Here is a 57,050-nt window from a genome sequence, read left to right as displayed (position 1 = left end):
TACAGCTTCAAAGAAAGACTTATAGTCCCTAAGAAGGAGTTTCAATATCTGCTGATTAGCCTGTGACGGAAGGGCATAGTATGCCTTATCCCTTGTTATCTTAAGCAGATGGTCAAGAGCATTATATGTGAGCCATTTGCTGTCACCAAGATATTTAGTCCCTGAAAGATTATCCCTTACGAGCCTGTAAATCATCATCTGATTGAAGAAAAGAGGCTTGAACAAGACCATTGAATCTACTGCAGACGAATACTGCCTTAAGATGAAATTTGCCCTGTTGTACAGAACGGCTGATGATCTGCAGATATCCCTGCAATAGTCATAGAGTATGTGGTTTGGGTTTATTCTGTATTGCCTTGTTCTGTACACGGTTTTAAATTCCTTAGCAGTATTCTATAGTTAGTTTTATAGCACACTTTTCAGAAAAACACAAACATATGTTCTCTTTGTATAAGAAGTAAATTTATGCAGAAATCGATGCTGGAATCAGATATCCTGAACGAGTACAGAAGAGGCTCACATTCCGTATACAAACTCACATACCATGTAATTTTCGTGACTAAATACAGAAAGAAAGTAATCACAGCTGTCCAAAGAAGTGAGAAATACATATAGAACACACGTTGAGAAATACCTATGGGGAGATTCACCCTTCTGGGGTGCAAGTTACTTCTGTGCCACTACCGGAAGTGTTTCTCTTGATACTGTCAAGAAATACATTGAAGATCAACGAACAGAGGAACACAAACGCAAATACATTAAGACGGGGAAATACAAAAAGAAAAGCTAGTGCGATTCATCCCACAACCGACTTCATCGGAAGGGGTTTTCTCGCACGATATTTATAAACTTCTGACCTGTATAGTTCTTACATGCTGATAAGACCAAAAACGTTAGCGATGGCACTTACCAGAATGATAATTACAAACAGAGGACAAAGGAACTTGATCATGAATGAGAAGATACCCTTTCTGCGGAAAGGATGTCCATCCTGTTCAACCTCTGCCTGAAGTCCGTCAATGCCCATATATTTAGTGATAAGGATACATGTTGCAAGGGCAGCTATCGGCATCATTACTGAATTTGTCAAAAAGTCAAAGAAATCCAGAAATGGCATTCCGATGATTGTTATATTAGAAAGTGGGCCGTTGCCAAGTGAAGAAAGACTTCCGAGAATAACCATGATCACTGCCATGATCACTGTTCCTTTTTTCCTGCTCCATTTAAACTCGTCTGCAAAAGTTGATACAGCGCTCTCTGTAAGCGCAATAGCGCTGGTCACTGCAGCAAGAAGAACAAGAGCAAAAAACAGAATTCCGATTAGTCTTCCTACTCCCATGTTGGCAAATATTTTGGGCATGGTGATAAACATCAGTGATGGACCTGCCTTCAGCGCAGACTGATCTCCGCCTGAAAAAGCAAACACTGCAGGAATGATCATAAGGCTGGCAAGAATCGCTATCGCTGTATCAAATATCTCAACCTGCTTGGTTGATTCTTCAATGCTGACTTCTTTTTTTACATAAGATCCAAAAGTGATCAGAATACCCATAGCTATTGAAAGAGAGTAGAACATCTGGCCCATTGCTGTAACAACAGTCATGATTGAGAAGTTCTCGAAATTAGGTACAAAGAGATACTTAACTCCCACCAGTGCTCCTGGTCTTGTAACTGAGTAAACGCAGATAATTACAGCAAGTACAACAAGCACAGGCATCATCATTCTGGACACACGCTCAATTCCATTTCTGACTCCCATGAAAATTACAGCCAGAACCAGCACTGAAAAGAAAATAAACCAAAACTCTGAAGCAGCTCCGTTTGTAATGAAGTTCACAAAGAAATCATCCGCTGCTATTGTTTCCGCATCCTTAACGATGTACTCAAAAAGATACTTACAAACCCAACCACCGATTACTGAATAATAAGGCACAATAAGTATTGGAATAATGGCATTTATCCAACCGCCAATTCCCATTGCCTTGCTTCCGCTAAGGGCATGGAATGCACCAACCGGGCTCTTCTTGGTATTACGTCCAATGGCTGTCTCAGCAACAATCATTGTGTAACCAAAAGTAACTGCCAAAAGAATATACACAAGAAGAAAGATTCCTCCACCATACTTTGCGCATAGATATGGGAATCTCCAAATATTACCAAGGCCTACCGAAGCTCCGGCTGCCGAAAGTACAAATCCTATTTTTCCTGAAAAAGAACCTCTATCGTGTTTCACAAATTACCATCCTTAATTAATTAAATTTATCTTTATTTTTATACACTATTATTCTGATATTTTCAAATGTGGGCGAGATGTATCCACATACCCTTAGGTATCCTCTAATGGTTAGTGTCTCTCGTCCATATTCTCAAATTTTTCACAGAACCTAGCAGAAAAAGATGGCTTCTCTCCTCCAATTGTAAGGTGCGTGGTATCTCCTATTCTAAGAGTCCTGAATATGGCGATTCCTTTTTCTCTTTCCTCTGTAACCACTTCGGTTACTGATGTTGGCGCCATAGCAAGAAACTGCATTGGAACAAACGGCGAAACATTCCACAGATGTGACAACAGGACAGACGTAATACCGAAGTGGCAAAAGAATCCCAGAACCTTGTCATTATTCTCTTTTACCTTATATATATTCCCATTTCTCTCGTAGCCATAATCAGCCAACAGCTTGTCAAAAGAACTTACGACGTAATCATAGACCTCGCACATGTTGGAAGCTTTGACCAGCTCTGAATCTCTCCATCCATTCACGTCAAAAAGCTCTGGATGACTACCATAATATGAAGGAAGCATATCCCAGACAATTCGCTTGTCGTACTGATTTGTTTCTTCATTATATTTGAGTTCTGTTGCGTAGGCTTTCTTAGTCGCCTCATCTGCTACATTTGGATCAAAAAGAGCCGGGAATTCTTTTAACCAGTCGCAGACAACTGCATCATCTCTTCCGAGAACCTTCAGGGAATACTCGGCTGTAGCCTGGGCTCTACCAAGTGGTGACACGTAAATGTCATCAAGACCAAAGCTCTTGATCTGACTTGCAAGCAGCTCAGCCTCTATTTTGCCCTGCTCTGTCAGGTTGTCGATCGCATAATCTGGATCGCCGTGGCGATAAAAAATTAATCTCATAACTATTTCTCACTTCTAATGAATTATATATCTGAATATCTACTATGTTCTATATATCTATATTCTGTCTTTTAAGCATCTCACAGATCGAATAGGCTCATTTGCTTGTACCTCTCAGGAAACTCGCTCATAAACCTGAAGCATTCATCAGGTGTGCTGAACATATTGTATTCACCACATTTCTGCTTAAGGACTTCCAACAGTTCCTTTTGGTTTGGACTAGGAAGCTCATATGCATTTCCATAAGTCTCAATGTAGCGTTCTTTTAACCCTGGGAAGTGCTTGTCCAAAGCTTCGTAGTAATACTCCCTGTCGCCCTCGCGAAGAGTTAAGCCCATTCCAAAATCTATGATTCCGCGAACACCTACTCTTCCACATTCATCAAGGATTGCAGTTAAGTTCTCCTCTGTATCATTTATAAAAGGAAGCATCGGTGTAACCCACACAATGGTTGGAATTCCGCGCTTCTGCATTTCTTCTAATACTTCGATACGTCTTTTGGTATTGCAGACGTTAGGTTCGAGTATCTTGCACAGGTCATCATCGTAGGTGGTAAGCGTCATCTGCACAACGCACTTAGCCTCGTGGTTAATTTCTTCGAGAAGATCTATGTCCTGAAGTATCCTGTCAGACTTAGTCTGTATCGCAAGTCCAAAGCCGTATCGCTTTATGATCTCCAGACACTTTCTCGTCATGCGAAGCTGTTCTTCACAGTGCATGTAAGGATCCGACATCGCCCCGGTGCCGATCATCACTTTTTTACGCTTGGATTTAAGGGCCTTCTCCAAGAGTTCAGGCGCATTCTGCTTAACTTCTATGTCCTCAAACTCGTGGGTGAACTGGTAGCACTTACTCCTGCTATCACAATAGATGCACCCATGTGTACACCCTCTGTAAATATTCATTCCGCACCGGCCGCCGCTGGTACTCAGTATCCCTTTGGCATCAACAAAGTGCATAATCTCCCCCTGTTTCTTCTCTTAAAAATTTACCTTTATCTTTTGAACAGCATCCAGCACTGCCTCGATATCTTTTTCGCTGGCGTTCTGCCTTGCGTAGGCTGAGATATCTCTCAGATAGCTAATTCCTGTTCCGAATTTTTCCTTCATCCACTCATGATGGGCAAAAATCCAGATATGAAAATGCTTGGATCTCTCTTCCTGAACAAGTGTGATTTCCTTTGCTATACCCAGCTCTTTTAACGCTTTCTCTGCTCTGGCTATAGTGGTGCCAACTTCTGTAATTTCTTCTGCTGTCAGTTCTGAAAAAGACTGTATGTGTCTTTTGCTGGTTATTACGAGAAATCCCGGTATCGGAATCTCCGGATCTGCAGCCAAAATGATGCCTTCTCCATCATATATAACTCCGCCCGGAAGTTCCATTTCTCCGCTTCCAATCGCGCATCCAAGGCAGCTGTAGCAATGCTCTTTTCCCAAGATGTCTTTAAATGTCCTTGCCGCTGTGTCTTTTGCCATAACTCCTCCGGTTGATCAGTGATAAAATTCGAGCGCGTACAGAATCGCCATCATGGAAACGCCGTCCTTGGTTCCGTTGGTTCGAAGCAGCTCTTTTACCTCGGGAATAGGCATCCACACCTTGTAGGCAACCTCGTCCACATCCTGGATTGTAGACTCTGAGTCCACCTTGGCTGCGTACAGGTGCAGCAAGTGATCCGACATTCCGTTGGCAGAATTGTATGAGCAGAGGAACTTCAGGTCCTTGATGGTGCATCCCGTCTCTTCCATAGCTTCACGCCTTGCCGCTTCCTCCGGCTCCTCGCCGTCCTCGACTCTGCCTGCAGGCACTTCCCATTCGAGCCTTCCGACGGTGTATCTCTTTTCCCTGATCATCAGGATTTCGTCCTTGTCGTTGTAAATGACTACTACGACAGCGTCATGTGGATAGTGGATCTGGTGATACTTGTCGATGATGGCGCCGCTTGGGAGCCTGACCTTGTCGGCGTACAGGCACACGTAGTCACTCTCATATATGGTTGTTCGCTCCAGCCTCTCTGGGAGCTGTATGTTCTCGTTTTCCATTTGGGTCTCTCCTGAGCTGTTTTACTCGTCATGGATTACTTCGTTATGCTAGCAGTATCTGCTGATTAGAAACTATTATCAATTACTCTCTGCAACGGCTACTGGCGGCTTCCATGGCTTGGGTGTTAAAAGAGTTGTCTTGCCGATATCAGGAAGCACGTCATAAATTGAGCAGCCCATCTGCTCTTCGAATTTCTCCTTTATGTCAAAGGCAACTTCCCAACCCTTGATGTAATCTTCCATTATTCCATAGCGCCTTGTAACATCTACGAATCTCTTTTCCAAAATTACAAAGCCATAATCTGTGGCAAGTGAATCGCAAAGCTGTATGAGTCTGTCGTAACAGTCAGGCTCACAATTCATGATATACTCTTTGATTGCCTTCTCGTGCTCAGCCTCTGGCTCGTAGCCTTCAAACTCATCCTTCATGTGAAGATATGAGTGAGTCATGCAAATCCTCGCAGCCTCGTCCCAACCCTTCTCCATGCAGTACATGTAACCTTCGTACACATGAGTTGGAATATCTACAAAACCAAACTTAGCTCTTCTGCCAATGTCATGCAATAGTCCCACAACATAGGCCTTTTCTGCATCCATGCCAGGAATCTTCTCTGCAATATTACGTGCTGCTATTCCAACATTTATAGAATGCTTGACCCATGGCCCTGGATTACGCTCCTCCGCTATCTTTAATTCCTCAAATGCCTCTTCTGGTGTTGGTAACATGTTGCCTCCCCGATTACTTATAGTGCCACCCTATTGTTTTCACATATTCCTGTAGAGCAATGTATTCCCTCAGGAATGCACCTCTTTTTTCCTCTTCTGTCTCTGCATAGTCCTGATGTTTAGAGAACATTTCTATAGCATCTTCAAGTGGAATCCACTCAGGTTTGACGCCCCTTCGTATTTCAGCTTCGGTTAGCTTCATCTGCCCATCTCCAACAAGCTCACAGACAAAATAGTCGTCTATATATCGCCATTCTTCGTAATACTCGTTTATCTTAAGGTACTGATAAAGCGGGCGCACAATTTTACCAGTTTCCTCCTCTACCTCTCGAACGACGCATTCCTCAAGAGTTTCGCCTTCTTCCAGCCCTCCTCCGGGAATCAGCCACCATCCTACGACATGCTCATGTGACAAAAGAATCTTCCCATCCTGAACGATCACTGCGCGGCATCCCTCGCGAGTTTTAGTATATGTTTCAAACCGGTTTTCACCTAAAATGTCTCTTTCCTTCATATCTTCTGTCCTCGGATAACATTCTTTATTGATCATTTCTATCTTGTTATCGTTCAATGTATTTTGTCATACCACGGCTCTTTGAGAATCCGAATCTCTCATAGAATCCCTCTTTTCCCTCAGCAGCTGTAAGACCTACGCTGGTGAAGTTTCCAGGCTCTGTATGTTCTGTAATGTACTCAAGAAGCCTGTTCACAATGGCTGTGCCAATGCCTTGATTCTGATATTCCGGAAGGACAACGATTTCCTGCAGGTACCAGTACATTACGCCATCGCCCACAAGTCGTCCCATTCCAATGACTTCGCCATTCACCACGGCGGTCAGATCAAAAAGATTATTTGACAGAGCCTTCTCTACAAGTTCTATTGGTCTTTCTCTAAAACCTGCTGCCCCTTTTAGTCTAATGAAATCTTCTGCCTTAAGCTGATTCTCACACAATGAGTATTCAACATTACTCATCTTCTTTTCCCCCATTATTCATACCTGCATCAACTCTCCGAATGTTTATTTAATAGACACAGTCCATTCGTCTCCGTTTACTAAATACTGAAACTCAGTCAGCTCATCGCATTCCATCACCTGAAGAAGTTCTTCCAGATCAGCAACAGTATCAACATTTTTCAGATCATTTCTAGGAACCCATTCCATCCAGCATTTCATCCTTAAGTTCCTCTATACATCCGGAAAATATTTTTTTCTACGGCTTAATAATATAGTTTTATTGCTTCTCCATTTTGATAACTAAGGCTTGTCTTATCTGGTCTAAAACCGCTTCGCTTCATCTCTGAAATAAGGGTATGCATGAAGAATCCATGAGTGACTATTGTGCAATCCTCAGCATTATTTATCAGCTCTTGCACAAAACGTTTCGCCCTCTCATTCGTTTGACGTTTGGTCTCCGGTTGTCTATTGGAATTACATAGCCACTGCAACCGCCCTGTCACATTCCAGAACCAAAGAGGTAATTTCTTTTTCGTGTCAAAAGCTGACCTTAGTGGCACTTCATTTATAAGGTCTGTCTTCGCAAATTCTCTTTCCCCGAACAATTGTCTTGCAGTCTGATAGCTTCTATCAAGGGTGCTGATGTAAACTTTTGATACATTGTAAGTCTTCGAGCATGACATATTTTCGATTGACGCAATGTCATAAAGCCTGCACTCCTCATCAAACTCTGCAGAGGTACAACTCTTTTTCCATGTATGATTCACTTTGCCATGTCGGATAATTGTTATGGTCATTTTTCTATTTCAGCATATATACTTTCGATAAAAGGTGACTTGTATTCGATATACTTCTCAATATTGTCAGGATATAGCTTGGCTGCTTCCAGCTTGATATTTCCATACTGGAGAGTAGCCTCTTTATGACTTCTTAGATAATCCCTGAACATCAAGTGTTTCTTAAGCTCTGGAGAATCTTCCGGGCAGACGTATAAATGATGCGTCCTCAAATGCTCTTTTCCCTCGTATGCGAAAGCCTCGCGTCCCTCAATTCCAAGATTTCCTTCGTGGATATAGCCTATTGTTGACAGCTTGTCTATTGCCTTTTGAACATCAGAATTTGCTACAACTACGTCAATATCGATTATCGGTTTGGCTGCGAGTCCCTCAACTGAAGTGCTTCCAACATGCTCTATCGAGACCGCAGTCTCTCCTAGTGCATCTTCAATTTCTCTTTTTATATTGGTGAAGTCTTGCTTCCACTGTGCATCATAGGGAAGCACTACTACGTGTTTTGTTCTCACAGTATTTACTCCTTTGCAAGGACTATTGCCAATCCCCAGTAACTCTTTTGCTTATTTCTGCAGTTCTTTGGCCATAAACAAAAGAAGATCGTCATCGTTACAGCAAGGTTCGTACTGACCTAATTGCTTTCCTTTATACCAGACTCCGCTGCCATCAAAGTTGTAGCCTCTTTTTACGTACATTCTCTGTGCCGGGCCATATCCGGAATGAACTCCAACCGCTAGAAAAACGTGGTCTGCAATTTTTGCAGCCTCTGCCTCTGCGGCATCCAGGAGCTTAGTTCCAATTCCTTTGTTATGAGTGTTGAAGAACACACATAAATCGACTATCTCTGGCCAGTTCGTATCAAGCCATGGACCTTCAGTCGGATTTAGTAAAAGAGTGCATAGTCCTGCAACGCTGCCTTCGTACTCAGCTATGAAGACAGCTCTTTTACCAGATTCCTGCTCCTTATAGTAGTCCTCATATGTTGACATCTGTGGATGCCATCCGTATGAATCGTATGTGTCATAGATAATCTTCGCATCTGACTCTAGCATGCTACGAATCTTGATTGTTCCATCGTCAAAGTATGTTTTCAACATAGTATCCCCAGCGCTTTCTCAACATCCGCCTCGGTCAGTCCCTGCTCAGGATCTGTCATGACCTGATATTTGGCTATTGTTTCATTGTGAAGCTCAAGATCGTCGATCACCACCCAGCTCTCGGTCTCAGAGTGATTCTCAAGCCACTTTAGTATTTCGTCAGCCTTTACTTTGCTGAATTTCTTGGTCCTTCTGATTTCTTCAGTTGTAAGATCCGGTGTCATTCCTGCAACGGTCATTCCTTCATTGTTTAAAAGAGCTGCAAGATATTCTGCCTCAGGGCGCGTTGGCTGCGCGTCTCCATCAAACCAGAATCTCCAGCCTGAATGCAAGATAAGCGAAGCCTCTGATTTTTTTACCAAATCTGACAGAAGCTTAACTTTCTCTGTGTCTATGTATTTGCCGTCGCTGATTTCCCTCTGATGATCTGCATTCCAGAAATTGGAATTAAGAACCCCGTCAATGTCTAAGAATATAACTTTCCCCATTTTTTCTTTTCCCCATAATTTATTACAAGAGCAATCTCATATGCTATTCTGCCAGAGCTCACCTGTCGCTTTTCAAAAGAGCGTAGAAGCATTCATCGTGAATACCCTGATTGTTCCATCCTGAGCTTCGCATTGTGCCTTCATACCTCATTCCGCATTTCAGCATCACTTTTCCGGAATTAGGATTATTAGCATCATGTCTTGCTTCGATACGATTGAAGCCCGCAACATCGAATAGATAATTCATAACTGCTTGCAGTGCCTCGGATGTAACGCCTTTGTTCCACCACGCTCTTCCGATGCAATATCCGATATGAGCCATCGAAGTTTTCTCATCCATGTGAACCACAGCGATATCCCCAATAGGCTCGCTGCCGTTTTCCTTTAATACTATAGCCCAATGATAATACTTATCATCTGAATAGCAATTAACCCAGTCGTCGATCACTTCCTGTGTTACGTCCTGGTTCGCGTGAGTAGGCCATGTCAGGAACTTAGCAACGTCATCATCAGATGCCCAGTTCTTGTACACTGCCAGGGCATCGTCTTTAGTATATCTTCTCAGAAGCAATCTGTCTGTTTCTAGTGTTTGTGTACCAGTATAATTCATAGCTTATTAAGCCCCTTTCGTTCATAGACTTTATTATATTAGAACTGATGGCATGTTGAGAAGTCTCAAATGTCAACATCTTGCTTCTAAAAACAGAAAACTGCCACAAGCTGTGGCAGTTTTACTGTAATATTTCCGATTCAATTTTACCCAGCAACTGTCAAAAGAATCTTGACAGTTCTATGAAACCAACTCAACCGCATGGAATTCCATACGGTTAAAACAGCCTTCTAAATATGGCGAATTCGCCACATTTAGCCCGGCGATACTTCATCACTTAATTTTTGTTATCATTTTCCTCGCTTTTAATAACTTCTGCTCCTATAAGACCAGTAACCAAATCCTGCAACTGTGCAGCATTTTTACTTGTTATTACTGGTTTACCTGTTCTCTTTTCTACCGCAATTCTTGCTTCTCCGGCTGCTGCTCCACCTTCATTTGCTACATTCAAGTTTTCTTCAAATGTTTCCGGCTTCCTCTCCTTGGAAATCTCTGTTGTAGTAGCCTCCGCCAGCATATTAAGCACCAACTCAAGTGTTGACATATTATCTCTTAGATTTTCTTTCTTCAGTCCCTTGAGGTTTTTGTACTGACGCGTTGTCATTCCGGACCATGCCTTTGTAATCTCGTCTGTAAGAATTGCAAATTCTGCACCTTTCTTAACTCCGCGATTTTCCCATTCATTTGTAAGTTCTTTTCTTACCTGAATTGCCTGAAGCCGCTGATTAATCCACTCTTTGGAATATCCCTTCTTAGCATAAGTCTCCAATGCACGCTCTATTGTAAGTTCAGGATCGATTACCTCCTCAATTCGCTCCCTGCCAACCTGTGCCAGCCACATTTTAAATGGTTCTGCCTTTTTTGAGGGAATTGACTGAATCAAACGAAGTAACTGTTCGGTATTCGCCACATCTGTCAGTCTTTTCTTTCCGTCCTGTGCGGTCATTTTCAACTGGTGACAATTTGTCACCAATTGACTACCTTCTTCTTTGAGCCTCTGTTTAAGCTTGTTCCAATACTTTCTGGCTTTTTCATAATCAATTTGCTCCGTAAGCGCGCCAACCACATCCACAATTGAAAAATACCATTCTTCCTCATCCTCGACCCACGCTGTTCTGATTGGCTGATCTTCAAATAATTGAACTTTATCATTCGCCATCCCCATATTTTTCCTCCATCAGTCCTTCATTTTTTATTTGTCCATTTTCCTCAAGCAGCATAATATACGCCATCATTCTGACCAAATAATCCGGAGGAGAGCTTATTCCCTGTTCCCACTGCTGAAGAGTTCTTACAGGAATCCCAAATTTGGCAGAAAATTTACTTTGCGATAATCCGGTCTTTTTTCGTAATTCCTTTATTCTTTCTGAAATATCCATGCATTGTCTCCTGAGTGTCTATACTTTATTAAAGTATAGATCGAATCATATACGTTGTCAACGTATACGGTGCTATTACCTTTAATCAAAATGTCTCACTCCTCTTATAGAAATCGCTATAAAGCAGCGATTTCTATAAGAGGAGTGAGACATGGTAAATACATTTCTTTTCAGTTCATTACTGAACGGTTTGAACAAATTCAATACAGTTTTCACTTTGACATAATGCCTATCGAGTCGTCGACTGGCACTTTTATTTCGTCTGTTGAAAGACTTCCATCGCCATAAACGCTGTGATCTGACCTATATACAACTATCAATCTTATAGATAGAAGTATAATGGCAATACCAAATATAGCATAAGATCTGATCCAGGTTGCTGCGCCTATGCGTGGCTGTGCAAGATTTATATCGTCTTTATAGTATAGTACTATTGAATCGCCATCGTGCTCAGCACCCATTCCTGTTATGTGGTAGGAATGATAGCGACCATCATCGTCCGTATAAGTAGCAAGCTCAACGTTTTTGTCAGAAGTGTATTTGGCAACTACACTATTAGCGCCTTGAATACTCTTGTACTCAACATACTGCAGTCTAGCTGTATAAGCTAAGATGATAAAGCAAAAAGCCCACAGTACCCACCAGATTGTGGCTGCATATCTCCTGGCATTTCGCTTTGCTTCCTTCTCTGAATGTACCTCCCGATATCTGCCCATTTTTTATACCCCATTTCTCTGACTCTAAAAAAGAATCTTTTTTATTTCTTGATAACAAGCATATCATTCTATCATAACATCTTCTGTACGAAAAGATTGGATATTCCTGTCATTATCCCAGAACATCAAAATGCAAAATTCTGTTTCATTTCGTTATATTTATCAGCTGTCATAAGAGCAGTTTCTTCAGTATCCTTAAGGGTTACAGTGTAGGTCCATCTGCCATATATTTCAAGCTTTTTAACAGCATCTGTTCTGATGATGTAGGACTTATGACACCTCATGAATCTGGCTGGATCCAGTTTCTCCTGAACGGAAGACAGAGATGTTGTTGTTAAAAAAACTTCATCCTTTGTCACTATCCTGGTCATCCCGTCGGTTCGCTCAACCATGATGATGTCTTCGGTGTCGATGAGGTTGATTTCCTCTTTACCGCGGATCACAAGCTTGTCAAAAGAGGAATCACTTTTTCCGGTAGACACTTCTGTAGGTACTGTTTCAGTCATGCTCTTGATTCTGGTCAAGGTCTTGGTAATCCTCTCAAGGTCAAAGGGCTTAACCAGATAGTCAAAAGCGTAGATTTCAAAGGCGTTTGCCATGTACTCGCTGTGAGCAGTGGCAAAGACAATTTTCACCTTTGGGTCAACCTCAGTGATTGCCTTGGCGCAATCAAGACCGCTCTCGCCGCCCAGATCTATATCCATGAAAACCACGTCGGGGCGGAGCTTTATAAACTCGCTGATTGCAGCTGCGAAATTTCCGCAGCTTGCAACCACCTGACATCCCTCGCTTTTTTCTATCATCTTGCCAAGGATCATACGAATCTGCTCTTCATCCTCGACAACCATTACCTTCAGCATAAATGAAACTCCTTAATTACTGTTTGTCTTTCTTATTCTCTACATACTGCATAACACCGGTGCCGATGTCATTTTTCATCTTGGTATCAGCCTGAACATTCTTAAGATTGTAATAATCAAGAACGCCAAGCTTGCCTGATCTAAGTGCCTCTGCCATTGCTCTTGGAATATCAGCCTCTGCCTTAACTACCTCAGCCTTCATCTCCTGCTCAAGGGCTACAGCCATAGCTCTTCTTTCTTCTGCTTTTGCCTGAGCAATCTTGGTGTTAGCTTCCGCCTGAAGGCTCTGAAGGTTAGCGCCAATGTTTCGTCCGATGTCGATATCGGCTATATCAATTGACATGATCTCGTATGCTGTGCTTGAATCAAGTCCCTTTTCCAAAACAACCTTTGAAATGTCATCAGGGTTCTCAAGAACGCTGCTGTGAGTCTGGGCAGAACCTACTGTTGTTACAATTCCTTCACCTACTCTTGCAAGAACTGTAGCTTCACCAGCACCACCAATGAGATGATCAATGTTAGTTCTTACTGTTACACGAGCCTTTACCAGAAGCTCAATGCCATCTTTAGCTACTGCTGAAATCTGTGGTGTCTCGATAACCTTAGGTGTTACGCTCATGGTAACGGCTTCGAATACGTCACGACCTGCAAGATCAATTGCAGAAGCCTGCTCAAAGGTAAGATTCATGCTAGCTCTTTCAGCGGCTATCAATGCATTAACTACGCTGTCTACATTACCACCTGCCAGATAATGAGCCTCAAGCTGATTGGTCGTAACATCGATTCCTGCCTTGGTTGCCTTTATCATAGGATCAACGATCTTGGCTGGTTTTACACGGCGAAGCTTCATTCCTACCAGCGTAAAGATGCTTATCTTAACGCCGCTGGCCACTGCTGAAATCCACATTCCAACAGGAATTACTGTAAAAAATACTACTACCAGAACTATTATAAGAGCTGCGATTATTAAAGTTGATTTCATTTATTTCCCCTCCTGAACAATTATCTTATTGTTTTTAACTTCTGTTATCACAAGAGCCGAATCCTTTTTTATGTAATAATTCGATGACAGGATATCCAGCTTAACTCCGTCAAACTCGCCCTTTCCCGCAGGACGAAGGTCTGTAAGTGCAACACCTTTTTTCCCGATAAGGTATTCCATATCGGTTTCATCAATAAACAGGTTCTTGCCCTGAAGATCCGTATCCAACTTAATCGGAGATTTGATCTTCTTGGAACTGAATACCACGATGCTAAAAACTAGCACCACTGCGATCACCACAATTGCGATGACACCTACCAGAATTCTCTCCGAAGCATTTCTTCCGGTTAAAAAAATTCCTGCCGCGGTACATATTATTCCTGATATTCCAGGTAATCCAAACCCTGGCATGAAGAATTCTACGCCAATGAGAAGGATTCCTATAATCAGAACTACAATACCCAATATCTGAACTGTTCCCATTTTACTCTTCCTTTCCAAAGCTGACTGTAAAACTTGTTTCGTCCTCGTCAGATTTAAGTTCTATTTTTCCTTTTGCTTTACTAACTATCTCAGAAACAATTGCAAGCCCCATTCCATGTCCATCTTCCTTTTTGGTGGTAAAGCCTTTTTTGAAAATACTGTCTCTGATCTCCAAAGGGATTTCCGGACCGTTGTTCTCAACGCTGAAAATGTACTGCTGCTCCGATTCCGTGATGTTTATCCTGATTTTCTTTTCCTGAACATCGCTGTCCTCAAGGGCTTTTACCGCATTATCTATGAGGTTTGATAACACCTTGCAAAGCTCCCAGTCCTCAACATTCAGGTTTTTAAGGTCTGATTTAACCTCGATCAGAAACTCGATTTCTTTTGCTTCTGCTTCAGCGGACTTGGCAGCAAGGAGTGCATTAATGGCGGGCTTAGACGTCTTAACAGCTTTTCCCGTTTTCAGCAGCTCTTTGTACACTTTCCTGAGGTATGAATTCATTTCATCATATTCCTCAAGCTCCATGAGACCGTATACGATCTGCAGCTGGTTCAGATAGTCATGTCTGTCCATTCTGAGTTTGTCATTGAGTCTGGACAGATTGTCTATGGTCTCAATAAGCGCATTGTTCCTGTTCAGCAGCTTCTGATAATTCCTTATTAAAATGATTATGCAGCCAGTTAGTATCACCACCAGCGCTACACAAAAGATAAGATATAGTGAACTGTCTCCCAAAACCGCCTCCGTGTTTATTTATAATCAAATACTATCATTCCCACATATGTAAACAACACATACTCTCCCAATTATACAAAAACAGGTCTGAAATGTCAGTTTTATTAGCCCTCTAAAAAGTGCATATACAATTTATTATCTAAGTAGTTCTGGATGTATTCATCGGACGTCTGACCAAAATCTTCTTCAAAGGATCCGGAGGATGAAATAATGCTGTCAACTCCATATTCTGCAATAAGATCGGCTGTGACAACCATGGCTGCATTGTAGTCAAATTCATTTCCGAGTCTATCTGCCAGATCCATCCCTTGTTCGTTATAGTATACGTCTCTTATAGTTCCTGTATACGCGACAAGCTTATCTCGATTTTCTGATCCAAAGTATGTCAGGTAAGCAATGCCCTCCGCAAAGGCAGAGCAGGACTTCTGATTATTCTTTTCCTTATCTTTTTCTCTTAATATCAGATAGTTATCTCTTACAGCCTCTTCATATTCCAAGCCTCCGGCCTGTTCAATTTCCGCCCTGGATTCATCATCCATAATGCCTTCATCAAACCATTTGGCTCTGATGCCATCCCACCTGTCATGATTGTACGTATAGTCATCTTTGTATTCTACGCTATAGTATTCTGCCAGCCCGTCAACAAGCCACATTTCTTCATAAGAATAACTCAAGGTACAATGGACATACTCATGAATAAAATGAATTGGATTGGCCAGTTCTATTACTCCATTTTCAGCCTTAGACATTTTGGTCTTGTCTGTGGGGATAACTGTAACATCTTTCCTGAAGCCCTCTTCGTCAACAATATCTGATTCTGCAGCTATTCTTTTGCAGAGCTTCTGTATTCCCTCCTCCGTTTCGTACAAAACAGTATAGACTTCATCAGCAGTTTTAAGCCATTCAACATCACGTATTTCCCATGTATTTCCAGCACATTTAACATAGACGGCTGTTCCATTTTTCACGACTGTGGAAGCTTCAATGGCTTCATCTATCTCATCAAATCTAAAATCGCCAGTGGCTCCTAACCCGGCAAGCCATTCGCTTCTGTACTCATTTGCAGAAAAGTCATTGTAAGAGTACTTCTCCAGAGCATATTTTGTCAGGTAATATGCCAAGTCTCTGGACATTTGCAAGTCGCTTTCTTCAGAGAATTTCTCAAAAAAGAATAAGGCGAATAGAGGAAGTGTTTTCTCTTCTCTTTTTTCAAGATATTCTTTTGCCTCATCCTCTGTATTAACAGGCGTATAGTCAAATACATATTCTGACAAGCCAACTGTTTTCCAGTATGGTAAATCGGTGCACCTATCAGTGAATATCTCAGTGAAGTTGTCATCACCGATTTCCTTTTCGGTAAAGTTTACAAGGCCGTCTCTTTTTACCTGACTAGTAGCAGGGCCAATCGCAAACTCAATATCTGAAAGTGGCACAACTTCTGATAATCTCTGCCATGCATCCTTGACTTTATTAACGGATTCTTCGCTCACATCCTCTGATAGAAGCGCAACACTCACCTCTGTGTCACTTGCTGAAATGTTATTTGCTAAGGTGCTACTTGCTAAGGAGCCTGCATCACCAGCTATATCTCCGCTGTTCCCCTGTGCTGCACATCCACAAAGCATTGCCACGGAAAGCAAAACTCCGATACTTCTGTAAAAAACGTTCCTAAACATAACTTTCATACACACTCCCAACTCGTTTCTTGTTGTTTCTCATGATAGCAGAACGAATATTGCGGACAATGCGTATCCTCTGAAATATACAAAATCGAAGCTGAGATGTCAGAAAGATTAACTGTACTCTATCTCCTGTAATTGTTCCTACAGTTTGTCTTTATAATTTTACTTCGCTTAATTTCTCTCAGTACTACGTGACGCAACCTTTTGATTTAAGTAACCTTCACGTAATAAGGTGATTTTATTGTATTCTACGTGAAGCCACCCTTTTACGATTCTCAATTCACGTAGTTTCTCTCCATTTCTGGCCATTTCTACGTGAACTGCAATGTTTTAACAGCATCCTCTCACGTAGCCACTACCAATATCAAGCCTGTCACTACGTGAACCAGCGCTAGAAAAAAGCACAACTCTCGTAATCTGTCTGCTATATCTACTACTTTAGAATCGGAATCATCCAGCCGTTCAAGAAAAAGGCCCTAGAAGCCGCCAAATCTACGGTTCCTAGGGCCATAAAGTTCTATTCTACTGTCTCTAATATCACTTCAATATCATTCCAGCTCCACAGTTCCTGGTGGCTTACTTGTGAGGTCGTACATTACGCGGTTGACGCCCTTGACCTCGTTGATGATACGGCTCATAACGCGCTGGAGAACCTCGAAAGGAATCTCGGAAGCCTCGGCTGTCATGAAGTCGATTGTCTCAACTGCGCGGAGGACTACAGCGTAGTCGTAGGTACGCTCATCGCCCATAACGCCAACGGAGCGCATGTTTGAAAGAGCTGCAAAGTACTGATCAGGGAGCTTAGCAAGACCAGCGTTAGCAAGTTCCTCTCTATAAATGAAGTCTGCATCCTGAACGATGCGAACCTTCTCAGCTGTAACTTCGCCAATGATACGGATTCCAAGGCCTGGACCTGGGAATGGCTGACGATAAACGAGGTACTCAGGAAGACCGAGCTCAAGACCAGCCTTTCTAACCTCATCTTTAAAGAGGAGGCGAAGTGGCTCAATGATCTCCTTGAAATCTACATAGTCAGGAAGTCCGCCAACGTTGTGGTGTGACTTGATAACAACAGATTCGCCGCCAAGACCTGACTCAACAACGTCTGGGTAAATAGTTCCCTGTGCAAGGAAGTCCACAGTACCAATCTTCTTGGCTTCTTCCTCAAACACACGAATGAACTCTTCTCCGATGATCTTACGCTTTCTCTCTGGCTCTTCAACGCCCTTGAGCTTAGCATAATATCTCTCAGCCGCATTGACACGGATAAAATTGATATCGAAGTTTCCGTTTGGTCCAAATACTCCCTCGACCTCGTCACCCTCGTTCTTACGAAGAAGGCCGTGGTCTACGAATACGCAGGTGAGCTGCTTACCAATAGCCTTAGCAAGAAGGGCTGCAAGTACAGAAGAATCAACGCCGCCGGAAAGAGCCAGCAGAACCTTGCCATCTCCAACCTTCTCACGGATATCAGCGATAGTATTCTCAACAAATGAATCCATTCTCCAAGTACCTGCAGTCTGACAGATTCCTCTAACGAAGTTGTGAAGAATCTCCTTACCTCTTACAGTGTGGAGTACCTCTGGGTGGAACTGAATAGCATAGAGCTTCCTGTCCTCACAAGCTGCAGCAGCAACAGGACAATCTGCTGTGTGAGCAATTATCTCAAATCCAGGTGCTACCTTGCTGATGTAGTCGAAGTGGCTCATCCATACAACGGTCTCATCTTCTATTCCAGCAAAAAGAGCTTCCTTGGAGCCATCAATACAGGTATTAGTCTTACCGTACTCACGAACTGGAGCCTTCTCAACCTTACCGCCGAGAACATGCATCATAAGCTGTGCTCCATAGCAAAGTCCAAGTACTGGGATCCCAAGTTCAAAAAGTTCCTTGGTGTAAGTAGGTGCTCCCTCTTCATAACAAGAGTTAGGTCCACCTGTAAGGATGATACCCTTAGGATTCATCTCTTTGATCTGTTCAATGGGTGTACGATATGAATATATTTCACAGTACACATTACATTCTCTGACTCTTCTGGCAACGAGCTGATTGTACTGGCCACCAAAGTCAATAACTATGACTTTTTCTTCTACTGCCATGGATCCTCCTTGATATAATGATTGCTTTTACATTTTGGACATTTAATAGTCTTTACGAATATTCCCATAACTTATCCTTAATGTCAATCAGATAAATCTTCTCACAGAAATAATCGATCTGTATGTTGCCGGACTGTACTTGATTCCGGTCTTCTGAGTGCTGGCGTGAACTATCTGTCCGCCGCCGATATATATTCCAACATGGCCGCCGTAGTAAATTACATCACCTGGCTGAGCCTCTGAATAGGAAACTTCTCTACCATAGTTGCCCTGTGCCCATGAAGTTCTGGGAACAGAGACACCAAATGCTTTGTATACTGACTGAACAAAGCCAGAGCAATCTGCTCCACCTGTAAGGCTTGTGCCCCCCGCCACATAAGGATAACCAACAAACTGACATGCATAGCTTGCAATATTTGATCCAGATAAACTTCCTGGCGGAGATATGTTCTTGGACCCACCTGAATTGCCTGAGCTACCCGAACCACTTCCTGAGCTGGAACCACCGGAATTGCCTTCTGACTCGCTAGCTGCTCTCTCTGCCTCAGCCTTGGCTGCTTCCTCGGCTGCCTTAGCTTCCTGAGTTGCCTTCTTGGCTGCATCAACTTCCTTCTGCTTGGCTTCTATCTGCTTCTGCAGACTTGCAATTCCAGACTGCTGGCTCTTGATCTGTGCTGTATAAACAGCCGCATCCTGCTTAGCCTTGGCAAGCTTAACCTCGTAGTCTGCGTAAGTAGCCTTGTACTGCTCAAGGAGCTCTTCCATATATGCCTGCTCCTGCTCAAGCTCATACTGTGATGTCTCAAGCTCTGCCTTCTCAGCTTCGAGCTGTTCACCATAGGCTTCAGCTGCCTCTTTGGCAGCCACATACTCTGCAAGCTTGATCCTGTCATATTCATACAGGTTCTCAACATAATTAACCTTGTTGAGCGCATCTGAATAGCTTGTAGCTGTCAGCAGTATCTGAACATAGGACATATTGCCCTTTTCATACATGTACTTAACACGCTGAACCATGGCTGCATAAAGAGTTTCCTCATGCTCCTTGGCTGCATCGTACTCTTTCTGAGTAGTATCAATCAGCTCTTCCTTGTGGGCGATGTCCTCTTTGATCATCTCTATATCTGTCATCAGGCCCACAATCTCAGTACTGGTCTCATCGATTGCTTCCTGTGTGCCATCCTTGGCTTCTGAATAATCGTCAATCTTGTCGTTGGCGTTATTAAGCTTGTTCTGACTGTCCTTGGTCTGCTTCTCAAGGTCCTTTTTTTGTTTCTCGAGGTTCTTTTCTTCCTCTTCGAGCTTCTTCTGATTCTGCTCAAGTTCCTCACTCGTTGTGGCATAAACAGTAAGAGGCTCCGCAGCAAAAAAGGACATGGCAAGAGCTATAGCTATTATTCTAAAAAGAATGTTTTTTCTTTTCTTCATACCTATCCCCCTTGTCCCAATAATATCCTTACCATATATTATGCCATCAAAATATATGTTTCAACAAGAAAGGCTTTCGGCTCTGCACATAAAAAGGACACCATCGCTTTTTCAAGCGAAGGTGCCCCCTATTATTTAGAATTCACAATTTCTAGGTGTTCTTGGATAAGGGATTACGTCACGGATGTTCTCAACACCTGTTAAGTACATGATAAGACGCTCAAAGCCCATTCCGAATCCACTGTGGATGCATCCACCGTATCTTCTTGTGTCGAGATACCAGTCGATACCTTCCTTATCTACGCCCATCTCGTTCATTCTCTCGATAAGCTTGTCGAGATTCTCTTCTCTCTGGCTACCGCCCATAAGCTCACCTGCCTGAGGAACAAGAAGGTCTACAGCAGCAACTGTCTTGTTGTCTGGGTTAACTTTCATGTAGTAAGCCTTGATCTCCTTTGGCCAGTCTGTGATGAATACAGGGCCATTGAAGTAATCAACGATATACTTCTCGTGCTCCTTGGCGATATCTTCGCCATAATCAGGCTGGAACTCCCACTTAACATCTGCCTTCTTGAGGATATCAACTACGTCATGGTGGCTGATACGTGTAAAGTGAGCGCTAACAATTGCATCAAGCTTGTCCTTAAGACCATTTGATACGAACTTGTCGCAGAACTCGATCTCTTCTGGACACTTCTCGCATACATACTTAACAACGAACTTGAGCATATCCTCTTCGATGTCCATAAGACCCTCGAGGTCGCAGAAAGCCATCTCAGGCTCGATCATCCAGAACTCGTTAGCGTGAGTCTGAGTGTTAGAGTTCTCTGTTCTAAATGTAGGTCCAAAAGTATAAATATCACCAAAGGCCATAGCGAATGTCTCGCCCTGAAGCTGTCCTGAACCTGTGATGAAGGACTGCTTGCCGAAAAGATCCTTGCTGAAATCTACCTTACCCTCTTCTGTCATTGGAAGATCATTCATGTTAAGAGTTGTGATCTTGAACATCTGATCAGAACCTTCACAGTCAGCACCTGTGATAAGTGGTGTGTGAACGTAAAGGTAACCTCTATCCTGGAAGTATGTGTGAACTGCCATAGCAGCTACACTTCTGATACGAACTACAGCGCTGAAGAGGTTTGTACGTGGACGAAGGTGTGCCACGCTGCGAAGGTACTCTCTTGTGTGACGCTTAGGCTGGATAGGATAGTCCTCTGGGCAATCGCCGAGAAGTTCAACAGCTGTAGCCTTAACTTCGAAAGGCTGCTTATTATTAGGAGTAAGAACCACGTTACCAATTACTTTAACGCTGGCGCCAACTCTTATCTTAGAGATGTCGTCAAAATTATTAAGTTCCTGATCGTAAACAACCTGTAAATTCTCAAAAAATGATCCGTCATTCACGTTAAGGAATCCAAACTGTGCCTGTGCGCGGTTAGTACGTACCCAAGCGCAGATGGTCACTTCTTTGGAAGCATATTCAGATGTGTTTCTGAACAGCTCTTTAATTTTTGTTCTCATCTTTTTTCTCCTTAGTTTTTATATTATTCTGCCTGTGTTGAACCTGCCTCAACAGGAACTACATTAGCATTATCAACGATAAATGCTACAACCTTGTCAGCCATAAGACCTTCTCTGTAGATCTCAAGATCGAGAGAAGCCTTGTACTCTTCAAAAGAGCTGAAAGATGTAGTTGATGCATTGTTGTATGCATTCTGAAGGTATTCATTGATCTCATCTTCAGAAACAGTGATGCCCTGCTCATCAGCAATTGCCTGGAACATAAGGTACTGCTGAGCCATATCCTTAGAAAGGTCATTGAGATAATCATCAGCGCTTCCTACAAAGCCCTCAGCATTCATATAGTTGTTGAGAAGAGTATCAATTGTGAACTCCTGTCCATAGTAATATGAATACATAGCTGCCTGATAATCAAGCATCTGCTTCTGCTGAAGCACGTATCTGTTAACGAGTTCCTGTGGAACATCGCCAAAAGCTGTTGCATCGTAAACCATCTGAATTGCTGTATTCTCTACAGTAGAGTCAAACTCTTTCTGAGCCTGCTCCTCAAGGTACTTCTTAGCATAATCATTAAGTGAAGCAAGATCTGTTACGCCTTCATAACCAAGCTCTGCTGCCCACTCATCAGACTTCTCTGCGTCTGCAGCGCTGATGCTGTTAACTGTAACTGTGAATACTACAGCCTTGCCAGCAAGGTTCTCTGCGCCATAGTTCTCTGGGAATGTAAGATCAAGGTCTCTTGTCTCGCCAACCTCTGCGCCAACAAGTCCGCTCTCAAAACCATCAATATATGTGTTAGAACCAATTGTGAGGCTTGCACCACTTGCTGTACCACCATCAAAAGCTTCCTTAGTATCAGCAAATTTACCTACATAATCGATGTTAACTGTATCGCCATCCTGAACAGCTCTGCCTGTAACCTCTGTCATACGCGGGTTAGATGCCCAAAGGTTGTTAACGTAGTCCTCAACATCTGCGTCAGTAACCTGTTTCTGCTCAGCATTAACTGTAATCTCCTGGTACTGTCCAAGTGTAACAAAGTCTGAAGCTGTTACATCACTGATTGCCTTAGTCTCAAGGTTATCAAAATCAATTGTAAGAGCTGCTCCTGTCTCTGAAGCCTCTGTAGCAGTAGCGCTGCTCTCTGTTACTGCGCTATCGTTACCCTCATTAGCAGCTTCCTTACCACAAGCTGTAAACATAGTGCACACCATTACTCCCGCCAGTAGCACTGAAAGTTTCTTCTTCATAATACCTCTCCTTAAAAACTAAAAAAATGTATACTGTTTCCATAGTAAAAACAATATTCCTTATACTACCACACATTTTCTTTATATTAAAGTATTTTATTTGCCTTACGAGGTAAACAATGCTACAATATTCTCTACGTAGGCCAAGATGAATTTCAGTAGATTATGGCCATCAGATTAGTTTGTTAGATATTGGAGGATTTAGTTTTGAGTACTGGAGCTATCGTAGCTATTGTCATTGCAGTTATCCTTGTAGCTGCAATTGTTGCACTTTATTTCTTTGGTAAAAGAGCACAGAAGAAGCAGGAAGAACAGCAGGTTCAGCTTGATGCAATGAAGCAGACTGTTACAATGCTTATCATCGATAAAAAGAGAATGAAGCTTAATGAAGCAGGCCTTCCACAGGCAGTTATCGATCAGACACCCAAGCTTCTTCGCAGATCCAAGCTTCCAATTCTTAAGGTTAGAGTTGGTAACAGAGTAATGAGCCTCATCTGTGATGAGAAGATTTTCGACAACGTACCTACCAAGAAAGAGGTTAAGGCATCTGTAAGTGGTATTTATGTAACAGAGGTTAAGGGTCTTCACGGCAAGACTGCTGCACCAGAGCAGAAAAAGAAAGGCTTCTTCAAGGATCTCGTTGCTAAGGCTCAGGAAAAAGCCGGCGCTAAGATGGTTAAATAATTCAGAGTATAATAGAAATGCTGAGGCAGGTTATCTTGCCTCAGCTTTTTTTACTTCTATGATAATCATCGAATCTGACAGTACCTGCCCCTCCATTTCCAGGGCATATTCAGCAATTACCTTCATGTCATCTTCCTGATGACTGGTATTAAAATCAAAGCTTTTTGTCACAACCTTCATGGTCATGGAGCCATAAGGAGTATTGTACTGCGTGTCATACTCCATCTCTTCTCCAAAAGCGAGTCTGTTCTCAGTCTCTCCGCCCCTGAAAATCTCCATGCTCTTGCCATCAGAAGAAATGTACACCTTGTTATGAACCCTGACTACTCCGTTTCCGGCGTCCTGTTCCTCATCGTACTCCACAAGGCGTCTGCCATCTTCCATATCCTGATATATTCCATTTGAACTGGTGGTTATCTTCTCTGTAGGTTCACCAGGTCTTGAATGTATTCCTGTTACATTCACGTCTACAGTTTTTCTCATAATATTCTCCTAGTTTGGATTGATAGGTCCTGACAGGAAGACCTGCAACTCCATTCCGCTCTTGCAAAGGCTGTCATAGCCTTTTTTAGCAAGACCAGCATCATCAAATATTCCAAATACAGTAGGGCCACTACCTGTCATGAATGCCCCAATTGCACCAGCCTCTGTTAAAAGAGCTTCCAGCTTGCCAATCTCTTCATATTTAGAAGCAGTAACCGGCTCAAGAACGTTGCCAATAAGGTCACACATTCCCTTAAGGTCGCCAGCTTCTATAGCTTTTCTGATTCCATCGATATCTGGGTGACTTTCTATCTCTTTGCTATCAAGTTCCTTGTAAACCCAGCCTGTTGAAACATCGATATTAGGCTTAGCCACAACTATATTACATGCTGGCATATCAGAAATTGTTGTAAGTTCTTCTCCAATTCCCTCTGCAAGAGCTGTTCCACCCATGATACAGTAGGGAATATCTGCTCCCAGCTTAACTGCCAGTTCGCAAAGTCTCTTTTTATCAAGTCCAAGACCCCACAGCTCATTGAGAGCCACGTAGGCTGCAGCTCCGTCTGTGCTTCCGCCAGCCATTCCAGCTGCTACAGGGATTCTTTTAACCAGATGGATATTAGCGCCCTTAGTTACGCCGTATTCCTCCTGAAGCTGTCTGGCAACCTTACAGATAAGGTTGGATCCGTCTGTAGGAATCTTGTCGGAAGATGCTGTAAGAACTATTTCTCCAGTCTCGTTATCCTCAAAAGTAAGTGTGTCATATATATCCACATTCTGCATGATCATGCGTACAATGTGGTATCCATCGTCTCTTCTACCTGTTACATCCAGTCCCAGATTGATTTTGCCGTATGCTAGTCTCTCTATCTTCATATTTAATCACGTCTCCAGTAATATTGTGTATGGCAAAGCGCGCAACCACGCTACCATATCAATTCCCTTACATCTTCTCACCAGCAAACATCAAACTCAAGAAAAAAAATCCAAAAAAATTAAAAAATTTTTGATTTACCTCTAAAGTTTTTTGAAAAAATGCCGATAAGGGGATTAGGTAAACTATTGTTTCGTTTCAAGCGAGTTTTATTAACCGTCGCGGAAAAGGAGTTCTATATGGGCGTAAACGGAGTTACCGAGGTTACTAACAACATCGCTACCACCTATGCTTCAACCGTCAATCCAAATTCTGTTGAAGAAAAAAAGAAAGACGATGAGGTAAAGGTAAGGCAGGAGGCTGCCGCCGTTTATGAGAAATCAGACGAAAAGACCTCATCTGTTTCCTCAAAAGAAGCGGACAGAACCAAAATCATCCAGCAGCTGAAGGCAGATGATGAAATCCGCCAGCAACAGCTCCTTGACATCGTTCAGAAGATGATGGGCAAGCAGGCTAAGAGCTACGGAATTGCAAACTCTGACAATTCAGAAGACTCCATTTGGAGTTTCCTTGCAAAGGGTGATTTTACTGTTGATGCAGCCACAAAGGCTCAGGCTCAGGAAGATATAGCAGAGGACGGATACTGGGGCGTTAAACAGACCTCGGAACGTATCCTCGACTTTGCTAAAGCCCTCGCCGGAGACGATCCTGACAAGCTCGAAAAAATGAGAGGCGCCTTCGAAAAGGGGTTTGCTCAGGCAGAAAAGACCTGGGGAGGAAATCTCCCAGAAATATCTCAGCAGACCTATGCAGCAGTTATGAAGGGATTCGATGAGCTGACAGGGAAGACAGTAACTGAATAAGGTTGCTAGTAATCAAAAAGGAAGGGTTTAACCACCCTTCCTTTTTCTCGTTCATGAACATCTCAATATGCTACATCATTCTAATGTCTAGTTTTACTCAACGATTCCTCTAAGTTCATTGATGTCTTCTACATTGTATCTCTTCATGTAGCTCTCGATTCCCTCTACTACCTTCTCTGTAGTATATGGGTCATGGAAGTTCATTGCTCCAACTGCAACAGCTGTAGCTCCGGCCATAATGAACTCAATTGCATCATCTCCATTTGCGATTCCACCCATTCCAATAACAGGGATCTTAACAGCGTGAGATGCTTCGTATACCATGCGTACAGCTACAGGCTTGATCGCAGGGCCTGACATTCCGCCGGTCTTATTTGCAAGAGCAAATTTTCTCTTGTGGATATCTATCTTCATTCCTGTAATGGTGTTGATAAGTGAGATTGCATCAGCACCTGCTGCCTCTGCAGCCTTTGCCATCTCGGCAATACTTGTTACATTTGGACTAAGCTTCATGATAACTGGCTGCTTAGCTACCTTTTTTATCCTTGTGGTAATGTCAAAAAGCGCATCCTTGTTCTGGCCAAAGGCAATAGCACCCTCTTTTACATTAGGACAGGAGACATTTATCTCCAGCATATCTACTCTAGACTCATTTCCAAGTCTTTCTACAACCTCGAGATAGTCCTCAACACTTTTTCCACATACATTAACAATGACTTTAGTGTCATATTTCTTAAGGAACTCCAGATCTCTTTCTACAAAAACATCGATTCCAGGATTCTGAAGACCGATGGCATTGAGCATACCACCATATACTTCTGTAACTCTTGGAACCGGGTTTCCAGGCCATGGCACATTGGCAACACCCTTGGTCACTACTGCTCCAAGCTTATTAAGGTCAACAAAATCAGAATATTCCATTCCGGAGCCAAAGGTTCCAGAACCTGTCATTACGGGATTTTTAAATTTAACGCCTGCTATCTCAACTTGTGTATTCATCAGATCTCTACCTCCTCTGCATCAAAAACTGGTCCATCTGTACAGATTCGAGTATTATGCACGTATGAGTGGTGATCTACCTCTTTGGTCTTGCAGACACAGCCAAGACAAGCGCCAACTCCGCAGGCCATTCTCTCTTCAAGTGAGATATATGCCTTAATTCCCTTCTCCTGTGCATAGGCCTTAATTGCTCTGAGCATAGGCATTGGTCCGCAGGCCATGATAACGTCGCACTCTACGTTCTGCTGCCTCATTGCATCGATGACATTACCCTTAGTTCCAACGCTGCCATCTTCTGTAGCAATGACAAGCTCTGAATACTTTCTAAAGTCATCTGCAAGGAAGGTCTCCTGATTTCTGTAGCCCATAACTGCAGTAACTGACGCTGCTGTCACATCACCTTTACCAGAGAGCTCTTTGGCTGTCTGAAGAAGTGGAGGACCGCCGATTCCACCGCCCATTACTACAACTTTTTTACCTGCTGCCTCTGTAAGTGGGAAGCCATTTCCCAAAACTCCCAGGATCATCATATAATCCCCAGGCTGATACAGCGCAAATTCTGCTGTTCCGGATCCAACAACTCTGTACACCAGCCTGATGGCGGATCTGTCTCTGTCAACCTCGCAGATACTGATCGGTCTTGGCAAAAGAGTTGATTTGTTAGTCGGATAAACTCCCACAAACTGGCCAGGATGTGCATCCATGGCAAGGTCTGTCTCAAGCCACAGATCATAGATTCCCTCTGCAAGAATTGCCTGGCTTAGTACTTTAGCCTCTGTCTTTTTCTTTTTTCCCATTCCTATGCTCCTCAATTTATCTATTATCTACTGCCATATTAAACATAACGATATCTAAATTTCTCAGGCGCTATATACCACTTTTCCGTTACAGATCGTTGCGTAGATCTTGCCAGGCATCCTCTGACCAAGGAACGGTGTGTTGGATGACTTGGACACGCTCTGAACAAAGCTCCATTCCTCTGATGGACTGAATATCACAAGATCAGCTGCTCCGCCTTCCCTGATCTCTCCTGCATCAAGGCCATACACTCTCGCCGGCCCTGTGCTCATTCTGTATATAAGCTCTCCCATGGTGAGCATTCCAGTGTTTACAAGTTCCCTTATTCCAAGTGAAAGTGATGTCTCAAGTCCTGTAATGCCGCTTGGAGCCTGACTTAATTCTTTTTGCTTCTCTTCTCTTGAGTGAGGCGCGTGATCAGTAGCGATCATGTCGATCGTGCCATCCTTAAGGCCTGCGATAATGGCCTGTCTGTCACTCTCAAGTCTGAGAGGTGGATTCATCTTGGCAAGTGAGCCATACTTAAGCACTGCGTCCTCAGTGAGGGTAAAGTGATGAGGAGTAGCTTCCGCATGAACCTTGACTCCGCGGGCTCTGGCCTCTCTGATCATGTCTACAGACTCAGCTGCGCTGATGTGCTGCACAACTATCTCAGCGCCGGTCTTCTCTGCAATCTCTATGTCTCTCTTCACCATTGCTATCTCAGCATCTCTTGGTGAACCGGAAAGTCCGAGCTTTTCTGCAACTTCACCTGCATTTATTCCATTTTCCTTGATAAAGGAAGGATCTTCCTCGTGAAGGCTTATGATCATGCCTCGCTTTGCAGCCTCGACACACGCCTTCTCCATGAGACCTGCATCTGTTATAGGTTTTCCATCGTCAGTAAAAAGAACTGCTCCAGCTGCCATAAGCGCATCCATATCCACAAGCTCTTTTCCAACCATATCCCTGGTGACATTTCCGCAGGTCAGGACCTTGATTCCTGTCTCTGCACCCCTTGCCAGCACATCCTTAATTGTATCTACATTATCCATGTGAGGCTCTGTATTGCCCATCATGACAACTGTAGTAAAACCGCCCTTGGCTGCTGCCTTGGCGCCGGTTGTAATATCTTCTTTATAAGTAAATCCGGGATCTCTGAAATGAACGTGGCAATCCACAAGACCTGGAGCTACGATGCATCCTGAAGCATCGATCTCAGTGAGCTCCCCTCCAGTGAGAGTCGGATCCTCCATAAGCTTCATTGAAAGGTACTCTTTGGCCATATCATCCAGACTTCCACAGGCTCCGATTCTGGCAATCTGCTCCTCGTCTATCAGAATATCAAACAAGCCGCTTCTTCCGCTTGCAGGATCTAGCAATGTTCCGTTCTTAATTAAGATCATAGTCTCCTCCACTGCCACTTTTTCTTGATTCTCATTTACTTTATCATATCTATTCCATTTTTGGGCTAACCATGAGAAAATATATGAGGTATTTTTTTAGATTTTAGAAAAGAGGCATTTATTTATGATTCGTTCCATTTTCGCAGTTTTATTTGTAGCGATTTTTTTGATACTAAGTCTCCCTATCCAGGGTGTTCTGCTGATCGTAGGCAAGTTTAATCCCTGGGCCAAGAAGACCGTTTCACTGGCAATTGTCAGCTGGGCCTTTAACGTAGTTTTATTCCTCAGCGGTGTTAAAAGAACTGTCATCGGCGAAGAGAATGTCCCAAAAGACAAAGCTGTTCTCTACGTTGGTAACCACCGCAGTATCTTTGATATAGTTATTGCTTACCCCAGAGTTCCAAGGCCTACAGGTTTTATTGCTAAAAAAGAAATTCTCCGCGTTCCGCTTCTCAACATCTGGATGATCTATATGGATTGTCTTTTCCTTGATAGAAGCGACATCCGCAAGGGTATGGAGATGATCCTCACAGCTATCGATAAGGTTAAAAATGGTATCTCAATCTTCATCTATCCAGAAGGAACCAGGAACAAAACTGAGCTTCCACTTGGTGAATTCAAAAAAGGAAGCTTCAAGATTGCTCAGAAAACTGACTGTCCAATCGTTCCTGTTGTAATCAATCGCTCAGATGAGATTTTTGAAAAGCATCTTCCATTTATCAAGTCTACTCACGTTACTATCGAGTACTGCAAACCAATTATCATGTCTGAGCTTCCTAAGGAAGATCAGAAGAACATCGATCAGTACGTTAAGAAGATCGTAGAAGAGACATATATCAAAAACGCCAAGTAATTAAACACAACAAAAAGCGGTATGCATATCACCTATGCATACCGCTTATTTATTATCAGCCTTTAGCGCCCTTGCTGCCACCACCAAGGTGAACACCCTCTAAAACGTTTGTCTCGAAGGAATAAACAACCTTGTGGCTCTCTCTGTCAGCTTTAAGAGCAAGTTCGATCATTTCATCAAGTAACTGTGTATATTTTACTCCAAGTGGTTCCCAAAGATAGAAGGAAAGTGAACCTGGAATAGTGTTGATCTCGTTGAGGTAAACCTTATCTGTCTTCTTGTCGATCATGAAGTCAATTCTGGAAACACCAGAACATCCAAGACACTTAAATGCCTCAACTGCCATTGTTCTGATCTCTTCTCTGCGCTCAGAAGTGATCTCAGCTGGGATCTTTCTCTTTAGAGATGCCATTCCCTTGCTACCACCAGTCTTAGCTCCCTTGGCACCACCCTTAGCGCCGCCAATGTACTTATCTTCAAAGCTGAGGATATCGTCAGAGTTAACTGGCTCCTCACACTCAGAAGCCTTAGCTTCCTCGTAGTCACCAATAACTGAACAGTTAATCTCCTTGAGGTCAGAAATAGCTGGCTCAACAAGGATCTTCTTGGAGAACTCAAAGCCAAGATCAAGAGCCTCAATAAGAGCCTCTCTGTCGCCTGCCTTCTTGATACCGATACTGGAACCAAGGTTAAGAGGCTTGATGATTACTGGATATTCAAAAGACTTCTCGATCTTCTCAACAAGAAGGTTGACATCCTCGTAGTCCTTCCATGTATAGCACTTGCAGTCAAGAACTGGAATACCGTTGTCCTTGAGTACTGTCTTCATAACGTACTTGTTCATACCAACTGCTGATGAGAGAACGTCACATCCAACAACAGGAAGTCCAAGTGTAGCAAGATATCCCTGAAGTGTTCCATCCTCAACGTTTGTTCCATGAACGATAGGGAATGCGATATCAACCTGAGAAATAACGTTATTGCCGAACTTCTTCATTGGATATCTCATAAGAGATACCTTGTCACCCTCTTTTACCCAGATAACCTGTGTGCTCTTCTTGATAAGCTCTGGAATATGTGTGTACTCCTCGATCTTATCAACATCCTCACCAACGTAAAAATCGTTATTCTTGGTAATGTAAACAGGAATGATGTCATACTTGTCTCTGTTGATATGACCAATTGCCTGAATAGCAGAGATAATAGAAATCTCATGCTCTGTACTCTTTCCACCAAATAAAACTGCAAGTTTAAGCTTCATAATCTGCCTTCTTTCTAAATTCCTTACTTCAATTCATTACTTATAGTTATCAGGAAGATCGTTCTCAAGAAGAATTACCTTTTCTCTTCCTGCATCAAGCTCATACATAAGGGCTGTTGCCTCATTAAGAGTATTCTTAACAAATAGTCTCTCTGGATCAAAGCCCGCCTCAATAGCTCCTGCCTTGATAGATGCGCTGTTCTTTTCACCAACAAGAATGATGTAATCACAGACAGCTGCTGCCTGCTTACCAAACTCCTTGTTGTACTCATCCTCTTTTTCTCCAAGCTCGACCATACCTGGTGTAACCAGAATCTTGACCTGATTCTCGAAAAGATCCAGTGTCTCAAGGGCAACCTTGGCTCCGTTAGGATTAGAGTTGTATGCGTCATCGAGGATTGATACATTGCCGTGCTTAACAAGCTCAAGTCTGTGAGGAACTGAAGCCAGTCTCCTGACAGCAATTCTAAGCTTGGTCATAGGAACGCCCAGACTGTTAGCTGCAGCAATAGCTCCCACGATGTTCTCAACATTATGTCTGCCAACTAACTTGGTTGCGAATTCGCAAGCCTCGCCATTTGGTGCTGTTACGGTAAAAGAAGTACCGCTTCCTGAAACCTTGATGTCTGTTGCCCTGTAGTCGCAGTCCTCAGACATACCATAGGTAATGGCATCCTCGTACTTCATGTTAGCGCGGATTATATGATTGTCGCCGTTTACAAACTTAAGATGCTTATCCTTCTGTCCGTCAGCCTTCATCTTCTCGTCAACTGCATCAAGAAGCTCATACTTGGTGCTGACGATGTTCTCAAGGCTGTGGAAGGTCTCAAGATGCTGATATCCGATAGAAGTAAGGATACCGTCATCAGGATGTACGATATCTGTGATCTCCTTGATATCGTGGAGATGTCTTGCACCCATTTCGCACACGAAGATCTCGTGAGTTGGCATAAGGTGCTCTCTTATAGTTCTGACAATTCCCATTGGGGTGTTGTAACTCTCAGGAGTCATGAGAACTCTGTACCCTTCAGATAAAAGAGTTGTCAGGTAGTATTTAACGCTGGTCTTACCAAAGCTTCCTGTGATACCAATGATGCGAAGTCCCGGATGCTCTCTGAGGATCCTCTTGGCATCATCTATGTAGTACTGATTGATCCTGTTCTCGATTGGCTTGTTGATAAGGTTAGCAAGGGCTGTAAGTAATGGGAACAGTCCAAGATAAACTGCCCAAACGATAAGGCCTGCAACGAATCCAATTGAACTTGAATTATAAAGAACCACAGAAACAACCAGTAAAATGATTATCAAAACCGCATAGGTAATGAACAGTCTCTTAACCCTGTCTGTTACCACAAATTTCTTCTTGGCAGGCTTGGGAAGATACATAAACGCAGTCATAACAATAAATACGATTGCGAGAATATCAAATAACATATAGAGTCCGAACTGCTCCCACGCCATGAAAAGAGGCGCCAGGATCAGTGAACAAGCTGCTCCAATGTGAAGTCCAAAGCTTGTACGAACTGATTTAAGGAATCTGAAATATCCCTGGAACTGATAACTGGACAGCTGCAGCATATGAGTGTAATAGCGAAGTCCCAGCACAGTTATTGCTATTATTCCAATTACCTTGATCAAAATTGTAAATATGTACATTTATTTCTCCAATTAGTTGTCTAATCTCAGATTCCAAGGAAACTTCCAAGAATCTTGTTATAAAGGTAAGGATTATCAAGGAATGTATAATGTCCTGCTCCCTGAATAACGGCAAGTCCTGCCTCAGGCATAAGCTCTTCCATCTTCTGTCCGTCAGAAAGAGGTGTTGCTGTGTCCTGATCTCCCCATATAAGGAGTGTTGGCTGTGTAACTGAAGGCATGTACGGTGTGCAGTCCTCGTTAACATTCATGACCAGTGACTTACGCATTACTGGTGAAGCAGCCGCATAGTCCGCACTTCCAAATTTCTTCTGAAGATAATCAAGCGTTCCTGGGAACAGCTTAACTATTCCGGTCTTGGTAATAAGGTTCTTGTAGAACTTATATCTCTTGGTGCGCTTATTCTGAGCACCTGTTCTGACAGGAAGTACTCCTGCTGAATCTGTGAGGATTATCTTAGGAATAGAGAAATCCGCCTTGATCCTGTCATCGTGGATTCCTGCAGCAAGCTTGATGATGATTCTGCCGCCCATGGAATGTCCTAGGAAAATGATCTCTTTTTCCTCCGGATAAAGCTCTTTAACAAAGGCAAGCACGAAGTTCACATAATCATCTACGCCCATTGGCTCAGCCGGTTCATCGCTCTTACCAAAGCCAGGCATATCCATTGCCACCACGTGATATTTGGTCTTGGCAAAAGAAATAACTCCGGCGAAAAGATCGATGTTGGAGCCCCATCCGTGAAGCATAATAAGCAGTGGTCCAGCGCCTTCATCTATGTAATTTATATTAAGTCCATTAATATTTGCATTCATGACTCACCTATATTATCACTAGCTCTATTTACTTGCAAATTCGATATTATGACAAATAATATGGAAAAAATGCTGTTAATTCTCTAAGACACTCAGCATAAATACAAGCAGAGCATCCTTTTGAGGGTCATTCATAACTCCGTTATAGTTATCAACATCCTCATGATCTCTGTCTGTTCCTGAAGTTACAAAATTCATACAGGAAGGATTCATTCCCATCATGTAGTGCGCATGATTCTCAAGTATAGTCGTATATTCGTGGTTGTAGATAATATGATTAGTAACTGTAAGGCATCTGGCCTCATCCAACAGCTTGGAGAAATCCTCTCCTTCTGCTGCATCTACAACAAGATATCTACTCTCTGTAGATTTGGAGGCAATTTCTTCAGACCTCTTCATAAGTGCCTTGATCAGCTTCTCGCACTGCTTTTTATCCACATCCTGATTAGTAGAAAGATAAGTCACAGCTCCCATAAAAATATTCTCATCGCTGTTAAACAGCTCCAGAAGATCATCTTTTACAAAAAAGCTGTCAAGAACATGCTCATACTTATCATTGCCTGTTGCCCTGTATAACTGAGCTGCTGCCTTGAAAGCTGCTGTGCTCTCATAGACGCTCTGATTTATGGAAAAGCTCTCCCATGCTCTGTCTGCTGCCTTAAGGGCTGTAGTCGCATACCCCTGATCAAACTGCTGATAAACATAGCTGAATCTTGCCATTGTGGCAGCAAAGCCAATTGTAGCATCCATTGAAACTGGTGTCACTTCTACAGGCGCGGAAAATATATCCGAATTCCCATTACCGCTGGTGATGGCCGCTCCATAAACACCGCCGGTCTTACTATCCTGCATTTTGAGAAGCCAGTCAGCTTCGTATCTGATCTCGTCAATTATATCCGGAATTCCATTTCCGCTCTCTGGTATCCCTGTTTCATCCGTAAATGCTCCGGGATTCATCTCGTAGGCAAGAAGCAGATTTTCTACAATCCTTGAGCCAATGAGAACGTCTCTGTCAGCATGCTCGTCCATATGCCAGCCGCCTGTTACATCCAGAGTAGTATCTGCATTCTCCTGAAGTTTAGCTTCTGTAGTGTGGCAGGCGCTATGTCCGTTGTCCCCTGAATCCACCTGAGAGATTGCTATTCCGCATCTGTTCGTATAGTACTTACGACATGCTTCATCCAGCACATCTCTATATACATCCTCTCCTATGGTAAAAGAGTAGGATTCACCAATATAGTCTGCATAAATATAGTAGGCTCCTGGCTCTTTGAAGTCATTGAATCTTCCGATTCCGTAGTACTTGCCGACTTCTTCATCAAGAGTTGCCTTAACTATTTCTCCTCTGAAGACCTCTTTTCCCGTTTCGAGCTCAATTATCTGAAAAGAATCAGGAAGTTTTTTGCCCCTGAATACAGCAACCTTCTCGGATTCAGCATTAAAACCTATCTGATCTATCAGAATGTTAGGCACCTGTACCGGAGCATCTATATTCTCTACGTCAAAAGAAGCCTGCGTCTGGGCAGAAGCCTGAGGCTGAACCTGCTCCTCTACAGTCTCCGTAGCCTCCTGCACTTCTTCGCTTCTTTCAGCAGAAGAAGCGCCGCAACCTGCGACGCTTCCCATTATAAGCACACTAAGTGCTGCTATTATTCTCTTTTTCCCTCTCATATAAGAAAACATGGCATTGTCCATTAAATTCATTAATCGCTACATAGTTTATTTTACGCGGTTAAAGTTAATAAGACAACCATCCAGGATTATTTGTCTCTCGTCATCAGTGAGACTTCCAAGCTTTAAGTTAAACTCATTGAGCTTGCCATCTGCTACTGCAAATGCCTTGATGTTCTCAGCCTTGTCTTTTACTGCAGCTGCGATACCTGGAACAAAGATGTACTCTCCATTCTTGAATGGAAGTTCCTCGCCATCAATGATGAATGGAAGCATACCCCAGTTGATAAGGTTTGAACGATATCTCTTGGTAGCATATTCGTTGGCAATGTTAGCCCATCCGCCGAGAACCTTCTGGCAGGAAGCAGCCTGCTCTCTCGCAGAGCCATCACCTGGCTTAACTGCAAAGATTGTAGAACCGATACCAGTATTCTGGACTGTAACATCTGGATAATCCTTCTTGATAGCCTTAACAGCCTCTGCAAGCTCAGCATCCATCTGATCAAAAGAAACATTCTCACGTCTCTTGATTTCCTCGGCATATACAGCCTTAGCTCTTCCTCCATACTCTGGGTCTTTTCTTGAAAGAGTGAACTCTGCAAGACCAAGAGGATTGGATCTGTAGGATGAAGTCTCACCTGAAGGAATAAGCTCATCAGTTGTTGTAACTGGATCGTGGATCTCAGAAACAACCTTGAGGAGAAGGTTATCAGTAAGTGCCACCATCTTAGGCCAATCCTTGATGTTTGGTCCAAGCTGAAGCTCAACTGATGGATCTGCCTCGCCGTGTGAATCAAATACACGGTTCTTATAAATCTCACTGTCAAAGTGATATTTGTATTTATTAAGTTCACCATCAAACTCAGTTGCTGGTGTAAGTACGCCCTGATTAGCAGCTGTTGCAGCGATAGATCTGGCATCCATAAGAGCAACAGAAGCAACCTGACCACTCTGAACCTTGGAACCTTCTCTGTTAGGGAAGTTTCTGGTTGAATGTCTGATACTGAATGCGTTGTTGGCAGGAGTATCTCCAGCGCCAAAGCATGGTCCGCAGAATGCAGTCTTAAGGATTGCACCTGTCTCAAGGATTGTAGCTGCAACGCCGTTCTTAACAACTTCCATGAAGATTGGTGTAGAAGCTGGATATACGCTGAGAGTAAATCTGTCATTACCAATAAAGTGACCCTTGAGGATATCAGCTGCAGCGCAGATATTCTCGAATCCGCCACCTGCACAGCCTGCGATGATTCCCTGATCTACATGGAACTTGCCGTCTTTAAGCTTATTCTGAAGAGAGAACTCTACCTTATCACCAAAGCTTACCTTTGCGCGCTTCTCAACATCAGCAAGGATGTCAGCAGCATTTCTATTAACCTCAGCAATCTCGTATACATTGCTTGGGTGGAAAGGCATAGCGATCATTGGATTAAGAGTATCAAGGTCAACCTTAACAAGGCCATCATAGTAAGCAACATCTCCAGGCTTAAGTTCTTTGTAATCTCCGCTTCTGCCGTGGATATCGTAGTATTCTTTGATTGTATCGTCGGTCTGCCAGATGGATGAAAGACATGTAGTCTCTGTTGTCATTACATCCACGCCAATTCTGAAGTCAGCGCTTAAGTTCTTGACACCTGGTCCAACGAACTCCATTACCTTGTTCTTAACATAGCCATCGCCAAATACCTTGCCGATGATAGCAAGAGCAACGTCCTGAGGGCCAACGCCCTTCTTAGGTGTTCCTTCAAGGTAAATAGCAACAACGCCTGGCATATCTACGTCGTAGGTCTGTCCCAGAAGCTGCTTAACAAGCTCTGGTCCACCTTCTCCAACAGCCATAGTACCAAGGGCACCGTATCTTGTATGAGAATCTGAACCAAGGATCATGCCACCTGATGTAGCAAGCATTTCTCTTGCGAACTGGTGGATAACTGCCTGATGAGGTGGAACATAGATTCCGCCGTACTTCTGAGCAGCAGTAAGTCCAAACATGTGATCATCTTCGTTGATAGTTCCACCAACTGCGCAAAGTGAATTGTGGCAGTTAGTAAGTACATATGGAATAGGGAATTTCTCAAGACCAGATGCTCTGGCTGTCTGAATAATTCCTACATAAGTAATATCATGGGAAGTAAGCTTATCAAACTTAACGCAAAGCTTATCCATATTGCCGGAAGTATTGTGAGCTTTCAGAATTCCGTAAGCAATTGTGTTCTCCTTGGCATCTTCCTTGGAAGTATTAACTCCATGGCTTCCAAGAACAGCCTGGGCCTGCTCATCATCGGGAACAATAGTAGTTCCGTTTAAGAGATAGCATCCCTTATCAAGCGTTGTTACCATACTAAATCCTCCTACCATATTAAGCCGCTATACATGTATACAATTATATTGGCGCTATCATACCATAATTTTGTAATGTTTTGTAGTGACAATTTTAATGTGAATCCACAATTTTTTGAATTTCTCTGGTTACATCCTCTATGCCAGCATCCTTAAGCTCATTTCTAAAAAGAGCTACTTCCGCTTCAGGAGTGATGTTATACCTTGCGTAGGTTATTTCAGGTATGTATTTATCACAGACCTTGATAACTGAGTCAAGCTTTTTCTTATCTACACCATAGGTAAAATCGTATCCATCCCAAGGGTAATCTACTGCCAGATGACTATATGTATCTAATAATTCGTAGTATTCATCCCAGTCAATTGAAGCATCAAGAATTTCATATTCGTCTCGCCTGCCCCACCAGAAATTTGTTACTATTTCATCCCTGTCAGAATTGTATCCGCTTGGCTTTTCAAGCCTCTTATCCTTGGTAACTTTGTATTGAACACCTTCTACTCCGTAGCGAAGGAGTCTATAACAATCAACGTCGTTTCTCAGCACATCATATACCATAAGCGCTTTTTCCGGATTCTTGCTTCTTGAATATATTGCCATGGCGCCGTGTAATATGCTGGCTTTCATCAAATTGCCACTTTCTTCTCCGTACCAGTAAAACCCCAAAGTTGCGGAAGGGTTTTTAATCTCCATTTGTGGCTTAACTTCTGTAAAATAGAAATTTGTATGATGCTGAACAAGACCTGAATATCCCTGATAGAATTCCTCAGTGTTATCGCCCGCTCCGACCTGACCATCTCTCCATACACCGAGCATGTCCCACTCTTTCATGAGCTTGGCAAACTCTACAAAATCATCTCCCTCATAGTATGGTGACACAATCTGTCCATCACTGTCCGCATAATTTCCCCATATACCATATGTACTAAGTTCATATATAGGATTATATTTTCCTGCAGACATCAAATATCCAAGGGTAGCTATCGTATTAGTGCCATCGGAATCCCAGGGTATCATATCATTTCTGTGTCTGGCTATATATTTGACATACCTGGTAATATCATCCCAGCTCTTGATCTCACCGATACCAGCTTTTTCAGCAATGTCTTTTCTATATATAAAGCCGTGGTTAGTCCACTGTGTGTATTCATTTTCCGGGATAAAATAGACTTCTCCATTATAAGAACATTTAGACCACTCATCATTGCTCACACTCATGTAAGTCATAGGACAAAAGGTCTGGAGCATTTCTCTCGACATAGGGAGGAAATTACCATTTTGAGCATTAGGCCAGGCATCAAGCCAATCTGAGCCTGTAGCTACCAGGTCGACATCAACCTCCCCTGAAGATATTAAATGATTGTATTTATTCAGATAATCACTCAATCCAATGTAAAAGATATCCAGTTTGGCATTAACTTTTTTGAGAAGAATCTTATTGATCTCCTCCACAGCTTCTTCTGTCATGCCATTTGTGGGTTTATCACCTATAGTAAGATAGGTAATAGTAGTGGGCTCTTCACTAAAGTCTACATTCCAATTCTTGTAAGCATCATTACCTGGAGAAAAATCAGGTCTTTTCCCGCAGGCAACCACTCCTATGATTAGAACCACAATAAGCAAACTGGATATTATCCTTTTTTTCATCAAATGGATTCCTTCCCCTTTTCAGCCTTATTTCTCGCTCTTAGTTCCACAAAAAATTCCTTAAGCATTCTGCCACATTCATCCTTGAGAACGCCTTTTTTGACATTAACCTGATGATTAAAATCCGGATTGTTCAGTATATCCATTACAGAACCAGCGCACCCTGCCTTGGGGTTCTCTGCTGCCATAATTACTTCCGGTATTCTGGCCTGAACAATTGCGCCTGCACACATCTGACAGGGTTCAAGCGTTACATAAAGCTTACAGTCCTCAAGTCTCCAATCACCTATCACTTTGCCAGCTTTTCTGATCGCTGTTATCTCGGCGTGAGCAAGCGGTGTTTTATCAGTGTTACGCCTGTTATAGCCTCGCCCGATGATCTTGTCATGATAGACAATTACACATCCGATCGGCACTTCTCCGAGTGCATATGCCTTTCTGGCCTGAGCTATGGCGGCTTTCATATATTTAATATCTTGTATTTCTTCCTGGGACAGTCCTTTAGTACTGATCCGCCCCAGAGCTTTAGGTTTCATCTGCATATTTTTAATTCATACCATTTTAGTAGTAATTCGATAGATTTTTTGCTATCATATAACATTATTATAAGACATTTTTAAATATTATCGAAAGGATAATTATGAAGATTTCAACCAAAGGCCGATATGGACTGAGAGTAATGACAGATTTAGCAGCTCATTACAATGATGAATATATATCACTCAAGGACATAGCCGCAAGACTTGGCATTACAGTCAAATACCTGGAGCAGATAGTTTCAGCTCTTAGCAAAGCTGGTTACCTTGACAGCATGCGTGGCACAAACGGCGGTCATCGTCTCGCCAAGGCTCCTTCTGAATATGTTGTAGGTGATATTCTGCGCACCATGGAAGGCAATTTTTCGCCTGTAGAATGTGCCGCAGAGGGCATGAAAGAGTGCCCTATTTCTGATACCTGCGCCAGCCTGACCTTCTGGAAAGGCCTTGATGACGTAGTAAATAAATATATAGATAGCTATACTCTTGATCAGCTGGTTATTTCAAATAAATAAACATAATTACTTGAAATAATTATCAAAACCAAGTATATTTATAGAGCGGCTCTGTAAAGGGTGCATGTAGCAGTCCTTTTGTGTAGGTTCGGGTCTTATGCAATGGAAATCTGCGAACCGTGTCAGGTCGGGAACGAAGCAGCACTAAGTGGAACCTTCCATGTGTTGTAAGGTTGCCTGTCTCTACCGGAAGTCAACGTGCATGCATCCTTTACAGAGCCTCTTTTAATTTATTGTCTGCTCTCGAGGTACTTCATGTAGCTTATTACCATAAGGGCAATCTTAAAGGTAAGAGCATCATCAAAGTTTCTAACATCAAGTCCAGAACTCTTCTCAAGCTTCTCAATTCTATATACAAGTGTATTTCTGTGTACAAAGAGCTGTCTTGAAGTCTCTGATACATTCAGGTTGTTCTCAAAGAACTTATTGATAGTGTTAAGAGTCTCTTCATCAAGATCATCTGGAACTTCCTTGCCACCGAAGATCTCATCGATGAAGATCTTGCAAAGGCTCTCAGGAAGCTGATAAATAAGTCTGCCAATTCCAAGTGTGTTATAAGCATTTACTCTCTTCTCAGCGTAGAAGATTCTGCCTACCTCAAGTGCCATCTTGGCTTCCTTGAAGGATTTGCTCAGATCCTTGATCTCTTCAACAATTGTTCCATAAGATACGCGAACATTGAGCATAGCCTCAGTATTCATCATGTCTACTATAGTAGTAGCTATCTTCTGAACATCATCGTAGGTCTGACCTCTTCCGAGATTCTTGATGAGAATAACACTATTCTCATCTACAGCTGTTACATAGTCTCCTGAATGCTGGCCATACATGCTGCTAAGGAGTTCCTGAGCTGTATTGTCCTGTGCATTTCTAGTCTCAACAAGGATGATAACTCTAGGTACACTAACTTCTATCTTGAGCTTCCTGGCTCTGTTATAAACATCGATCAGAAGCATGTTATCAAGAAGGAGATTCTGGAAGAAATTATTTCTGTCAAATCTCTCTTTATATGCAACTACAAGATTCTGCAACTGGCTGACGCCAATCTTACCAACCATATACGCGTGCTCACTGTCACCCTTGGCAAGAAGAACATATGCCGGATCACCTTCATCCAATATCTTGAAAAGATGAACATCTCCAATTACCTGTGAGTCTACTGGTGAATTAGCAAAGTTTATGACGATTGAAACATCAAGGAAATCTCTATCACTTGTAGATGCTACAATCTCTCCGCTTAAATCCATTACACATAACTCAACCTTAGTGATTGCGCCTAATTCTTCTATACTTGTTTTAATAGTCTGTGCAGAAATCATTTGTTTCACCTTCCGTATACTAGAATGACCGCATCAATGCTCATATGACACTTACATCATAATTATATCTTATAGAAAATATGCACATTTGTAAATGTAAAAGGCCACGCAATAATGCGTGGCCTTGTAAAGCTCAATATTAGTTTGTGATTGTCTTCTCTGTCTCTTTGTCGAAGATGTGAATCTTCTCAACATCGAATGCAAATTTAACCTTATCGCCAGGTCTAGCTGTTGTACGAGAATCAACTCTAGCTGTGATAGGGAACTCAGCGAGATCGAAGTACAGATAAACTTCTGCACCAAGAAGCTCGTATACGTTGATTGTAGACTCGAATACAGCCTTAGATGTGCTAACAACCATCTCTGAATCGTCAACATCCTCAGGACGGATACCGAATGTAACCTTCTTTCCGCCGTAGCCACCTTCGATAAGCTTCTTAGCCTTAGCTGGTGGAAGCTCGATTGACTGTCCAGCGATCTTGAGGCAAGCCTTGTCTCCGTTAACCTCAACATCAGCGTCAAGGAAGTTCATCTGAGGTGATCCCATGAATCCAGCAACAAAGAGGTTGCCTGGCTTGTCATAGAGGTTCTGAGGTGTGTCAACCTGCTGAACAACACCGTCCTTCATAACTACGATTCTTGTACCAAGAGTCATAGCCTCTGTCTGGTCATGTGTAACGTAGATGATTGTTGTACCAAGTCTCTGGTGAAGCTTAGCGATCTCTGTTCTCATCTGAACACGAAGCTTAGCATCAAGGTTTGAAAGAGGCTCGTCCATAAGGAATACCTTAGGGTTACGAACGATAGCACGTCCCATAGCAACACGCTGTCTCTGTCCACCTGAAAGAGCCTTAGGCTTACGATCAAGGAGCTTCTCAAGATCAAGGATCTTAGCTGCCTCTCTAACCATCTTGTCGATTTCCTGCTTAGGAACTTTTCTGAGCTTAAGTCCGAAAGCCATGTTATCATATACAGTCATATGAGGATACAGAGCGTAGTTCTGGAATACCATCGCGATATCTCTATCCTTAGGCTCTACGTCGTTAACTACTCTGTCACCAATCTTAAGTGTACCTGAAGAAATATCCTCAAGACCTGCGATCATACGAAGTGTTGTAGACTTACCACATCCTGATGGGCCTACGAAAATGATAAATTCCTTATCCTCGATATCAAGGTTGAAATCTTTAACAGCCTCGAAACCGTTAGGATAAACCTTAGTAACATGCTGAAGTGATAAACTTGCCATACCTTAATTTTCCTCCTAATTTGCAAATACGTTTATGCTATAAAAGAGTATAACTTTTAGAAATTTTATTATCTATTCACTAATTTCACAAATATTTTACTATTCATTAGCCAATGTGACTAAGAGAATAGTAACTTATCCACATTTCCAAAATGTTGACGAAGAATCAAAAAATTCACTGTGCAATTTGTCCATTGCTTTATTCGCAAAAAGAAATACTACCCCTTCCTTCAGCTTTGGATTTCTCCAGTGCTCCCCTTACAGCACTCAATAATTCTTCAACATTTCCACCATTTTTAGGGTAAATAGCACGGCCAGCAGAGATATTTACATTCTGACCATCTTCTAATAGCCCCGACTTAAGATCATATAAAAATAGCTGAAGCTCATCTGTCTGCTTTCTGATATCTTTTTCCCCTTCAAAGCCCTTGAGGAAAATAAGAAACGCTCCATCATCGCCTCGTCCGAGAATATCCGTAATTCTATACGTATTCTTTAATTCTGTCGCAACATCCTCGATAATCTTCATCTTCTCTGTAGAATTATCACTATCGATATTAATTGCAAACAAAATGCCATTTCTATCTCCTGCGTATCTGGTATACCCATTTAATTCCGAAGTAAATCCCAGTTCGTTATATAGTCCGGTAATAAGATCGGTCTTAATCTTCTCACTCTCCTTGGCAGCCTTGGCCTTTCTAATCAGATTGCCAAACATGAAGATAAGCAGATTTACCAGAATGTATAGTGAAACAATTGCCAGCATAATAACTAAAAGCCAGTAAAAGTTCATCATATATGGTCTGATCAGAGGTTTCATATTTGCATCACTTGCAAGGAGTACAATACCTCCGCTAGTTTGCAGCGCTGGAATAACAACCAAATCACCATAGCCGTCTATCCTGGAAGTATAATATTTCTTTTGTGAAAGATTGAGTTTGATAGTCTCTACCGGCAGAACATCCATACCATCCTTCCAGAGGTTTTCTCCATCATAATCTCCAGCATAAACATGTCCATTGATTTCTACAAGGACTGCAAGATCAAGTGGTGGTAACTGGGAAAAAATCCTATCATTTATCTCTGCTACCTTTGAATCAGTCAGCAGGAATCCTTTAGTTGTTCCGTTGAAGTTAACAAAATTAACAGCAACCACACTTCCGACTTCAAAATATCCATCCTGGGTAACAGCAACCATACCAATTCCACCATTGCTGTAATTATTCACTACATCTGCAAAAAAGGCTTCCCTACTGATATCTATCTGTACGCCCTTTTCATTTACGCCCTGTCCTTCAAGATTACATACAAGACTTCCAAGCACAGACTCATTCTGAGAAAGAACTTTTAGTACATTCACAATCTTATCCTGATCCTCATAAAAGTCCATATTTGCAAAAGAAACAGCCGTAGAATTATTATAATCTACGACTGTTTGAATTATTCCGTCCACAGAGCGCAGACTCTCCTCTGCCCCATGCGCGATCTTATTTAGTTCATTCATAATAATCTCTCTTCTGACAATTCCACGAAAAGCAAAGCCTGTAATACCTACTACAAGGTACATTACAATAGTTGGAAGAAACCACTTAAGATACACCTTTTTCATGGGATACCTCTCTGTCAAAAGAAACATCTACGATTACTGATTCTGATCTGTATTCTCCTGTCCAACTTCCTCAGCGCCTTCATCGATTTTCCTGATCGCTGCGTCCATTTCCTCTTCTTCTGACATCTCTTCTACCTTGGGCTCAAAGCGCTTAAAGGTATTGTTGTATAAAAGAGCATGTAAGAAGCCTGGTCCTGAAATACCCAGAAGGATAAGAACAGGGAGTGCTTTAACATAAAAGAAATAGAATATTACAACTGGTACAGCACTAACGAGCACCATGAGAACTGTCTTAGGAAGTGCCATGATTGACATAAGTGCTGCATTTCTCAATGTTCCAAGTACTGTGTTAACGAACTTGGATAAAAGAGGATAAACATATAATGAAACCATATACAAAATAAGAGCTATAGCTGTAACGATATATCTGTATATGCCAGTGTTATCTCTCATAATGAGGAAATCAAGAAGAAGAATTCCGCCTGCAGTAAACTGGATTACCTGCAAAATAGCGCCCTGCTTGAAGTTCTCTTTAAATGATCTGAAGAATGATTTGGTAACATAGCTGTCTTCATCTCTGGCGATCTTGAGAAGAACAAAATGCATAGCTGTAAGTGCTGGTCCTAATGGAATTGAAAAAATAATTCCGCCAACCCATGCGATAACCACATAGAAAACAATTCCATCTAAAGAGGTAATCTCGCCAGTAGCAATCTGTACCAAGTAACCGCCGATCGTAACCGCCTGCTCAATAATAAGAGGAGTAGCCAAAATCAGTGTCAGAATGTTCAGCCACATAATGTCTGCAAGCTTTGAAAGCGCATGCATAAGTGGACTATCAATATCAAATATCTTTCCCATACAACAAAACCCGTTCCTTCTAGCGTAATTTCAGTTCCATAGGCGTGAATCTTATTCCATCCGCCACAGTTTCCGAACCTAAGTCCTTAAATCCCCTCTTATGATAAAAGCCTATAGCATAAGGTGCTGCGTTTACTGTTAGTCTGTCGATCCCCTCTTCATCTCTGCCGTATCTTGCAACATACTTAATTAAGGCACTGCCAACGCCGTTGCCATGATACTCTTCATCGACAAACAATAACGATATGTGTTTCTTTTCCCTAAGAGAAATAAGTCCCACATATCTATCTCCGTCTACAGCAACGAACAGCTGATAATGCCCTGCCACAAACATCTTCCGCAACATCTCGTCAGTGACGAATTTGTGGAAGTTCTCTATTCCCTCCTGGGAATAATCCGGGGCATCGAATCTCTCAAAGGTATCCCATGCGAGCTTCATAGCCCCGTCCCAATCAGAATGGTAAGCACATCTTACCATTATTTTTGATGTATCAACCTTTATTGACACCGTCAATCACTTTCTTGAGCCACTGATACTGGTCTTCATATACCTGTTCTCTTCCGATCTCCTGCTGAAGCTCATGTCTGAGACCATCATAGAGCTTGAGCTCAACATTCTTGATCTGAAGCTGGCCTGTATAGATGTCGTACAGCTTCTGAGCAGCTGCGCCGTAATCGCCTACAGGATCCTCTTTGCCGGCTGTGATAAGAATTGGAAGATTCTTGGGAATATCATCCATTTTATCTACATCCTGAACTCTCTTAAGAAGTTCTGCAAGTGTTGCAAATCCATTAAGTGTAAACACAAAATTATCAGCAGGATTTGCTATATATTTGTCTACGCTCTCCTCATTGTGTGAAAGCCAGTCAAATTTGGTTCTAGGGTTAGGAATCTTCTTGAGGTAACCCTTAAATGCCATGTTATTGATCATTGTGGAACGATACTTGGTTCCCATGATAACCTGCATAAAGTTAACAAGTGAAGACATTGATTTAATAGAGCCACTTGGCAAAAAGCCTGTTCCCTGAATAATTGCCCCCTGAATACCAGTTCCATAACGAGTAATATACTCTCTGGCAACAAAAGATCCAAAGCTGTGTCCTAAGATAAATACTGGAACACCTGGATATTCCTCCTGTACCATCTTCTTGAGCCTGTGGGCATCACGAACCAGTACAGTTGCTGGATCTTCCTTGCAGAAAAAGCCATAGGTACCGCCTTCTCCAACAGATCCACCATGTCCAAGATGATCATTACCCATTACAAGAATGCCCTTCTCAGCAAGAAAACGGGCATACTCATCATAACGATCAACAAATTCCTGCATACCATGGATAATTTGCAAAATAGCTACAGGCTGTCCCTCAGGAATCCACTTAATCGCATGAATCATGGATTGTCTGTCTCTTGATTTGTAAGTCAGTTCCTCTTTGCGCACCATTTTGGAGTCCCTCCCCATAATAAGGTTTATGTAATTATGTAGTTAAAAATATGTATATATATATAATACCATGGATTTCCCCGCTTCGCTCTCGAAATCCATGCACACATTCGGAAATCGCACTATCGTGCTTTTTCCTCATGCGTGTTTGTGTCTCAAGGTCACAGAATCAATCATGTAAACATGATATATTCCGTGACTTTGATCCACTTATTATCATCATATCAACAAATCTCAGCGCCTGATGGCATTGGCTTCTCAGGAGTCATAAGTGCAAGGTTACCCTCAGCATCCTCAGCGCAGAGAAGCATTCCCTCTGAAAGAACTCCAGCAAGCTTAGCTGGCTTAAGGTTAACGAGAACCATTACCTTCTTACCAACCATCTCTTCTGGTGTGTAGTACTTTCTGATTCCGGAAACAATCTGCTTAACCTGGCTTCCAATCTTAACCTGAGAGCAAAGGAGCTTCTTGGACTTCTCTACAGCTTCACACTTGATGATCTCACCAACCTGGAACTGCATTGCGCCAAACTGGTCATACTCAATCTCTTCCTTGGCAGGAATATCGATTGGAGCCTGCTCTGAATCAGCAGTTTCAGCCTTAGGTGCTGGTGCTGGAGCAAGTCCTGCCTTGGCAAGGTTCTCAGCTGCCTTTCTCTGTGACTCTTCGAAGTCAGCCTTCTGCTTCTTGGTGATCTCAGCAGCCTTCTCAAGTACCTCCTTGAGGTCCTTACGAGCAAAGAGCATCTCTGGAGTCTCAACAACCTTAGTACCTGATGCAAGTAAGCCGAACTGTCCAAGTGTATCGAAATCTCTCTCAGGAGCATTGAGCTGCTCTCTGATCTTCTGAGCTGTCTCAGGCATAAATGGATCAAGGAGTGCTGCGCCGATTGAGATAGACTCTACAAGGTTATAGAGAACTGTAGAAAGTCTGTCCTTCTTGCTCTCATCCTTGCCAAGTACCCATGGCTCAGTCTCATCAATGTATTTGTTACATCTCTTAAAGAGTGTGAAGATTTCTGTAAGAGCATCAGCTACACGAAGCTCATCCATCTTCTTCTCAACCTTGTCATAGCAAGCTGTTACAACAGCCTTGAGATCTGCATCAACATCCGCTGTAACGCCCTTGTCTGCTACAACTCCGCCAAGATACTTGTTGCTCATAGCGATAGTTCTGTTAACAAGGTTGCCAAGTGTATTAGCAAGGTCTGAGTTGAAACGCTCTACTAAAAGCTCCCATGTGATAACACCATCGTTTTCAAATGGCATCTCATGAAGAACGAAATATCTAACTGGATCAACACCAAAGAGGCTTACAAGGTCATCTGCATAGATAACATTGCCCTTTGATTTACTCATCTTCTCGCCGCCCTGAAGGAGCCATGGATGTCCAAAGATCTGCTTTGGAAGTGGCTCACCGAGTGCCATCAGGAAGATTGGCCAGTAAATAGTATGGAATCGGATAATATCCTTACCGATAAGGTGAAGGTCTGCAGGCCACCACTTCTTGTAATCCTCAGTGCTGTTGCCTTCTGCATCGTATCCGATACCTGTGATATAGTTTGAAAGTGCATCAAGCCATACATATACAACGTGCTTGTCGTCGAAGTCTACAGGAATTCCCCACTTGAAGGAAGTTCTGGAAACACACAGATCCTGAAGTCCTGGAAGAAGGAAGTTGTTCATCATCTCATTCTTTCTGGATACAGGCTGAATGAACTCTGGATGTGTGTTGATATAATCAATAAGTCTGTCAGCATATTTGCTCATCTTGAAGAAATATGCCTCTTCCTCAGCTGGGTGAACTGGGCCACCACACTCAGGACACTTACCGTCATTGAGCTGAGACTCTGTGTAGAAAGCCTCGCACTCTGTACAGTACATTCCCTTGTATGATCCCTTATAAATGTCGCCCTGGTCATAGAATCTCTTGAAGATCTTCTGAACCTGCTTAACATGATCATCATCTGTTGTACGGATGAACCTGTCATAAGATGTATCCATGAGGTTCCAAAGACCCTTGATAGTATCTGAAACCTGATCTACGAATTCCTTAGGAGTAGCACAACCAGCCTCAATGGCTCTTGTCTCAATCTTCTGACCGTGCTCATCTGAACCAGTCTGGAAATGAACATCAAATCCATCTCTTCTCTTATATCTTGCGATTGCATCTGCAAGCACGATCTCATAGCTGTTACCGATATGTGGCTTACCTGATGTATAAGCAATCGCAGTAGTAATGTAATATTTACCCTTATTCTGCATCTTAAATAAATCCTTTCAAATATCTTATTCTAAAGCTGTTACCAGCACAGAAGCTCACATCCATCCTCTGTTACAAGGAGTTCAACCTCCCACTGAGCTGATGGCTTCATATCTGCTGTATAAACAGTCCAGTCATTTTCCTCATCGATGAATATCTCATCCTTGCCCATATTGACCATAGGCTCGATAGTGAATACCATACCAGGAACCATAAGCATTCCTGTGCCAGGCTTACTAACATGACTGACATAAGGCTCCTCGTGGAATTCATTGCCACAGCCATGTCCGCCAATTTCCTTAACAACGGTGTATCCATTATCAAGAGCATGCTGATGAACAGCATGTCCCATATCACCAATAGGTGTCCATGGAATAACAGCCTTAATTCCAGCTTCCATGCATTCCTTGGTAACCTGAACAAGTCTCTTTTTCTCTGGAGAAACGTCGCCTATCATGAACATTCGTGATGAATCAGAATAATAACCATCAAGAATTGTAGAGCAATCTACGTTAATAATATCTCCGTCTTTTAAAATAATGTCCTTGGAAGGTATTCCATGGCAAACTTCTTCATTAATAGAAGTGCACACACTCTTGGGGAAACCTTCATATCCTAAGTCCGCTGGGATGCCTCCCATCTTGGTAGTTACGGCATTGACGATGTCGTCAATTTCCTGTGTGGACATGCCTGCGCGGATCTTGTCACCAACTTCATCAAGCACAGCCATATTGATAACTGCGCTCTTCTTGATACCCTCTATATCCTTCTCTGTTTTGAAAAGGTTTCTGCTAGGTATGATAAAGCCTTCATGTTCATAATGAATAAGCTTATCATCAAAGGCTGCATGGCAACTTTTGTACTTCTTGCCGCTGCCGCACCAGCACATATCGTTTCTTCCTAATCTCTTATACATATTAATCCTTCTTTTATCGACAATATCTCTATAATAGTATGCCTTTTCGCAATTAAACTGTCAAATTATTCACTGTAAATCTGCCATTTTTTATTTCAGGAACAGGGCTGTTTTTCCTGATAAAGTTTATCAAAAGATCTGGCATCTCATCTGAATAGCTTCCTACAGATGGGCAGTTACCGATGCATTCATATCCGCCAGTTCCTGTCGCTCTGTAATTGCTGGTAACAAGAGTGTACTTCTCATCGTCCTTAAGCTCTGTTCCATCAAGCTTTCTGAGCATTACTACTCTGTCGCCAATTGGTCTTGTCAGGTCATATGCATACTCAAGGCCTGCATAGTAATCGTAGTTATAGTGCTCGATCTTGGGCTGCAGGAATTTACTGGATACGCTGATCTCGCCAGTTTCGGAATTGTAGTCAAAGTATTCTGCGCATCTTTCAAGAGCTGCCTTGAGAACTGCCTTAGTTACCTCTTTTACCTCAACAGTATTGGCAAACTGATAGATTCCAAGGACGTCTCTTACAGTTATTTCTTTCTTAAGTCCAAGTGGGTCATTTGCAAGACTTGTGCAGGAGAAATCTGCACCTGTGTAATCAAGCTGAACCTGATTAAAGATAGCTGCCACCTTACTTCCATGGATAGCTGCATCAAGCTTGGGCTCTGGCTCAATTTCTTTTTCCAGACAGCCGATAGGCTCATCAAGCCATACCTGAATCTTATCTGTAAGCTCGTTCATAAAGCTGTGCTGATCCAATATTTCCTGACATCTGGCATCTGGCGCATCAGGAGTTACAAGCTCAGAGCTTATGTCAAAAGAGCTGTCCTTTTTATCTATATTAAGAAGACAGTATTTAACTGCATTCGAAGGTGGCTGAACGCCATAAGTTCCGGCTATTTCTGTTCCAGCAACTGCAATGTGCTGATGTCCTGTCAGAATGATGTCATAGCCAAGCTCACGCATTATTCTGCAAGCCTGATTCTCTGTTGATTTGGATAAAAGCTCTCCTGTTTCAAGGTTCTCTTCAAAGCCGCCATGATAAATGGCAACAGTAAGATCACACTTATCCTTGAGCTCATCATACTGCTCAGAAAGAGCCTTCACAGGATCAGTAACCTTCAAAAGCTCCAGATGCTCAGGCGCCTCCCAGACATTAACGTGTCCGGTAACTGCTGCAGTAATACCAACTCTTGTTCCATCAGGCATGGTGTGGATAACGTTTTTCTTAATTCCGAGCTTACCGCCAAGATCCTCAACATTTGCTGAAATAAGAGTAGCTTTCACAGCAGCTGTATAATCTGCAATGGCATCATATCCAAAGTTAAAGTCGTGGTTACCAAGAGTATAGTAATCAAGCCCCATGGCGTTGAAGCCCTCTGCCATAGGGTTGAATTTATACTCGTCTTTATGTTCCAAATAGTAGGATAAAAGTGGAGTTCCCTGAAGTGTATCTCCACCATCGATCACGAGTGTGTTCTCGTCCTTTTTTATCTGAGATGCCAAAAGAAAAAGACCTGAATTCTCAGGACGATTCTTGGCATAGTTAACTGGGTACAGATGACCATGAGTATCTGATGTAAAAATGATACGCATTAAATATTTCTCCTTATCTTTTAAAGCTAAAAAAGGGAAGATACCAATGATATCTTCCCCTTACTATATTATAAAATACTTAGTCAAGTGACATCATCATCTTTTGAGCAGCTCTCTCAGAATCATAGTCAGCACTGGTTGCTTCTTTATATCCTGTATGAGCATATATCTCAACCGCCGCTTTACCAGAATCTGTATTTCCTACATTTATAAATGCCTGCTGAACAGCTTTCTTGAGTTCATCTGTCATGGTTGGTGAATACTTGCTGACACATACTGTGTCATTGTAGATTCCATCCGTTACACCGATAACATCAGTTTCATCCCAGATGCTACCTGTCCTGCCATAAGCGCTGTTCCACTTCTCAGCCTGATCAATTCTGCCATCAGCATAGGTTACAAGCACATCTACTTTTTCTTCTGCCAGTTTGGAAAAAGCTGTTCCGTAGTTGTCGGAAACTTCTGCATGTGTGAGGTCTGCAATATGCTTGCCATATGTGGATTGTATCCAAAGGGACGGATAAACAAAGCCTGCAGGTGATGTTGTATCCATGATGCTCCACTTAAGTTCATCAAGCTCATCCCAGGTTATCTCTTCGCCTGCATTTACCTTCTCAGCTATAGCACGTCCTGCAGGAGATGGTCCTGCGATTACCAGCGCCCTGTAATAGGTAATAGGATTAGAGGTTCTGGATGTTGGCTTGTTATCGTTCCAGTCCTTGGCGTTTGGACTATCTATAGAAAGGCCATCGCGAGTCGCTGTAAGAATTACATCACATCCATCATCGAACTTAACATAGGTACCAGCCGGAATAAGGCCTACATCGATTGTTCCTGCAGAAAGACCTTCTCCAACTGATTCATATGATGAACCGACAACTATTTCTACTTCCTGAACATCATAGCCAAAACCTACCAGTTCATTTATCAGAAGCTCTTTGAGAGGCTCTGTACATTTTATTATCTCGTCAGGCTCATGGGATGGAACAAAACCAACAATCAGCTTTTCTACCTTCTTGGGTTCTGCAGGGCCTATCTGTGTCTGATCTGGTACTTCTAAAGCTGTTTGCTGCTGAAGTAGTTCATCAGGACCGTTATCCACCGTTATTTCCGTTGTATCTTTCCCGCATCCAAGTAATAACGCTGCCATAACTATACTTGTAAACAAAGAAACCGCTAATCTTCTCATATTCTTTCCCTCACAAGTTTATGATAGATAGAAGTCAAAATAATTAATGAGAGCTCATGTGTACCCCACATGAGCCCCCAACTCTTTGTCATTAGTATAGAATACTAAAAAAACATCGTCAACGATTCTGCAATATGTTTATAAACTTTTTAACGTTCGCCGAAGCATCGCCATTAAAGACACCTGAGCCAGATACAATGACGTTAGCGCCAGCATTCAAGACGTTTTCAACGTTCTCTACATAGATACCGCCGTCTACTTCTACATCTGTAGAAAGGCCTCTATCGTCAAGCATCTTCCTTACACTCTTTACCCTGTCTATGCTCTCAGGAATAAAGGACTGGCCACCAAATCCAGGTTCTACTGTCATCACGAGGATCATGTCTACCTTATCAAGATATGGAACAAGCTCCTCAACAGCTGTACCAGGCTTAATGGAGATACCTGCCTTGATACCACAGGAATGAATCTTGTCGATAACTGCCTGGGGATCCTGGGCTGCTTCCAAATGGAAGGTTATTATGTCTGCTCCAACTGATACAAAATCTTCTATATATCTGATTGGATCAGCAATCATGATATGAACATCAAAGACTTTCTGCGTTGTCTTCCTGATGCTCTTGATAACTGGCATACCATAGGAAATGGATGGCACAAAAATGCCATCCATTACATCAATATGAATATACTCAGCTCCTGCTTCATCTACTTCTCTTATCTGCTGACCAAGAATATTAAAATCTGCAGATAAAATTGAAGGACTCAGAATATTCTTCATTATTTCAAAAATTCCTTTACTGATGCATAAACTCCGTCACCATCAAGGCCATACTTCTTAACCAGAGCAGCTGCAGATCCTGACTCACCGAATCTGTCCTGCATACCGATCTTCTTAACTACTGTAGGGCACTCTTCTGCAAGAACGTCACATACAGCGCTTCCAAGACCGCCGATTACTGAATGCTCTTCTACTGTAACTACCTTGCCAGTCTTCTTGGCTGTAGCAACTACGAGCTCTCTGTCGATAGGCTTGATTGTGCAGATGTTAACAACTTCTGCGCTGATACCGTCAGCTGCAAGCTTCTCAGCAGCCTCAAGAGCAGAACCTACTCCGATACCAGTTGCTATAATACTAACATCTGTACCCTCTCTAAGTACAGTACCTTTTCCAAGCTCGAACTTGTAATCTGGTCTGTCGTTAACTACAGGGCAAGCTGCACGTCCGAAACGGATGTATACAGGTCCCTCGTGCTCAGCTGCTGCTCTTACGCAGGCTCTAGCTTCGATATCATCTGCAGGACACATAACAACCATTCCTGGGATTGTACGCATAAGTGCAAGATCCTCGTTACACTGATGGCTGGCGCCGTCCTCACCTACTGTGATACCAGCGTGTGTTCCGCCGATCTTAACGTTGAGGTGTGGGTAACCGATTGAGTTACGAACCTGCTCAAATGCACGTCCTGTAGCAAACATAGCAAATGTGCTTACGAAAGGAATCATTCCTGTTGTAGCAAGACCAGCTGCGATGCCCATCATGTTACACTCAGCGATACCACAGTCGATATGACGATCTGGGAATTCCTTTTTGAACCAACCTGTTCTTGTTGCTGCTGCAAGGTCTGCATCAAGTACAACTACCTTATCATTAACCTTTGCAAGCTCTATAAGTTCTTTACCATAGCTGTCTCTGGTAGCAATCTTCTTAACTTCGCTCATCTCTATCCTCCTATCAGCCCAGTGCTTCGCCGATCTTGTTAAGATCGTCCATAGCCTTTGCATACTCTTCGTCATTAGGTGCTACGCCATGCCATGAAACCTGGCCTTCCATGAAGGATACGCCCTTACCCTTAAGGCTGTGTGCGATAATAGCTGTAGGCTGACCCTTAGTCTCTCTTGCTTCCTTAAAAGCTGCTCTGAGAGCATCAAAGTCATGAGCATCAACATTGATAACATGGAAGTTAAATGCCTCAAACTTCTTATCGATAGGATATGGTGAACATACCTGATCAACAGGTCCGTCGATCTGAAGGCCGTTGTTATCAACGATAACAACAAGGTTATCAAGCTTACGGAATCCAGCGAACATAGCTGCCTCCCAAACCTGGCCCTCCTCGATCTCACCATCACCTAAAAGTGTGTATGTTCTGTAATCTTTATTGTTAAGCTTTGCAGAAAGAGCCATACCACAAGCAACTGAGATTCCCTGTCCAAGAGATCCACTGCTCATGTCAAAGCCTGGAAGATACTGCATACTAGGATGTCCCTGAAGTCTTGAACCAAGCTTACGGAGTGTTGTAAGCTCCTCAACTGGGAAGTATCCCTTCTGTGCCATTACTGAATAAAGACCTGGTGCTGTATGTCCCTTGGAAAGAACAAAACGATCACGATCAGGATCTGCTGGCTTCTCAGGGTTAACGTTCATCTCCTCAAAATACAGATATGTGAAAATATCTGCTGCTGACAGTGATCCACCTGGGTGACCAGCACCTGCTGCGTGAACCGCTGTAACAATGCCCTTACGGACTTCGTTTGCAATCTTCTGCAATTCTTTGTTAGTCATAATTCCTCCACTTTTTTCCTTGCATCATGTTCTCACAAAACGCACAGTATATACGTTTCAGTTTCAATTCTTAACGCAAATACAATTTAACATAATAAAAATCAATAATCTATGGCAATTTTTGCCGAGAATTACCTACATAATGCTAGAGTTTTTTACTTACCCTGACCGTAGTATGCGTTAGCACCATGCTTACGGTAGTAGTGCTTATCCTGAAGCTCCTGAGGTGCTGGCATTACTCTTGGGTTGATAACTTCACATCTGTATGCCATCTTTGCAACTTCCTCAGTTACAACTGCGTTGTGAACTGCCTCATGAGCATCTTTTCCCCAGCTGAATACGCCGTGGTTCTTGCAAAGTACTGCAGGAACAGCCACTGGATCTTTTCCCATGCGGGCAAACTCATCAACGATGAGGTGGCCTGTGTTCTCCTCGTATGCGTCCTCAATCTCATCCTTGGTAAGACATCTTACACATGGAATCTCGCCGTAGAAGTAATCTGCGTGAGTTGTTCCATAGCAAGGAATGCTTCTGCCAGCCTGCGCCCAGCTTGTAGCATAGGATGAATGTGTGTGAACAACACCGCCAACCTCCTTGAAGGCCTTGTAGATCTCAACGTGTGTTGGTGTATCTGATGAAGGATTGAGCTTACCTTCAACCTTGTTGCCGTTAAGGTCCATAACTACCATGTCGTCTGGAGTCATTGTCTCGTAGTCAACACCGCTTGGCTTGATTACGAAAAGACCGCTCTCTCTGTCGATGGCACTAACATTTCCCCAAGTGAAGGTTACAAGACCATACTTAGGTAAAAGAATATTCGCTTCATATACTTTTTTCTTAAGTTCTTCTAACATTTCATTTCCCCTTTATTTAAGCACGTCTACAGCTGCTCTCTCGATAGCGAGACCTGCGTTGTAATCCTTCATGAACTCATCAAAGCCCTCTGCATCTGCCTTAACTGGCTCGAAGGTCTCAACCTTACCAGATACGAATACCTTGTTGTTAAGGAAGCTCTCAAGAGTCTCGCCTTCTGACTTCTGAAGCATAAAGCCTGCAAGGATAGCCTGTCCCCAAGGGCCGCCTTCTCCTGCTGTCTCCATAAGCTTGATAGGTGTATTAAGGGCTGCTGCCATTACTCTGTCACCAACGCCTCTGATCTTGAAGAAACCGCCCTGGCCAAAGAAGAAGTCAGCCTTAACATTCTCTTCCTTCATAAGGATGTCGTTACCAGCCTTAAGTGCTCCAAGTGCTGTGTAAAGGTGTGTTCTCATGAAGTTTGCCAGATTGAACTTGTCATCAGGTCTTCTTACAAAGAGAGGTCTTCCCTCGTTGAAGCCTGTAATGCTCTCACCTGAGAAGTAGTTATATGCAAGAAGTCCACCGCAATCTGCGTCACCTTCCATAGCCTTGCGATAAAGTGTTCCGTAAAGTGTATCGTCGTCAATATCCTGTCCGATTGCACCTGCAAACTCTCTAAAGAGTCCTACCCATGCGTTGAGGTCTGAAGTACAGTTGTTGCAGTGTACCATAGCAACTTCCTCACCAATTGGAGTTGTTACAAGGTCAAGCTCAGGATATGCCTTTGAAAGACTGTGCTCCAGAACTACCATTGAGAATACTGAAGTACCAGCTGAGATGTTACTTGTTCTAACACCAACTGAGTTTGTAGCAACCATACCAGTTCCAGCATCT

At 42.7% G+C, this 57,050-nt stretch carries 58 protein-coding genes, 1 other RNA gene and 1 pseudogene; 6 read left to right on the top strand and 54 right to left on the bottom strand.

Annotation, left to right across the window (positions count from 1 at the left end; genetic code table 11):
• Nucleotides 1–369 (bottom strand): annotated as a pseudogene (locus IJI01_RS12630) (RNA-guided endonuclease InsQ/TnpB family protein); the annotation flags it as partial.
• 229 nt (nucleotides 370–598) lie between these two features.
• Here IJI01_RS12630 and IJI01_RS14945 point away from each other — a divergent pair.
• Nucleotides 599–790 (top strand): transposase, encoded by a 192-nt coding sequence (locus tag IJI01_RS14945; protein WP_442861685.1) that lies wholly within the window; start codon nucleotides 599–601, stop codon nucleotides 788–790.
• 78 nt (nucleotides 791–868) lie between these two features.
• On the opposite strand, the gene IJI01_RS12620 is transcribed toward IJI01_RS14945, so the two are convergent.
• The 26 genes from IJI01_RS12620 to tig all read right to left on the bottom strand — a co-directional run bounded on the left by IJI01_RS12620 (nucleotide 869) and on the right by tig (nucleotide 22,979).
• Entirely contained in the window at nucleotides 869–2,233 is a 1,365-nt protein-coding gene (locus IJI01_RS12620; protein WP_292190949.1) for a sodium-dependent transporter, read from the bottom strand.
• A gap of 111 nt (nucleotides 2,234–2,344) precedes the next feature.
• Entirely contained in the window at nucleotides 2,345–3,133 is a 789-nt protein-coding gene (locus IJI01_RS12615) for a histidine phosphatase family protein (RefSeq protein ID WP_292190946.1), read from the bottom strand.
• A gap of 80 nt (nucleotides 3,134–3,213) precedes the next feature.
• Nucleotides 3,214–4,092, bottom strand: a complete 879-nt coding sequence (locus tag IJI01_RS12610; protein WP_292190943.1) for an SPL family radical SAM protein — start codon at nucleotides 4,090–4,092, stop codon at nucleotides 3,214–3,216.
• Between the two features lie 21 nt (nucleotides 4,093–4,113).
• Nucleotides 4,114–4,608 carry an HIT family protein gene (locus IJI01_RS12605; protein WP_292190940.1) on the bottom strand — a complete coding sequence of 165 codons (495 nt, stop codon included), beginning with the start codon at nucleotides 4,606–4,608 and terminating at the stop codon, nucleotides 4,114–4,116.
• A 15-nt stretch (nucleotides 4,609–4,623) separates the two neighbouring features.
• Complete coding sequence (locus tag IJI01_RS12600) at nucleotides 4,624–5,172, bottom strand: NUDIX hydrolase (RefSeq protein ID WP_292190936.1); 549 nt, start codon at nucleotides 5,170–5,172, stop codon at nucleotides 4,624–4,626.
• A gap of 78 nt (nucleotides 5,173–5,250) precedes the next feature.
• Nucleotides 5,251–5,898: an HD domain-containing protein gene (locus IJI01_RS12595; protein ID WP_292190932.1), complete on the bottom strand. Its 648-nt coding sequence runs from the start codon at nucleotides 5,896–5,898 to the stop codon at nucleotides 5,251–5,253.
• Nucleotides 5,899–5,911: 13 nt separating this feature from the next.
• Nucleotides 5,912–6,412, bottom strand: a complete 501-nt coding sequence (locus IJI01_RS12590) for an NUDIX domain-containing protein (RefSeq protein ID WP_292190930.1) — start codon at nucleotides 6,410–6,412, stop codon at nucleotides 5,912–5,914.
• A 46-nt stretch (nucleotides 6,413–6,458) separates the two neighbouring features.
• Nucleotides 6,459–6,872 carry a GNAT family N-acetyltransferase gene (locus IJI01_RS12585; RefSeq protein ID WP_292190928.1) on the bottom strand — a complete coding sequence of 138 codons (414 nt, stop codon included), beginning with the start codon at nucleotides 6,870–6,872 and terminating at the stop codon, nucleotides 6,459–6,461.
• Between the two features lie 45 nt (nucleotides 6,873–6,917).
• The gene (locus IJI01_RS12580) at nucleotides 6,918–7,073 is read right to left on the bottom strand and encodes a hypothetical protein (protein WP_292190924.1); all 156 of its coding nucleotides are present in this window, start codon (nucleotides 7,071–7,073) and stop codon (nucleotides 6,918–6,920) included.
• 44 nt (nucleotides 7,074–7,117) lie between these two features.
• Nucleotides 7,118–7,537, bottom strand: coding sequence for a histidine phosphatase family protein (locus IJI01_RS14940; RefSeq protein WP_442861686.1), 420 nt, complete (start codon nucleotides 7,535–7,537; stop codon nucleotides 7,118–7,120).
• A gap of 110 nt (nucleotides 7,538–7,647) precedes the next feature.
• Nucleotides 7,648–8,157 (bottom strand): GrpB family protein, encoded by a 510-nt coding sequence (locus IJI01_RS12575; RefSeq protein ID WP_292190921.1) that lies wholly within the window; start codon nucleotides 8,155–8,157, stop codon nucleotides 7,648–7,650.
• Between the two features lie 51 nt (nucleotides 8,158–8,208).
• A complete protein-coding gene (locus tag IJI01_RS12570) occupies nucleotides 8,209–8,742 on the bottom strand; it encodes a GNAT family N-acetyltransferase (RefSeq protein WP_292190918.1) in 534 nt (177 codons plus the stop codon).
• The gene (locus IJI01_RS12565; RefSeq protein WP_292190915.1) at nucleotides 8,736–9,230 is read right to left on the bottom strand and encodes an HAD domain-containing protein; all 495 of its coding nucleotides are present in this window, start codon (nucleotides 9,228–9,230) and stop codon (nucleotides 8,736–8,738) included. The genes IJI01_RS12570 and IJI01_RS12565 overlap by 7 nt, the downstream gene beginning before the upstream one ends.
• A gap of 58 nt (nucleotides 9,231–9,288) precedes the next feature.
• A complete protein-coding gene (locus tag IJI01_RS12560; protein WP_292190913.1) occupies nucleotides 9,289–9,840 on the bottom strand; it encodes a GNAT family N-acetyltransferase in 552 nt (183 codons plus the stop codon).
• A gap of 277 nt (nucleotides 9,841–10,117) precedes the next feature.
• The gene (locus IJI01_RS12555; protein ID WP_292190910.1) at nucleotides 10,118–11,005 is read right to left on the bottom strand and encodes a BRO-N domain-containing protein; all 888 of its coding nucleotides are present in this window, start codon (nucleotides 11,003–11,005) and stop codon (nucleotides 10,118–10,120) included.
• Nucleotides 10,989–11,219 (bottom strand): helix-turn-helix domain-containing protein, encoded by a 231-nt coding sequence (locus IJI01_RS12550; protein WP_292190907.1) that lies wholly within the window; start codon nucleotides 11,217–11,219, stop codon nucleotides 10,989–10,991. Before IJI01_RS12550 ends, IJI01_RS12555 begins: the two co-directional genes overlap by 17 nt.
• Before the next feature lie 212 nt (nucleotides 11,220–11,431).
• Complete coding sequence (locus IJI01_RS12545) at nucleotides 11,432–11,935, bottom strand: hypothetical protein (protein ID WP_292190905.1); 504 nt, start codon at nucleotides 11,933–11,935, stop codon at nucleotides 11,432–11,434.
• Nucleotides 11,936–12,060: 125 nt separating this feature from the next.
• Nucleotides 12,061–12,795, bottom strand: a complete 735-nt coding sequence (locus IJI01_RS12540) for a LytR/AlgR family response regulator transcription factor (protein ID WP_292190903.1) — start codon at nucleotides 12,793–12,795, stop codon at nucleotides 12,061–12,063.
• Nucleotides 12,796–12,811: 16 nt separating this feature from the next.
• Nucleotides 12,812–13,777 (bottom strand): flotillin-like protein FloA, encoded by a 966-nt coding sequence (floA, locus tag IJI01_RS12535; RefSeq protein ID WP_292190900.1) that lies wholly within the window; start codon nucleotides 13,775–13,777, stop codon nucleotides 12,812–12,814.
• Nucleotides 13,778–14,260: an NfeD family protein gene (locus IJI01_RS12530; RefSeq protein WP_292190898.1), complete on the bottom strand. Its 483-nt coding sequence runs from the start codon at nucleotides 14,258–14,260 to the stop codon at nucleotides 13,778–13,780.
• A 1-nt stretch (nucleotide 14,261) separates the two neighbouring features.
• The gene (locus IJI01_RS12525; RefSeq protein WP_292190896.1) at nucleotides 14,262–14,999 is read right to left on the bottom strand and encodes a sensor histidine kinase; all 738 of its coding nucleotides are present in this window, start codon (nucleotides 14,997–14,999) and stop codon (nucleotides 14,262–14,264) included.
• Between the two features lie 104 nt (nucleotides 15,000–15,103).
• Entirely contained in the window at nucleotides 15,104–16,684 is a 1,581-nt protein-coding gene (locus tag IJI01_RS12520; RefSeq protein WP_292190892.1) for a hypothetical protein, read from the bottom strand.
• A gap of 545 nt (nucleotides 16,685–17,229) precedes the next feature.
• Nucleotides 17,230–18,780, bottom strand: coding sequence for a glutamine-hydrolyzing GMP synthase (gene guaA / locus IJI01_RS12515; RefSeq protein ID WP_292190890.1), 1,551 nt, complete (start codon nucleotides 18,778–18,780; stop codon nucleotides 17,230–17,232).
• A gap of 87 nt (nucleotides 18,781–18,867) precedes the next feature.
• Nucleotides 18,868–20,208 carry a C40 family peptidase gene (locus IJI01_RS12510; protein ID WP_292190887.1) on the bottom strand — a complete coding sequence of 447 codons (1,341 nt, stop codon included), beginning with the start codon at nucleotides 20,206–20,208 and terminating at the stop codon, nucleotides 18,868–18,870.
• A 135-nt stretch (nucleotides 20,209–20,343) separates the two neighbouring features.
• Entirely contained in the window at nucleotides 20,344–21,729 is a 1,386-nt protein-coding gene (gene asnS / locus IJI01_RS12505) for an asparagine--tRNA ligase (protein ID WP_292190884.1), read from the bottom strand.
• A 23-nt stretch (nucleotides 21,730–21,752) separates the two neighbouring features.
• On the bottom strand, nucleotides 21,753–22,979 hold the full coding sequence (tig, locus tag IJI01_RS12500) for a trigger factor (RefSeq protein WP_292190880.1): 1,227 nt from the start codon (nucleotides 22,977–22,979) through the stop codon (nucleotides 21,753–21,755).
• Nucleotides 22,980–23,186: 207 nt separating this feature from the next.
• Here tig and IJI01_RS12495 point away from each other — a divergent pair, with 207 nt between their 5' ends.
• Nucleotides 23,187–23,663, top strand: coding sequence for a hypothetical protein (locus IJI01_RS12495; RefSeq protein WP_292190878.1), 477 nt, complete (start codon nucleotides 23,187–23,189; stop codon nucleotides 23,661–23,663).
• Nucleotides 23,664–23,693: 30 nt separating this feature from the next.
• On the opposite strand, the gene IJI01_RS12490 is transcribed toward IJI01_RS12495, so the two are convergent.
• Together IJI01_RS12490 and ispE are read right to left on the bottom strand one after the other, a co-directional pair.
• Entirely contained in the window at nucleotides 23,694–24,146 is a 453-nt protein-coding gene (locus IJI01_RS12490; protein ID WP_292190876.1) for a DUF1934 domain-containing protein, read from the bottom strand.
• A 9-nt stretch (nucleotides 24,147–24,155) separates the two neighbouring features.
• Entirely contained in the window at nucleotides 24,156–25,022 is an 867-nt protein-coding gene (gene ispE / locus IJI01_RS12485; RefSeq protein ID WP_292190875.1) for a 4-(cytidine 5'-diphospho)-2-C-methyl-D-erythritol kinase, read from the bottom strand.
• A 237-nt stretch (nucleotides 25,023–25,259) separates the two neighbouring features.
• Here ispE and IJI01_RS12480 point away from each other — a divergent pair, with 237 nt between their 5' ends.
• Nucleotides 25,260–25,883, top strand: coding sequence for a hypothetical protein (locus IJI01_RS12480; protein ID WP_292190874.1), 624 nt, complete (start codon nucleotides 25,260–25,262; stop codon nucleotides 25,881–25,883).
• A 93-nt stretch (nucleotides 25,884–25,976) separates the two neighbouring features.
• Here the strand turns inward: IJI01_RS12480 and IJI01_RS12475 are convergent, their stop codons facing one another.
• The 3 genes from IJI01_RS12475 to IJI01_RS12465 form a co-directional block, all read right to left on the bottom strand.
• Entirely contained in the window at nucleotides 25,977–26,882 is a 906-nt protein-coding gene (locus IJI01_RS12475; RefSeq protein ID WP_292190872.1) for a dihydroorotate dehydrogenase, read from the bottom strand.
• Complete coding sequence (locus IJI01_RS12470) at nucleotides 26,882–27,679, bottom strand: dihydroorotate dehydrogenase electron transfer subunit (RefSeq protein ID WP_292190869.1); 798 nt, start codon at nucleotides 27,677–27,679, stop codon at nucleotides 26,882–26,884. The genes IJI01_RS12475 and IJI01_RS12470 overlap by 1 nt, the downstream gene beginning before the upstream one ends.
• A gap of 63 nt (nucleotides 27,680–27,742) precedes the next feature.
• Nucleotides 27,743–29,065, bottom strand: a complete 1,323-nt coding sequence (locus tag IJI01_RS12465; protein WP_292190866.1) for a dihydroorotase — start codon at nucleotides 29,063–29,065, stop codon at nucleotides 27,743–27,745.
• Between the two features lie 124 nt (nucleotides 29,066–29,189).
• On the opposite strand from IJI01_RS12465, the gene IJI01_RS12460 reads away from it, so the two are divergent.
• Complete coding sequence (locus IJI01_RS12460) at nucleotides 29,190–29,918, top strand: lysophospholipid acyltransferase family protein (RefSeq protein ID WP_292190864.1); 729 nt, start codon at nucleotides 29,190–29,192, stop codon at nucleotides 29,916–29,918.
• Between the two features lie 55 nt (nucleotides 29,919–29,973).
• Here the strand turns inward: IJI01_RS12460 and IJI01_RS12455 are convergent, their stop codons facing one another.
• The 7 genes from IJI01_RS12455 to tadA all read right to left on the bottom strand — a co-directional run bounded on the left by IJI01_RS12455 (nucleotide 29,974) and on the right by tadA (nucleotide 39,839).
• Complete coding sequence (locus tag IJI01_RS12455; protein WP_292190862.1) at nucleotides 29,974–31,179, bottom strand: D-alanine--D-alanine ligase family protein; 1,206 nt, start codon at nucleotides 31,177–31,179, stop codon at nucleotides 29,974–29,976.
• Between the two features lie 36 nt (nucleotides 31,180–31,215).
• On the bottom strand, nucleotides 31,216–32,835 hold the full coding sequence (locus IJI01_RS12450) for a Mur ligase family protein (RefSeq protein ID WP_292190859.1): 1,620 nt from the start codon (nucleotides 32,833–32,835) through the stop codon (nucleotides 31,216–31,218).
• A gap of 26 nt (nucleotides 32,836–32,861) precedes the next feature.
• Nucleotides 32,862–33,650, bottom strand: a complete 789-nt coding sequence (locus IJI01_RS12445; protein ID WP_292190856.1) for an alpha/beta fold hydrolase — start codon at nucleotides 33,648–33,650, stop codon at nucleotides 32,862–32,864.
• Nucleotides 33,651–33,725: 75 nt separating this feature from the next.
• On the bottom strand, nucleotides 33,726–35,333 hold the full coding sequence (locus tag IJI01_RS12440; RefSeq protein WP_292190853.1) for a glycoside hydrolase family 9 protein: 1,608 nt from the start codon (nucleotides 35,331–35,333) through the stop codon (nucleotides 33,726–33,728).
• Between the two features lie 36 nt (nucleotides 35,334–35,369).
• Nucleotides 35,370–37,658 carry a hydratase gene (locus IJI01_RS12435; protein WP_292190850.1) on the bottom strand — a complete coding sequence of 763 codons (2,289 nt, stop codon included), beginning with the start codon at nucleotides 37,656–37,658 and terminating at the stop codon, nucleotides 35,370–35,372.
• A gap of 94 nt (nucleotides 37,659–37,752) precedes the next feature.
• Entirely contained in the window at nucleotides 37,753–39,303 is a 1,551-nt protein-coding gene (locus IJI01_RS12430) for an extracellular solute-binding protein (RefSeq protein WP_292190847.1), read from the bottom strand.
• Nucleotides 39,303–39,839, bottom strand: a complete 537-nt coding sequence (gene tadA, locus IJI01_RS12425) for a tRNA adenosine(34) deaminase TadA (RefSeq protein ID WP_292190952.1) — start codon at nucleotides 39,837–39,839, stop codon at nucleotides 39,303–39,305. Before tadA ends, IJI01_RS12430 begins: the two co-directional genes overlap by 1 nt.
• Before the next feature lie 104 nt (nucleotides 39,840–39,943).
• On the opposite strand from tadA, the gene IJI01_RS12420 reads away from it, so the two are divergent.
• Nucleotides 39,944–40,354 (top strand): RrF2 family transcriptional regulator, encoded by a 411-nt coding sequence (locus IJI01_RS12420; protein ID WP_292190843.1) that lies wholly within the window; start codon nucleotides 39,944–39,946, stop codon nucleotides 40,352–40,354.
• An 86-nt stretch (nucleotides 40,355–40,440) separates the two neighbouring features.
• Nucleotides 40,441–40,540: signal recognition particle sRNA small type (gene ffs, locus IJI01_RS12415), an RNA gene on the top strand.
• A gap of 44 nt (nucleotides 40,541–40,584) precedes the next feature.
• On the opposite strand, the gene IJI01_RS12410 is transcribed toward ffs, so the two are convergent.
• The 15 genes from IJI01_RS12410 to IJI01_RS12340 form a co-directional block, all read right to left on the bottom strand.
• The gene (locus IJI01_RS12410; RefSeq protein WP_292190840.1) at nucleotides 40,585–41,673 is read right to left on the bottom strand and encodes a PucR family transcriptional regulator; all 1,089 of its coding nucleotides are present in this window, start codon (nucleotides 41,671–41,673) and stop codon (nucleotides 40,585–40,587) included.
• Nucleotides 41,674–41,812: 139 nt separating this feature from the next.
• Nucleotides 41,813–42,922: an ABC transporter ATP-binding protein gene (locus IJI01_RS12405; RefSeq protein ID WP_013282185.1), complete on the bottom strand. Its 1,110-nt coding sequence runs from the start codon at nucleotides 42,920–42,922 to the stop codon at nucleotides 41,813–41,815.
• 199 nt (nucleotides 42,923–43,121) lie between these two features.
• Nucleotides 43,122–44,531: a GGDEF domain-containing protein gene (locus IJI01_RS12400; RefSeq protein WP_292190834.1), complete on the bottom strand. Its 1,410-nt coding sequence runs from the start codon at nucleotides 44,529–44,531 to the stop codon at nucleotides 43,122–43,124.
• Nucleotides 44,532–44,564: 33 nt separating this feature from the next.
• Entirely contained in the window at nucleotides 44,565–45,392 is an 828-nt protein-coding gene (locus IJI01_RS12395) for a YesL family protein (RefSeq protein WP_292190831.1), read from the bottom strand.
• 19 nt (nucleotides 45,393–45,411) lie between these two features.
• Nucleotides 45,412–45,831 carry a GNAT family N-acetyltransferase gene (locus IJI01_RS12390; protein ID WP_292190828.1) on the bottom strand — a complete coding sequence of 140 codons (420 nt, stop codon included), beginning with the start codon at nucleotides 45,829–45,831 and terminating at the stop codon, nucleotides 45,412–45,414.
• A 52-nt stretch (nucleotides 45,832–45,883) separates the two neighbouring features.
• On the bottom strand, nucleotides 45,884–46,834 hold the full coding sequence (locus IJI01_RS12385) for an alpha/beta fold hydrolase (protein ID WP_292190825.1): 951 nt from the start codon (nucleotides 46,832–46,834) through the stop codon (nucleotides 45,884–45,886).
• 224 nt (nucleotides 46,835–47,058) lie between these two features.
• Nucleotides 47,059–49,098, bottom strand: coding sequence for a methionine--tRNA ligase (gene metG, locus IJI01_RS12380; protein WP_292190822.1), 2,040 nt, complete (start codon nucleotides 49,096–49,098; stop codon nucleotides 47,059–47,061).
• A 38-nt stretch (nucleotides 49,099–49,136) separates the two neighbouring features.
• Complete coding sequence (locus IJI01_RS12375; RefSeq protein WP_292190819.1) at nucleotides 49,137–50,012, bottom strand: methionyl aminopeptidase; 876 nt, start codon at nucleotides 50,010–50,012, stop codon at nucleotides 49,137–49,139.
• Between the two features lie 52 nt (nucleotides 50,013–50,064).
• Nucleotides 50,065–51,606 (bottom strand): bifunctional metallophosphatase/5'-nucleotidase, encoded by a 1,542-nt coding sequence (locus IJI01_RS12370; protein WP_292190816.1) that lies wholly within the window; start codon nucleotides 51,604–51,606, stop codon nucleotides 50,065–50,067.
• 79 nt (nucleotides 51,607–51,685) lie between these two features.
• Nucleotides 51,686–52,795 (bottom strand): PhnD/SsuA/transferrin family substrate-binding protein, encoded by a 1,110-nt coding sequence (locus tag IJI01_RS12365; RefSeq protein WP_292190814.1) that lies wholly within the window; start codon nucleotides 52,793–52,795, stop codon nucleotides 51,686–51,688.
• Between the two features lie 118 nt (nucleotides 52,796–52,913).
• A complete protein-coding gene (gene rpe, locus IJI01_RS12360; RefSeq protein WP_292190811.1) occupies nucleotides 52,914–53,573 on the bottom strand; it encodes a ribulose-phosphate 3-epimerase in 660 nt (219 codons plus the stop codon).
• Nucleotides 53,573–54,514, bottom strand: a complete 942-nt coding sequence (locus IJI01_RS12355) for a transketolase family protein (protein WP_092063100.1) — start codon at nucleotides 54,512–54,514, stop codon at nucleotides 53,573–53,575. Before IJI01_RS12355 ends, rpe begins: the two co-directional genes overlap by 1 nt.
• A 13-nt stretch (nucleotides 54,515–54,527) precedes the next feature.
• Nucleotides 54,528–55,358, bottom strand: coding sequence for a transketolase (locus tag IJI01_RS12350; protein WP_292190805.1), 831 nt, complete (start codon nucleotides 55,356–55,358; stop codon nucleotides 54,528–54,530).
• A gap of 155 nt (nucleotides 55,359–55,513) precedes the next feature.
• A complete protein-coding gene (locus IJI01_RS12345; RefSeq protein ID WP_292190802.1) occupies nucleotides 55,514–56,212 on the bottom strand; it encodes an L-ribulose-5-phosphate 4-epimerase in 699 nt (232 codons plus the stop codon).
• A 12-nt stretch (nucleotides 56,213–56,224) separates the two neighbouring features.
• Nucleotides 56,225–57,050 (bottom strand): FGGY-family carbohydrate kinase (locus IJI01_RS12340; RefSeq protein WP_292190796.1); only part of this gene is annotated, 826 nt, incomplete at its 5' end.

The organism is Butyrivibrio sp. (assembly GCF_017433805.1).
GTDB lineage: Bacteria > Bacillota > Clostridia > Lachnospirales > Lachnospiraceae > Butyrivibrio.
This window is presented reverse-complemented; position numbering and strand designations above follow the sequence as displayed.

Bases quoted from the DNA above. Each gene is read 5' to 3' on its own strand.
- IJI01_RS12615 (WP_292190946.1), bottom strand. From the start codon at position 3,133: ATGAGATTAATTTTTTATCGCCACGGCGATCCAGATTATGCGATCGAC.
- IJI01_RS12610 (WP_292190943.1), bottom strand. From the start codon at position 4,092: ATGCACTTTGTTGATGCCAAAGGGATACTGAGTACCAGCGGCGGCCGG.
- IJI01_RS12605 (WP_292190940.1), bottom strand. From the start codon at position 4,608: ATGGCAAAAGACACAGCGGCAAGGACATTTAAAGACATCTTGGGAAAA.
- IJI01_RS12600 (WP_292190936.1), bottom strand. From the start codon at position 5,172: ATGGAAAACGAGAACATACAGCTCCCAGAGAGGCTGGAGCGAACAACC.
- IJI01_RS12595 (WP_292190932.1), bottom strand. From the start codon at position 5,898: ATGTTACCAACACCAGAAGAGGCATTTGAGGAATTAAAGATAGCGGAG.
- IJI01_RS12590 (WP_292190930.1), bottom strand. From the start codon at position 6,412: ATGAAGGAAAGAGACATTTTAGGTGAAAACCGGTTTGAAACATATACT.
- IJI01_RS12585 (WP_292190928.1), bottom strand. From the start codon at position 6,872: ATGAGTAATGTTGAATACTCATTGTGTGAGAATCAGCTTAAGGCAGAA.
- IJI01_RS12580 (WP_292190924.1), bottom strand. From the start codon at position 7,073: ATGAAATGCTGGATGGAATGGGTTCCTAGAAATGATCTGAAAAATGTT.
- IJI01_RS14940 (WP_442861686.1), bottom strand. From the start codon at position 7,537: ATGTCATGCTCGAAGACTTACAATGTATCAAAAGTTTACATCAGCACC.
- IJI01_RS12570 (WP_292190918.1), bottom strand. From the start codon at position 8,742: ATGTTGAAAACATACTTTGACGATGGAACAATCAAGATTCGTAGCATG.
- IJI01_RS12565 (WP_292190915.1), bottom strand. From the start codon at position 9,230: ATGGGGAAAGTTATATTCTTAGACATTGACGGGGTTCTTAATTCCAAT.
- IJI01_RS12560 (WP_292190913.1), bottom strand. From the start codon at position 9,840: ATGAATTATACTGGTACACAAACACTAGAAACAGACAGATTGCTTCTG.
- IJI01_RS12555 (WP_292190910.1), bottom strand. From the start codon at position 11,005: ATGGGGATGGCGAATGATAAAGTTCAATTATTTGAAGATCAGCCAATC.
- IJI01_RS12550 (WP_292190907.1), bottom strand. From the start codon at position 11,219: ATGGATATTTCAGAAAGAATAAAGGAATTACGAAAAAAGACCGGATTA.
- IJI01_RS12545 (WP_292190905.1), bottom strand. From the start codon at position 11,935: ATGGGCAGATATCGGGAGGTACATTCAGAGAAGGAAGCAAAGCGAAAT.
- IJI01_RS12540 (WP_292190903.1), bottom strand. From the start codon at position 12,795: ATGCTGAAGGTAATGGTTGTCGAGGATGAAGAGCAGATTCGTATGATC.
- floA (WP_292190900.1), bottom strand. From the start codon at position 13,777: ATGAAATCAACTTTAATAATCGCAGCTCTTATAATAGTTCTGGTAGTA.
- IJI01_RS12530 (WP_292190898.1), bottom strand. From the start codon at position 14,260: ATGGGAACAGTTCAGATATTGGGTATTGTAGTTCTGATTATAGGAATC.
- IJI01_RS12520 (WP_292190892.1), bottom strand. From the start codon at position 16,684: ATGAAAGTTATGTTTAGGAACGTTTTTTACAGAAGTATCGGAGTTTTG.
- guaA (WP_292190890.1), bottom strand. From the start codon at position 18,780: ATGGCAGTAGAAGAAAAAGTCATAGTTATTGACTTTGGTGGCCAGTAC.
- IJI01_RS12510 (WP_292190887.1), bottom strand. From the start codon at position 20,208: ATGAAGAAAAGAAAAAACATTCTTTTTAGAATAATAGCTATAGCTCTT.
- asnS (WP_292190884.1), bottom strand. From the start codon at position 21,729: ATGAGAACAAAAATTAAAGAGCTGTTCAGAAACACATCTGAATATGCT.
- tig (WP_292190880.1), bottom strand. From the start codon at position 22,979: ATGAAGAAGAAACTTTCAGTGCTACTGGCGGGAGTAATGGTGTGCACT.
- IJI01_RS12490 (WP_292190876.1), bottom strand. From the start codon at position 24,146: ATGAGAAAAACTGTAGACGTGAATGTAACAGGAATACATTCAAGACCT.
- ispE (WP_292190875.1), bottom strand. From the start codon at position 25,022: ATGAAGATAGAGAGACTAGCATACGGCAAAATCAATCTGGGACTGGAT.
- IJI01_RS12480 (WP_292190874.1), top strand. From the start codon at position 25,260: ATGGGCGTAAACGGAGTTACCGAGGTTACTAACAACATCGCTACCACC.
- IJI01_RS12475 (WP_292190872.1), bottom strand. From the start codon at position 26,882: ATGAATACACAAGTTGAGATAGCAGGCGTTAAATTTAAAAATCCCGTA.
- IJI01_RS12470 (WP_292190869.1), bottom strand. From the start codon at position 27,679: ATGGGAAAAAAGAAAAAGACAGAGGCTAAAGTACTAAGCCAGGCAATT.
- IJI01_RS12465 (WP_292190866.1), bottom strand. From the start codon at position 29,065: ATGATCTTAATTAAGAACGGAACATTGCTAGATCCTGCAAGCGGAAGA.
- IJI01_RS12460 (WP_292190864.1), top strand. From the start codon at position 29,190: ATGATTCGTTCCATTTTCGCAGTTTTATTTGTAGCGATTTTTTTGATA.
- IJI01_RS12455 (WP_292190862.1), bottom strand. From the start codon at position 31,179: ATGAAGCTTAAACTTGCAGTTTTATTTGGTGGAAAGAGTACAGAGCAT.
- IJI01_RS12450 (WP_292190859.1), bottom strand. From the start codon at position 32,835: ATGTACATATTTACAATTTTGATCAAGGTAATTGGAATAATAGCAATA.
- IJI01_RS12445 (WP_292190856.1), bottom strand. From the start codon at position 33,650: ATGAATGCAAATATTAATGGACTTAATATAAATTACATAGATGAAGGC.
- IJI01_RS12440 (WP_292190853.1), bottom strand. From the start codon at position 35,333: ATGTTTTCTTATATGAGAGGGAAAAAGAGAATAATAGCAGCACTTAGT.
- IJI01_RS12435 (WP_292190850.1), bottom strand. From the start codon at position 37,658: ATGGTAACAACGCTTGATAAGGGATGCTATCTCTTAAACGGAACTACT.
- IJI01_RS12430 (WP_292190847.1), bottom strand. From the start codon at position 39,303: ATGAAAAAAAGGATAATATCCAGTTTGCTTATTGTGGTTCTAATCATA.
- tadA (WP_292190952.1), bottom strand. From the start codon at position 39,839: ATGAAACCTAAAGCTCTGGGGCGGATCAGTACTAAAGGACTGTCCCAG.
- IJI01_RS12420 (WP_292190843.1), top strand. From the start codon at position 39,944: ATGAAGATTTCAACCAAAGGCCGATATGGACTGAGAGTAATGACAGAT.
- IJI01_RS12410 (WP_292190840.1), bottom strand. From the start codon at position 41,673: ATGATTTCTGCACAGACTATTAAAACAAGTATAGAAGAATTAGGCGCA.
- IJI01_RS12405 (WP_013282185.1), bottom strand. From the start codon at position 42,922: ATGGCAAGTTTATCACTTCAGCATGTTACTAAGGTTTATCCTAACGGT.
- IJI01_RS12400 (WP_292190834.1), bottom strand. From the start codon at position 44,531: ATGAAAAAGGTGTATCTTAAGTGGTTTCTTCCAACTATTGTAATGTAC.
- IJI01_RS12395 (WP_292190831.1), bottom strand. From the start codon at position 45,392: ATGGGAAAGATATTTGATATTGATAGTCCACTTATGCATGCGCTTTCA.
- IJI01_RS12390 (WP_292190828.1), bottom strand. From the start codon at position 45,831: ATGAAGCTCGCATGGGATACCTTTGAGAGATTCGATGCCCCGGATTAT.
- IJI01_RS12385 (WP_292190825.1), bottom strand. From the start codon at position 46,834: ATGGTGCGCAAAGAGGAACTGACTTACAAATCAAGAGACAGACAATCC.
- metG (WP_292190822.1), bottom strand. From the start codon at position 49,098: ATGCAGAATAAGGGTAAATATTACATTACTACTGCGATTGCTTATACA.
- IJI01_RS12375 (WP_292190819.1), bottom strand. From the start codon at position 50,012: ATGTATAAGAGATTAGGAAGAAACGATATGTGCTGGTGCGGCAGCGGC.
- IJI01_RS12370 (WP_292190816.1), bottom strand. From the start codon at position 51,606: ATGCGTATCATTTTTACATCAGATACTCATGGTCATCTGTACCCAGTT.
- IJI01_RS12365 (WP_292190814.1), bottom strand. From the start codon at position 52,795: ATGAGAAGATTAGCGGTTTCTTTGTTTACAAGTATAGTTATGGCAGCG.
- rpe (WP_292190811.1), bottom strand. From the start codon at position 53,573: ATGAAGAATATTCTGAGTCCTTCAATTTTATCTGCAGATTTTAATATT.
- IJI01_RS12355 (WP_092063100.1), bottom strand. From the start codon at position 54,514: ATGAGCGAAGTTAAGAAGATTGCTACCAGAGACAGCTATGGTAAAGAA.
- IJI01_RS12350 (WP_292190805.1), bottom strand. From the start codon at position 55,358: ATGACTAACAAAGAATTGCAGAAGATTGCAAACGAAGTCCGTAAGGGC.
- IJI01_RS12345 (WP_292190802.1), bottom strand. From the start codon at position 56,212: ATGTTAGAAGAACTTAAGAAAAAAGTATATGAAGCGAATATTCTTTTA.